The following is a 56104-nucleotide window of genomic DNA, read 5'->3' on the forward strand; positions in this document are numbered from 1 at the left end:
ATTGGCCTCACCCCCGCCCAAACCCCCACCCCCCACCCCCCCCCACCCCCCCCCCGGCGGCCCGCCCCGCCCCCGGGCCGCCGGCCCCCCCCGACCGGGGCCCGTCGGCAGCTGCCGTCACAGCGGCCGGAGGGTGAGCACGAACTGCGGAAGCGCCAGCAGGAGCAGCACCGTCCCGGCCTCGATCCAGCGGTACTTCGCCCGGATGATCGCACTGGTACCGGCCAGCGCCGACAACAGCGGCCCCGCCGGATCGTGCCCGGCCCGCTCGAACGCCCGGCGCAGCCCGTCCGGACCCGCCTCCGGGGCGATGTGCTCGAAGTACCCCGGCCCGGCTGCCCCGCTGCTCCGCCCCCTGCGGTGGCGCGGCACCAGCGCGGAGGAGAAGCAGCCGACGGCCAGCAGGGCGCTGGCCACGGCACTCCAGCGCAGGAGCGGAGCCGTCCAGGCCAGGGAACCCGAACCGGCGGCGCCGTCCAGGGGGATGAAGGTGGCGAGCACCGCACCGGTGAAGGCCAGGAACACGGCGGCCTTGGTGTCGGCCCGGACGAGCTCCGCGCCGTTGGCCGTCATCAGGCGCTCCATCGCCGACACGGACGACGGGCTGGACACCGTTGTCGGCGCGGCGGGCCGGCGGGGCCGTCGAGGGGCCGGCCTCCGAGGGGCCCTGCCCACGGACCGCCTGCGGGCGCCGCACGGCGCCGGCTCGCGGCGTACCCCTGTCCGGGTCATCGCGGCACCCCGTTCGACACACCGTTCGAGACGCCGCCGGCCCAGCCGTTGACGTGGGGGTGGAACTTGACGAACTCCGGCCCCGGGGGGTGCGGCGGCTGCGGGGGCGCCGGGGGCTGCTGGGCGGGTCCGGGGACGTGCCGCCCGAGGGAGACCAGGCGGTCGCGCAGGATCCTGGACAGTTCCTCCTGCTCCTGCACCGTCACCTTGCCCAGCATGAGCGCCATCTGGTCCTGCCAGGTGGTCTCACCCCGGAGCAGGTCGGCGTGGTTGACCACCCAGTCCAGGACGTCGCGCACCTCGTCGGGCTTCCTGGCGAGCCAGAGGGCCGCGAGGGCGACCGGACCGTCCTGCACCTGGCGTCGGCAGAACTCGTACTCCTCCTCGCTCTTGACGGTCCAGTCGAACGGCACGTCCATCGCGTCAGGCTCCCCGAGCCGCAGTTCGTTGCCGCGCTCGCGTGCGGAGACGTCCGTGACGCGGTAGCCGAGGCCGTAGTGGGGCAACAGGTACGGAGCCGCGAGGTACTGCACCAGCTCCTCGGGGCCCAACCTGGTCCCCGCGGCGGCGAACTGCTCCTTGAGCACGTGCAGGCGCCCGTCGAGGTCCTTGCGGACCGGCAGCCCGCCCTGGCTGGTCCGGGTCTGCACGACCCGGGCCGCGTCGTGGACCCACCACAGGAAGTGGACCTCCAGCGATTCCGTGCCGTACGAGGTACGGAGGCGGATCGCCCGCACGCCCGGCCGCTCCGCGAGGTCCACCAGGAACGCCTGGTCGAAGCCGCGCAGTCCCAGCCGGGCGCCGAATCCGCGGCTCTCCCCCACGGCCCCCAGTGTCGGGCGGCCCTTCCCCAGCTGTTGGTAGAGCCCGTGCCGGTCCCCCACGACCAGGGCGCGGTCGCGCCGACCGGACCAGCGGTGCCACAGGACCTCCCGCCAGGGGGCACGGGTGGCCTGGGTGTAGACGGGCGGGTCAGTCTCGACGGTCATCGGGGCCTCCGAAGGCGGGGCTGGGCTGGTAGGGCTGAGGCTCGCCACGTCGCCAGGCCTCCAGGGCGTGGCGGGCGATGTCGCGGCCGACCAGGTCGGGGTCGTCGCTACGGTCGATCGCGGCCAGCAGCCCCAGCTCGCCGGGGCGCATCTCCTGGGCGAGCGCGATGAGCAGCGTCTCCACGGGGGCACGGAGCGGTTCGTCCCAGACCGCTCGCCCGCACCAGTCGAGCAGCCTGCGGCTGGTTCCGGCGAACATCCTCTGGTCGTTCAGGGACCGCCGGACGAACGCGACCACACCATCGCCGAACTCGCCCTCGGGGCCAAACTGTTGCAGGAACCAGAACGGGTCATGGAGCAGGTTGGGAAAGGTGATGAGAGCGAGTTCGGTGTCCGGCCCCGGTCGGTCCGCCCAGTCCATGAGCTTCCGGAACACGGCCGCCTGGTGTCCGCCCGCGAAGAGGCGCTGGAGTGACCAGAGCACCGTAGCGGCCACCTCGGTCTCCTTCCCGTCCTCCCCGCGGAAGCAACGCCCGAGCAGGGAGAGCGCGAACTCCGGCCGGGCCGCTCCGAAGTCTCCACCGCAGGCCCCGGCCGCGGTCCACCGCAGTTGCCAGCCGCCGTGGAAGCTCCAGCTGTTGAGGCGGTGCTTCACCTCGCCGACGAGGATCGGGTCCTGCGCTGCGATCCCCAGCGCGTACACGGCGATGCTCCGGCTCTGCGCGTGCTCGGACCGGGCCAGCTCTCGGATGTGGCGCAATGCCTGACGACCACCGCTCCAGCCCGTGGCGAGCCCCACCACTCGACCCATCGGCTCGGCCAGGTCGGACTCCTTGCCGGGTACCTCGTCGATCCACTCGGTCAGAAGTCCCGACACCTCCCCGTACTGCCGCCACACGTGCCGCAGTACCGTCTCCGCCTGCCGGTGCCGTTTGAAACGGATCGGTTCCACCGTGTAGGCGTAGCTTGAGGTTCTCCGCGTCCCGCCTGGCGCACACTCAGCACGAATGGTCGCCAACAAGTCGTCCAACGAGCGCCGGAAGACGAACCGGGGGTTCGACTGCGGGGGCCCGCCACGCGAGACGGTGCTCTGCTCGCCCTGTCCCTCCCGCAGCACCGCGTCGAGGCGACCGTCGGCCAGCTTCAGCAGGCGGTCGGTCTCATCCCGGACGATCCGGTGGTCGAGCCCCTCCAGGACACTCGTTACGAGTAGGAACGCCAGCGCGTCGGCGTCCTCGCGAAGCTCCTTCAAGAGGTCCGGGACTTCCGATTCCGCGAGGAAGCTGAGCCGCTGGCCCAGGTCAGCCGGGTCAGGCCCGTCGTCACCGGCCTGGCTGAACTCGTCGACGAGTTCGGCGACCTGGGCCGGCACCAGCTCGGGGGCCAGCAGCTCGTCCAGATCCGCGTCCAGCCGGTCCAGCGACGCCTGGCGTCGCCCCGCATCGGGCACCACCGCTTCCAGTCGGGCGTCGAAGACCGCACGCGGCGACGGGGGCGTGTAGTGCACGGGGCTGACGTCCAGATCGCGGACCACGTCACGGAGACGGTCCGCGTCGTGCGGCAGCAGGACCACCATGACGGCCTTGGCGTCCTCCAGCCGCTGGCGCAGCTTGGCGACCGCCGCCGGTCCCAACCGCACCGCGGGCGAGAGGCCGTGCACCAGGTACCCGCGCGCCTCGCTGTGGGTCGGCCGCCAGGAGGACAGGTCCGAGTCGCTGTCCAGGGCGCGCAGGGCCATGCTCCTCCCACTGCCCTCGAACAGCAGGTTGAGGGCCGTGGTGCGACGCCCGGTGCCGGGTTCGCCGGCCAGGAAGAGCAGACGGGTGCCGAGCGTTCTCAGTGCCTCGGGGAAACAGTCCGGCTTCGCGAATCCGGTCTGGGCGGCCAGGACCTCCGTCGAGGAGATGGGGCCGTCCTGCGCTTCGACCCGCTCGCCACCGCCCGGGGCGGTCCCGATGCCACCGTTCTCGACGCGCTGGTCCCCGTGCACTGACCCGGTGTTGATGTTGCCGTGCGGCGCGTAGATGAACGGGCGACCCGGCCCCCACGCGGCGATCCGGTCCGCCAGGTCGCGGTCGACGCCATCGAGGTCGAAGTCGGGGTCGAAGTCGGGGTCGAAGTCGGGGTCGAAGTCCAAACCGTCCGTCGCGCCGGACGGCCCCTCGATGGCCGGGCGCTCTTCGGCGCTCACCGGCGGTGCTCGTTCTTGGCGCCGTTCACGATGTCGCCCAGGTTGCCGTGGATCGTCCCGAACTTGACGCCCTCCACACGGTCGCCACCGTAGGAGTCGCCGCGCACGTTGGTGACGCGCTGGTCGCCGTGCACCGTGCCGGTGTTCATGTTGCTGCCGTCGCCCCGCTGGTTCACCGCCGTCCGCGGTGCGCGGCGCCCCTGCCCGCGTCCGGCCGTCGGTTCACCCTCAGCCTTCCTCCCCTCCTGCTCCCCGACGACGGCGTCGCCGAGGATCCGGCGGTCGTAGAGGTTCCCCGACGGCGCGGGCACGTAGAGCCACGCCTGCTGGTCGAAGCGCTTGCCCTCGACGGTCGCCGGCACCTCGATGAAGTGGTCGGGGTGGCGCCCGGTGTAGCCGCTCGCGACCGTGTCCTGGTAGCAGCGGTCGGAGAGGATGGCCGCGACGTGGGTGATGCTCTCGTTGGACGCGGCCAGCATGGCCTTCACCGGGCGGGAGTCGAGGAGCCGGTGGGTGTCGTTGCGCGCGGTGCCGTTGCCGTCGAACTCGCCGCCCGCGTCCGGGAGCGGGCCGATGTTGAGGCTGACCCGCAGTCGGATGCGCACCGTCCCGACCGAGTGCACGTTGAACTCCGTCAGCACCTCCTGGAGGGTGTTCAGCCAGGGGTGGATCAGGAAGGGCATCCAGCCCGGGTCGAACCCGAACACGTACCCGTCGCCCGTCGAGTCGGGGAACCGCCGGTCCTGCCAGACCTCGCCCAGTCCGGCCCGCTCGAAGGACCACTGGAGCACCTGCGGCACGGACCTGCTGATCACACCGTGCTCGATCGCCGGGTACCCGGTGAAGTCCTTGGCGTCCACGGCGACGATGCCCCGGTACGGTGGGAGGTGTCGGCTGCGGCTGTACGGCAGGGCGCTGGCCTCGGGCATCGGCTGGTCGAACTCCGTCATCTCTGCTCCTCGTGGTTCCCGTGCTGACCTTGCGCCACCCAGCTTCGCGACACAGCGTCGCCCGGTGTGCTCACTCAGTGCGGAAAACATGTGACAGAGGCCACATCAAGGAGCGGACCCTTCAGTCCGGCTGCGCCGCCACGCGGCGGAGGGCGGGGAGGTCGGCGAGGGCGATGGACTTCCGGCCGGTCTCGACGCCGTGGGTGGCCAGGGCGGCGAGGGCCGTGGTGACGGTGTTGCGGGAGATGCCGAGGTGCTGGGCCAGTTCGTCGCGGGTCAGGGCGAGTTCGACACGGCGGCCGGCTGTCCGGGCAGGGCCGGCGGAGAGGTCGGCGAGGGCCACCAGGGCGGCTGCCAGCCGGGGCACGACGTCACCGCCGGTCCGGGCCAGGTCCGACTCGCGCAGCCGGCCCATGGCGTAGCGGACCATCACGGGGAACAGCTCGCGATCGGCGACGAAGTGCAGGAAGGCCGCCTTGGTGAGGACCGCGACCGTGCAGTCCGAGATCGCCTGGACGCTCGCCGAGCGCACGCCGTCGTCCAGGACGGCCACTTCCCCGAGGAGTTCGCCCGGGCCGCGGAAGGCCAACAGCCGGACGTCCCCGCCGCGTTCCCGCCGGCTCACCTTGGCCACGCCGGCCAGCAGGGCGAGGACATGGGTGCCCGGTTCGCCCTGACGCAGGAGGGTGGTGCCGATCGGGTGCCGGCGCTCGAACGCGTCCTCCAGCATGCCCGTCCAGACGGCGTCGCCCATGAGGTGGCGCAGGGTCCGGCCCAGCGGTCCGGGGGTGCTGCTGCCGCGATCGTTCATGCGGCGACCCTAGGAGTCGCGGCTCGCGGCCGCAGCAGAATCGGGGCCTCGGGGCACGGCTCGCCAGGCCCGACCGCGAATCCCCTTCCGGGTGATTGTCGCGCGCCTGATTGACCGGGCTCGCCGCCCTAGCACGAACTCGGCGCGAGTTCGGGGGACTTTGGGAGGAAACCCTTCACATGAGCGAATCCGGAGCGGGTCGGCGGCGCGCGGGCGCCGGGGCGAGAAGCCTGGTGGGAGGGCGGAGGCCGCTCCGGGTTGCGACTGGCGTGCGGGATGTCGGGGTTGTCCGGCAGATTGCGACAAGTCGGTTACGGGGCGGTATTTTTGACTTTCAGTCAGGATGTCCTGAACTTGGCTATGCTGCACCACCACGCCTCCGGAGCCGGTCCCCGCCTGTCCCCGTACTGTTCCGATCGTTTGAGGATGCTGAATGCTTCGATCTGGATCGTCACTCGCCAGACGGCGCCGAGCGCCCCTGCTCGGCTGGTTGTTGCCGACGGCCGTGATGGCGGCGGCCGTGGCGGTCGCCGCGACAGTGGTGGACGCCGGGGCCCGGGCCGGGGTGCTGTGGTGCGGGGCGACCGGCACCGTGCTGGTGGCCGTGGTGGCCACCGAGTCGGCCCGCCGGGGGCGGGCGCTGAGTGAGTCCCGCGACCGGCACGCCCGGCAGGTGGAGGAACTGCAGCGCCGCCTGGCCGGGCAGGAGGACGAGCTGGACCGGCTCGCCCGGGTCGAGATGCGCAGGGTGGTCGCCGGGGCCCGGTACGGGTACTCCTTCGACGTCCTGACCCGCCCGTTGGAGGAGGGCGACGCACCCGTCTCGCCGAGGTTCCGCCGGTCCCTGGTGGCCGTCGTCGAGGGCGTCGCCAAGGCCGTCGACGACGAGGTCAGCCGACGCGACTCGGCCGAGCGGGCCTTCACCAACATCGCCCGCCGGGTCCAGGCCATCATCCACCGGCAGGCCAAGGACCTGCGGGAGATGGAGGACCGGCACGGCAACGACCCGGCGGTCTTCGACGACCTGCTGCGCCTGGACCACGGCAACGCGCTGACCGGCCGCCTGGCCGACAGCATCGCCGTCCTGTCCGGCGCCCGCCCCGGCCGTCAGTGGACCCGTCCGATCGCGCTCTACAGCGTGCTGCGCGGCGGCATGTCCCGGATCCTGGAGTACCAGCGGGTGGACCTGCACCCGGTGGCCCAGATCTCGGTCACCGGACCGGCCGTCGAACCCCTGATCCACGCCGTCTCCGAACTGCTCGACAACGCCACCCGCTACTCCCCGCCGCACACCCACGTGCACCTGAGCGCCTCCGAGGTGCAGAGCGGGATGGCGATCGAGATCGAGGACGGCGGCCTGGGCCTCACCGACGAGGCCCGGATCCGCGCCGAGCGCTCGATCCGCGAGGCGATGGTCTCCAAGGACTTCGACGACCTCACCGAGTCCCCCCGGCTGGGCTTCGCCATCGTCGGCCGGCTCTGCCAGGCGTACGGCTTCCAGATCTCGCTGCGCCGATCCGCGTACGGCGGCGTGCGGGCGGTGCTGGTCGTGCCGCAGGAACTGCTCACCACCGCCCCGCCGACCGGGCGGGCGCACGGCATCGGCGCCTTCTCCGGCCCCCGGCCGCTGCCGCCGAACCCGCCCCGGCACGCGGCCCCGGGCCGCCCCTGGGGCACCCGGGAGACCTCGGCCGGCGTCGGGCCGTCCTACGGCTCGACCAGTCCGTGGGGGCCCTCCCCCTCCGGCCCGCGCTCCGGAGACGACGAGGTGATCGTGACCGAGTGGACGCCCAACGGCCTGCCGCAGCGCCGGCGGAGCCGCCCGATGGTGCCGCGAGGCGGTTTCGCCGGGTCCGCCCGCGCCGCCGCGAAGCCCTCCGGGCCCTTGGCGGGGCCGCCGGCCCAGGCGCCGCGCCCCGCCAAGGAGCCGAAGCAGCCGGGCCTGTGGCTCGAGGCCTTCATGGACGGCATCAAGGGCACCGGGCCGGGGGACGCCGCACGCCCCGACGCCGCACGCACCACGGACGCCGGACCCGCCACCGACACCGGACGCATCGCGGACGCCGGACAGACGGGTGCCGGGCACACCAGCGCCGCACACACCAGTGAAGAGACGGCAGGGAAGGGCGAGCAGTGATTCCGCACCGCAGCAACATGGACTGGATCCTCAACGACCTCGCGCACAGCGTCCCGTGCGTGCGCCACGTCATCGTGCTGTCCGCCGACGGCCTGCGGATCGCCCAGTACGGCACCGACCCGGACACCGCCGACCGCCTCGCCGCCGCCTGCGCCGGGCTGCAGAGCCTGGCCGGCGCGATCGGCCACGAGTTCCCGCACGGCGACGGCTCGATGCGGCTGGTGGTGATCGAGGTGGACGGCGGCTACTTCTACCTGATGGCGGCCGGTGACCGCGCCTACCTGGCGGTGCTCGCCGACGAGGGCGTGGACGCCGGGCTGGTGAGCCACCAGATGCGCGACCTGGTCGCCCGGATCGGCGAGCACCTGTCCACGCCGCCGCGCAACCCCGAGGTGGTCGCATGACCCGGCACCCGTCCCGCCCCGCCGCGAGCTCCGACGGCGGGACGGGCACATGAACGAGCACAGTGAGGCGGCGGCATGACGGCCGAGCAGGGCGGCTGGGACGGCCCCGAGCCCGACCGGCTGTACGTCATCACCCGGGGCCGCAGCGGCCCCTCCGGGCCGGGGGTCTTCGACCTGGTCACCCTGATCGTCTCCCGCGCGGAGCCGACCCCCGCCCACCAGCCGGAGCACGCCGCCATCCTGCGGCTGTGCCGTTCCCCGCTCTCGGTCGCGGAGGTCTCCGCCTACCTGGAGCTGCCCGTCAGCGTGGTCACCGTCCTGCTGGCGGACCTGCTCGACGACGGGCTGATCGAGGCCCGCACCTCCGCCGTGCCCGCGGCGGAACTCCCCGACCGCGCCCTGTTGGAGGCGGTGATCCATGGACTTCAACGGCTCTGAAACGGTGGCCGGGCCGGCCGGTGCCGACCTGCTGCCGGACACCGTCACCACGGCGGTCAAGGTGGTGATCGTCGGCGGCTTCGGCGTCGGCAAGACGACGCTGGTCGGCGCGGTCAGCGAGATCCGTCCGCTGACCACCGAGGAGACCATGACCCAGGCCGGGGTCGGGGTGGACGACCCGACCGGGGTCGAGCAGAAGACCTCCACCACCGTGGCCATGGACTTCGGCCGGATCAGCCTCAGCGACCGGCTCGTGCTGTACGTCTTCGGCACCCCCGGCCAGGAGCGGTTCTGGTTCCTCTGGAACGGCCTGTTCGAGGGCGCCCTGGGCGCCGTGGTGCTGGTGGACACCCGCCGGCTGGAGGTCAGCTTCGAGGTGATCGGGCGGCTGGAGGAGCGCGGCGTGCCCTTCGTGGTGGCCGTCAACGGCTTCCCGGGGGCGCCGTCCGTCCCGCTCGACGAGCTGCGCGGCGCGCTGGACCTGCCGCCCGAGGTGCCGATCGTCGCCTGCGACGCGCGCAGCCGGGAGTCCGGCCGGGACACCCTGATGGCACTGATGCACCACCTGTACGAACTGGCCGCCCCGGCCACCACCGGCTGACCCGACGGCCCGTCGACCCGGCAGCCCGGCAGCCCGGCAGCCCGATGCCCGTCACCGACCCCCCGCGACCGGAGACCCCGTGACCACCCCGATCCCCGAACCCGCCGCCCCCGTCGGCGGCCCCTCCCCCGCGCCGGCCACCATCCCGCCGCCCCGCTGCCCGGCCCACGCGGCCGGCCGCATCGCCCCGACCGGCCCCGGCGGCCTGCGCCGCCTGTACGGCCCTGAGGCCGAGACCGACCCGGCGGGCCTGTACGAGAAGCTGCGCGCCGAGCACGGGGAGGTGGCCCCGGTGCTGTTGCACGGCGACCACCGGGCGTGGCTGGTGCTCGGCCACGGCGCCAACATCACCGTGATGCGCACCCCCTCGCTGTTCTCCCGGGACTCGCGCCTGTGGAACGCCTTCCGCAGCAACGAGGTCCCGGCGGACTCCCCGCTGCTGCCGGTGGTCGCCTGGCAGCCGATCTGCGTGTTCGCGGACGGCGACGAACACCGCCGGCTGCGCGGCGCGCTGCTGGACGGCCTGAACGGCTTCGACCGGCGCGGCATCCGCCGCCACGTCCGGCGCTTCACCACCGACCTGGTCCAGGTGGTCGGGCCGACCGGCCGGGCCGAGCTGATCTCCCAGTTCGCCGAGCACCTGCCGATGCTGGTGATGACCAAGCTGCTCGGCATGCCGGACGAGTACGGGCCGCAGCTGGTGACCGCCGCCCGGGACCTGATGAAGGGCACCGAGACGGCGATCGCCAGCAACGAGTACGTGGTCGCCGGCCTGCGCCGGACCATCGCCATCAGGCGCGACAACCCCGGCGACGACCTGACCAGCCGTCTGCTGGCACACCCGGCCGGGCTGACCGAGGACGAGGTGATGGAGCACCTGCGGGTGGTGCTGCTGACCGCGAACGAGACCACCGTCAACCTGATCGCCGACTCGCTGAAGATGGTGCTCACCGACCCGCGCTTCCGCGCCCACCTCTCCGGCGGCCAGATGACCCTGGGCGAGGCGCTGGACCAGGTGCTCTGGGACTCCCCGCCGATGTCCCTGGTGGCCGGCCGCTGGGCGACGGCGGACACCGAGCTGGGCGGTCAGCAGGTCCGGGCCGGGGACCTGCTGCTGCTCGGGCTCGCGGCGGGCAACGTCGACCCGGTGGTCCGGCCGGACCCGGCGGCCCCGCTGTACGGCAATCGCTCCCACCTGTCCTTCGGCGCCGGGCCGCACGAGTGCCCCGGCCAGGACATCGGGCGGCACGTCGCCGAGGCCGGGATCGACATCCTGCTCACCCTGCTGCCGGACGTCCGGCTCGCGGTGCCCGAAGAGGAGCTGACCTGGAGCTCGGCCTGGATCTCCCGGCACCTGACGGCGCTGCCGGTGGAGTTCACCGCCCGCGACATCGAGCCGGACCCGGTCTCGGTGGCCGAGGCCGAGCAGGCGGAGGCGAGGACGGAGGCGGAACAGACGGACGCGGCCGTCCCGGCGTCCCAGGTCGCCGAGAGCGCCGGAGCGTCGGATCCGACGCCCCCGACGCCACCGGCGCAGCGGCGCAGCTGGTGGGACGTGCTGACCGGCGTGTTCCGGCGCTGAGCCGCCCGGCGGTCAGCCGTCGCGCCCGTCGCTCCGGCGCCGGTAGAGGGTGAAGGTGTCCACCGGGGTGAGGTCGCCGTGCGGTCCGTCGAAGGTGTAGTAGGTGACCTTCATGGTGGTGGTGCCGCCGCGCCGGCCCCCCGGGTCGACCTCGAAGGCCGCGAAGCCGTGGGCGTGTTCGCGGTCCTGGACGGCGGCCCAGGGCGCGTCCTCGGTGAGCCAGATCGACTCCCGGTACGGCGCCCCCGGTTTCGGGTCCTCCAGCCCGATGACCACCCGGCCCTTGGGCGTCTCGAAGAGGTCGTCCTGCGTGGTGGCGGCGTTGCCGCCGGCCCCGATGATCATGTGGACGGTGCCGCGCCCGGTGTCGATCAGGTCGGTGCGGGTGTCGGTCGGCACCGGGGTGCGGGTGTCGTTGGGCAGGGTGCCGCGGACGGGGTGGGAGCGCTCGTAGTAGTGCTCGTGGCCGCACACCACCAGGTCGACCCCGTAGGCGTCGAACAGCGGGCCCCAGGTCTCACGGAGGCCGAGGTCGCTGCCGGAGCCGTGCATCGAGCTGGAGATCATCGGATGGTGCATGCAGACCACGATCCAGTCGATCGCCCGGCTGCTCCGCGCCGCTCGCAACTCCCGTTCCAGCCAGCTCCGTTGGGCGCCACCGGAGTAGCCGCGCAGGTAGTTGTCGCCGGAGTTCTGGATGGCCTCGTCGTCGTTGGCGAGGCTGATGAAGCGCACCGAGCCGACGGTGAAGGCGTACCACATGCCCCGGGTCTCCTCGTCGGAGGAGGCCGAGGAGTCGGGGAGGGAGAAGTAGGCCTGGTAGCCGAGCGCGCCGAGCGGGCCGTTGCCGCCCTCGTTCTCGTGGTTGCCGACGCAGGGCATCCAGGGCCGCAGGCGGGTGGAGCGGCTGTTGCTGATGAACCAGTCGGCCCAGGTCGCGGTGCGGCTCTGGCCGTGGCGGCCGGCGTAGGAGGAGTAGCAGAGGTCGCCGTTGATGAGGTTGAACAGTGGCCCGACGCGTTCGACGGCGGCGACGATGTCGGCGGAGGCCGCGGTGCCGACCTGACTGCTCATGAACACCGGGTACTTGCCGAGCGGCGAGGGCATGCCGTCGGGGAAGGTGATCCGGCGCCGGAGGTTGGGGGCGGCCTGGTCGCCGAAGCTGGTGAAGGTGAAGGGGGCGCGGCCGCGCGGGGCGGTGGTGAAGGTGCCGGTCTCGGGGTTGGCTCCGTCGTGTCCGGCGCTGTAGAGGTAGGTGGTGCCCGGGCGCAGGCCGGTGAGCCGCGCGTGGTGGACGTACACCTCGACCTTGTCGATCGAGTCCCGGTAGGTGCGGGTCTCGGCCTGGACGACCCGGCCGAGGCCGCCGTCCGGTGAGCCGTACCGCACCTGCGGGCGGCGGACGGACTGCGGGGTGAGCCAGGAGACGGTCATCTCCGTGCCGGCGTCGGTGCCGAACTGGAGGTGCAGTCCGCTCACTCCGGCCGTTCCGGCGCGGTGCGGGGTGGTCTGCAACAGCGGGCTGGTGGGCGCGTCGTCGGCCGGTCGGGCGGCCGCGGGTTGCGCGGCCGCCGTCGAACCTGCTGCCACCAGGGCGGCTCCGGCCGCCGATGTGCCCTTGAGGATGGACCTGCGTGCGATGGTCATGAAAACTCCGCCTGCCGAGTGGGGGATTCGACGGGCAGTCACTTTAATGTCATGCGCACGCAAAGACGATCGTTTTCACAGGCTTCGATTCGACGGCCGTCGAGACGACGGGATACCGGCGGTGGCGCACCGCTCGGTGCCGGCTGCCCCGAGCGCCGAGCGCGGCCGGCTACACCTTGCGGCCGACTCCTCCGTACACCGAGACCTTGCCCTCGCCCGGAGCCGGGCCCCCGGCGGGTTCCGGGTGCCAGTCGTCGATCAGGACCACGCCCGGATCGTCCATCTCCAGCCCGGTGAAGAAGCGTTCGACGCGCTCGCGCGAACGGAAGTGGAGCGTGATCCCGGCCTCCGCGTAGCGGCGGGAGGCGGTCGCGGTGCGCTCCGGCGCGACGTCGGCGGTCCCGGCGGAGAGGGCGAGGAAGCTGCCGGCGGGCAGGGCGTCCAGGAGTTTGCGGACGGGCGGGTGCGCGGCCTCGTCGGAGAGGAAGTGGACGATGTTGACGAGCGTCAGGGCGACCGGCCGGCCGAGGTCCAGGGTGACGGCCACCCCCGGGTCGTCGAGGAACTGCTCCGGCTCGCGCAGGTCGCCCTGGACGTAGGCGGTGCGGCCCTCCGGGGTGCTGGTGAGCAGGGCGCGCGAGTGGGCGAGCACGATCGGGTCGTTGTCGACGTAGACCACGCGGCAGGCCGGGTCGACGGCCTGCACTATCTCGTGCAGGTTGGGCGCGGTGGGGATGCCGGTACCGACGTCCAGGAACTGGCGGACTCCGTGCACCTCGGCGAGCCGACGGACCATCCGGTGCATCACGGCGCGGGCGGCGGTGGCGTCCGCGCGCACGCCGGGCAGGTCGGCGATGACGCGGTCGCCCACCTCCCGGTCGGCCGGGAAGTTGGTCTTGCCGCCGAGCAGGTAGTCGTAGACCCGGGCGGAGTGCGCCCGGTCGGTGCGCAGGTCCGCCTGCGGCGCTTCCTCGAACCCGGGCTCGGTCAGCCAGCTCTCCGACAGGCCCGCCCCCAGCGCGCGGTCGTCCGCCAGATCGCCGTCCGGCCCGTTGCCGCCCGGCGTGCCGGTACCCGGTGCGTCGGTGTCCACGCTCGCCCTCCCCGTTCAGCAATGGTCCGGACCACTCAACCACAGCGGATGACCGTCCGTCAGGCGGTTTCCGGTGTCCGCTGAACCGTACCCTCCGCCTCCCGGACGGCCGCGGCGAAGGACGGCACCTTCATCGCCGTCAGGAGCGCGAGGGCCGGGCCGGCCGTGCAGACGGTGACGTACCCGGGGATGACGCCCAGCCAGTGCCGGTCGCCCAGCCACTCGGCGAGCAGCGGGAAGGTGCCGCCGAACGCGGCGATGGTGGCCGCGTTGACCACGCCGAGGCCGACCGCGCGCACCTCGGTCGGGAACAGCAGGCCGGTGAAGACGTTGAGCGTGCCGAGCACCGTCGCCACCAGCATCCCCAGCAGCACGGCGACGACCTGGAACGGCAGCCAGCCCTGGCGCAACCCGGCGAGCAGCACCCCGACCAGCGGGATCGGCAGGCCGAAGCCGAGCCGGGCGACCGGCAGCAGACCGAAGCGGTCGGCGGCGGCGCCGGTGAGCAGCATGGTGACCAGCACCACGCCGAGCACCACGGTCATGAAGGAGGCCGCCTCCTCCTTGCCGATCACGTGGTAGGCGGCGGCGTACTGCGGCAGGTACACCAGCGCGAAGTAGTAACCGACCGTCCCGCCCAGGGTGTTGAGGAAGACGGTGAGCACCGCCCAGCGGTGCTCCCGCAGGGTCCGCAGGAACGGCGGGCGGGCGGTGCGGCCCGAGCGCCTCCTGGCGCGGTGGAACTCCGCGCTCTCCGGCGCCCACCGCCGCACCCAGACGGCGGCCAGCCCGAGCAGCGCGGCAACCACGAAGCCCCAGCGCCAGCCGCCGTTCTCCAGGCCGGACTTGCCGAGGGTGTGGATCAGCAGGGTGAGCACCCCGAAGGAGAGCAGCGAGCCGAGGATGATCCCGCCGTAGGAGACCGAGCTGAACGCGAAGCGGTGTCGCGGCGGGGCGGTCTCGGTCACGTACGCGGCCACGCTCGGGGCCTCCCCGCCGAAGGCGAGGCCCTGCACCACCCGTGCGAGCACGGCCAGCACCGCCGCCCAGGCCCCGATGCTGCGCTGCCCCGGAACGGCGGCGAGGCCCAGTCCGGCGACGGCGATCACGGCCATGCCGAGGCTCAGCGCGAAGCGCCGTCCCCGGGTGTCGCTGAGCCGCCCGATCAGGTACGAGCCGACCGGCCGGGCAACGAAGCCCACCGCGAAGGTGACGTACGCGCCGAGCACGCCGCTGACGCCGCCGGTGCCGTGCCCGAAGAGGTCCGCCGCGAAGTAGGGCGCGAGGACGGCGTAGATGTTCCAGTCGAAGGACTCGACCACCGACCCGACCGTCGCCGCGGCCAACTCCCGCCGCCGCCCGCTGACTTGCACCGTGTCACGGCGCGGGTCCGACCCACTGCTCCCTGTCATGGCCTCAGCATGGCACCGTTCGGACCGCCGCGGAATCACACCCGACATCCGGTGGACGGCGCCGTCCGGCCCCTCGCGTGGAGAGCTCCGGGAATCCCATGTGACCGATGTGACAGGCAGGTGATATTTCTGTGCCGTGCATTCCATGATCGCCCGAAGCCCGCGGCGCGCCCTGCCCGCCGCCGTCGCAGCCGTCGCCACCGCCGCCCTGCTGGCCGGCTGCACCAGCGGGAGCGGCACCACGGCCGCGCCCGCGCCCACCACGGCCGCCGCCGGCTCGACGCCGAGCGCCACCCCGACGCCCACGCCGACGGTCAAGCCCACCGGCGCCAACGACCCGGCGCTCAAGGCCTTCTACGGCCAGCAGCTCGCCTGGGGCCCCTGCCAGAAGGACCCGCAGAACGAGGAGGACACCTCGGCGCTCCAGTGCGCCGCCCTCAAGGTCCCGCTCGACTACACCGCCCCGGCCGCCGGCACCCTGGACGTCGCCGTGGTCCGCAACCCGGCCACCAGGCCCGACCAGAAGCTCGGCTCGCTGCTGCTCAACCCCGGCGGCCCGGGCGGCTCCGGCGTCCGGATGGTCACCTTCGACCCCAAGCGCTTCGACGGCCCGGTGCACGACCGCTACGACATCGTCGGCTTCGACCCGCGCGGCACCGCCGGCACCAGCCCGCTGAACTGCCTGGACGACCCGGCCCGGGACGGCTGGCTGAACACCGACCAGGCCGGCGACGACCACGGCAAGCAGCTGGCCGACGCCTGCCAGGCCAAGTACGCCCAGGTGCTGCCGTTCGTCGGCACCCGCAACTCCGCCCGGGACATGGACGTGCTGCGCGCCGCCCTCGGCGACCAGAAGCTCAGCTACCTCGGCATGTCCTACGGCACCTACCTCGGCTCGCTCTACGCCGAGGAGTTCCCGGACCGCGTAGGCCGGCTCGTCCTGGACGGCGCCACCTCGGCCTCCACCTCGCTGGTCCAGCACAACATCGAGCAGCAGGCCGGCTTCGAGCGGGCCCTGAAGGCCTTCGCCGCCGACTGCGTCACCAAGGACCCGTGCCCGCTCGGCAAGGACGCCGACCAGGCGACGCAGAAGCTCGCCGCGTTCCTCGACGGGCTCAAGGACAAGCCGCTCAAGACGGAGAAGGGCCGCACCCTCACCTCCAGCGCGGCCTGGACCGGCGTGCTCAGCCGGCTCTACGGCGGCGAGAAGGCCTGGACCGGCCTGCGCAACTCCATCGGCTGGGCGATGATGCGCGGCAAGGGCGACTACCTGCTCGACCTCGCCGACGGCTACAACGGCCGCGACAAGGAGGGCCGTTACAGCCCCTCGGCGGACGCCTACACCGCCATCCACTGCGCCGACGGCGCCACCGACGCCCCGGCCGGCGAACAGCTGCAGGCCGCACTGACCGACCTCGCCGCCAAGGCCCCGCTGGTCAGCAAGCACGACCCGATGGCCGCGCTGTTCGACCCGGACTGCCGGATCTGGCCGTTCCGCGCCACCGAGAAGCCGCACCTGATCAAGTCCGCCGCCGCCACCCCGATCGTGGTCGTCGGCACCACCGGCGACCCGGCCACCCCGTACGCCTGGGCCGAGAAGCTCACCGCCGAGCTCGGCAACGCCGTCCTGCTCAGCCGTGACGGCGAGGGCCACACCGGGTACGGCGCGAGCAAGTGCATCCGCGCCTCGGTGGACGCCTTCCTGCTGGACGGCACCGTCCCGGCGGCGGGCATCCACTGCCCGACCGACTGACCCGGACCACACCGGTGACGGCGCCGGGCCTGCGGGCCCGGCGCCGTCACCGCTTTCCGGGGGCCCCGGTCAGTGGCCGGAGTGGTGGACGAACCGGTAGGTGTCCCGGTCGAGTTCGGTGACCTGGACGCCGATGACGGCGGGCCGGTCGATCCGGGCGCGCAGGGCGGCGAGCACCCGGGCGGTCAGTTCGGCGCGCTGCTCGGTGCTGCGGCCGGCCAGGATCTTCACCTCGACCAGCACCACCGCCTCGCCGCTCCTCCCGTCGCCGACGTGGTGCTCCCCGGCGGGGCGGAAGAGCGTCTTGCAGTCGGCCACCGTGGTGTCGATCACCTCGGTGATCGCCTGGTGGACCTCGGCGGCCAGACCCGCCCGGTCGAGGACGAGCTCGGCCGAGTGGTCGACCAGGATCTGCGGCACGGGAACCTCCCGGAGTCGGTGACGGACGCTGCCGACGCTATCGGACGCACCCCGGAACCCTGGCGCGGGGTACGACGCCGGGGCCCGGGGTGTGTCCGATGGAGCGGTGGTCGGGTCAGCAGCCGAAGTTGATCTTGCGGAAGGTCACGTAGTGGTCGGCGGTGTAGTAGTCCTCGTGGTACTGCTTGCCGGTGACGATGCGACGGGCGCCGCGGGTCGGCGAGCCCGGGGTGACCACGGTGTACTCGTGGTAGTAGCCGGACGACTGCGCGGGCAGCACGCGCTCCCGGTTCTGGAAGACGACGCCGTCCTGGCTGTACGGGAAGGGACCGCCGGAGGCGATCAGGTCGAGGGTGGTGTGGGCCTGGGAGGGCAGGGCGGACAGGCACACCGAGCCGCTCACGGCGGCGTGCGCCTCGGCGGCGACGGCGATCGGCGCGAGGGTGACCAGGGCGACGGTGGCGGTGGCGGCGACGCGGGTCTTCCACGCGCGTAGAGTTCGGGTCATGACAAACAGGATGGCGACCGCCCGGAGCCATCGGAAGCCCCGTTCCAACTCTTCACCTCCGGTCAACTCGCCGTACCGTCGGCCGACTCGGCCCGGTCAGCCGCCGAACCGGCCTCAGCCGCGCGACAGCACCAGCGACTGCACCGACGGCAGCCTGCGCCAGTCGCTGGAGACGATGCTCGCGTGCGCCTTCGCCAACTGCTCGGTGCGGGCCCGTGCCTGGTCGGCGGTCGGGTCGGTACCGCTGATCTCCGGGGCGACCAGGTGGGAGTCCGTCATCACCAGCAGGTAGTGGGCGTTGTCGTACCAGGCGGTGTCGATGGTCCTGACGTAGGTGGAGGCGTCGCCGTCGAAGACCACGAACCAGGGCCGGATCGAGGCGTCCCCGCCGGTGTACTGGCTGCGCGGGTCGCCGGTGGCGGCACCGAGCACGGACGGGAACACCTGGGCCTGGCCGATCCGCCCGGCCGCCGCCAGGTCGCGCAGGTGCCGGCCCTGCTCGACATCGGTGTGCAGGGTGTCGAAGGGGTTGCCCAGCTCGACCGTGCCCGGGATCGCGTACAGCAGCACCTTCCCGGCCAGCGCCGAGCGGCTCGGCCAGTTGCCCGCCCGCACCGCCTCGTCGACGCTCGCGTACGAGCCGCCGCCGGGCCTGGTCAGCAGGTCGGCGGGGCGCAGCACGGCGGAGCCGAGGTGCTGGGCGATCAACGTGTCCAACTGGTCCGGGCCCATACCGAGGTTGGCCGAGTAGCCCGGCTTGAGCTCCAGCTTGACGACCAGCGGACCGGCGCCCGGGTGCGCGGCGAGCCAGACCCGGACGTCGTCCAGGCAGCTCTCCAGGTTCTGGTCGGTGCTGCCGCTGTAGAGCTGCGCGGGGGTGCTCGCGGCGGTGCAGTTGTTGGAGTTCCCGAACGGGTTGGAGTGGCTGACCTGCCACTGCTTGGTCACGATGTTCGGCCAGAGGTCCAGCTCGATCATCCCGGTGCCGGTGTCCAGGCCCTGGGCGAGGTACCGGAAGGCGGCCGGGTCGTAGGTGTTGTGCAGGCCGACGGTGGTCGCGGAGCCGAACGGCAGGTCGCCCGGCCCGCTCGCGGTGGCGTCCGCCGGGACGGTCGGGACCAGCGCCGCCGCGGCGGCGATCAGGCCCGCGGCCAGGAATCCGGTCAGGGTGCGGCGTACGGTCATCGGAACGGTCCCCCCAAGTCGTGGGATGCCGGCCGCCCGGCTCCCGGGCAGCCTGACGAAGCATCGCCCGCCCGGGCGTGCTCAGGATGAAGAAGGCACGACAATAGCGTGACGACTGCACCGCTTCTCCCCGCCTCCCCTCCCCTTCCTCCACGCGGTCCCCGTCCCTCGCACCCGCCGCGCCCGGGGCCGTGACGGAACGTCATGGCGTCGGAGCCCCGGGGTGGCGTGGCCCGCGAGCGGGGTGCGGCGGTCCGCACCCGAGACACGCGCGAGGCGCCGAGCGGCAAAGGAAGCGATGCCCCTGGTCCGGGTCCACGACTTCTCGGTCTCCCGGGAGGGCTACGGTCCACCGAGCGGCGTCCGCCTCACCTTCACCCGGCCGTAGCCGGACCCGGCACGGGACGACGGCGGCCTCCCCGCGGGTGCGGGGAGGCCGCCGTCGTGTCGCGCCACCGGATGTCGGCGCTACCCGGTCTGAGACACCGGATCAGACCCGGTCGGCCGCGATCAGCACGTACTGGAAGGAGCCGTCCTTGTAGGACTCGATGAACGCCTCCTCGATGCCGGTCACCAGCGAGGTGGTGTTCCGCAGTTCCCAGTAGGGCAGGGTGTCCGGAGTCAGGTCGATGACGGCCTGCGGCACCAGTCGGTTGTCGGCCATCGCCCGCAGGTACTCGCGGCGCGAATGGATGTTGCACTCGAAGTGGGCGTTGATCTGCGAGACCCACTTCGACGGCTGGCCGTAGCGCGGGTTCCAGCAGCCGGTGACGGTCACGTACCGGCCGCCGACGCTCAGCACCCGGGAGTGCTCGGCGAACAGGTCGTGCAGGTCGACGTACATGCTGGACTCGTTGTTCCAGGAGCCCGCGACCGAGCCGGTCTCGACGGGCATGTCCAGCATGTTGGCGACCCGGGAGCGGACGAACCCGCCGATGCCCAGCTCGGCGGCGCGCTTGTTGCCGAACTCGGCCTGCTGGGTGGAGAGGGTCAGGCCCTCGACCCGGCAGCCGAAGCGCTGGTGCGCCATCACCATCGAGCCGCCGCGGCCGCAGCCGGCGTCGACCAGGGTGTGGTCGGCGCGGATGTCGCCGAGGTGGTCGAGCAGCACGTCGGCCTGGGCGGACTCCAGGCGGTGCAGCTCGGCGATCACCTTCTTCTCGCGCTCGCTGTCGGCCGGGTCGCCGATCGCGGCCTGGTCGATCGCACCGATGCCGTAGTGGTGGTGGTAGAGGCCGTCGACGTCACCCAGACGGAGATTGACCGGACGGGCCTCGTGGTCCCAGTAACGTGCGATGTCGCCCTGGTACGGCGTCGCCGGGCCGGGGATGGCGCTGCCGGGGGTGGTGATGTCGTCGGTCACGGACATGGATCAGCTCCTAGCGGATGGTTAACGGAAGCTCGCCGGCAGTCGTTCACCGGGGAGTGGTCATCGGAACGTGGTCACCGGAGGTCGGTCGCCGGAAGTCGGTCCCGTCACCAGAAATCGGGCAGCGTGTAGCGGTAGGTGTTGGTCTGGTGCCAGTAGTGGTTGCCGTCGACCCACGCGGCCACACCGCGCAGGAACCGTACGAGCGCCGGCACGGGGCAGGCCACGGCCAGGGCCGCCGCCTCGGCCTCGAAGGCGCGTTGCAGGTCATTGTGGACCTCGACCGCCTTCAGGTAGCCCTCCTTGCGGGAGACGCCCTCGCGCTCGGAGATCACCACCGGCAGGTTCAGGTGCAGTCCGGGGCTGGACAGTTCCTTGGTGTACGAGTACAGGTCGTTGACGATGGTGGTCGCGTTGCCGGCCAGGGCGATCACCCGCTGCATGGCGGGCAGTGCGTGCAGCTCGACGGGCAGCTCGTAGCCGCCGACGGTGTCCGTGATCGTCGGGCAGGGGCGGAAGTTGTTGAACTGGCGCATGGCCAGGTACTCCCACACCTCCGGGACGTGGTCCGCCTGGTCCCAGGCGGCCTCGGCCAGGTACCCGAGGTGCAGCCGCGCCATGTCGTGCCGGAACCGGTCCGACTGGGAGGGCGTGGCGGCCCGGGTGAAGTACTCCATCGCCGAGTGGTAGGCGCGCCGGGGCGCGTCCGACGACAGCGAGGCCTCCCAGTCCGGGTGGTACTCCGGCGTGGTGTGCAGCGGGTCCAGCGCGGTGTGCGCGAGCAGGAGACGGCTGCCCAGACCGATCGGCGAACCGCCGAGGTCCTCGCAGTAGCAGTCGTCCACCGCGTTCTCGGCCACCATCAGGCGGGCCGCGAGCATCAGGTGGTCGACGCTCGGCGCGTCCGGGTGGCAGGCCACCATGTAGCGCCCGGTGGAGAACCCGTCGAAGTCCTTCTCCCACTCCGGTGGGTAGAGCTCGATCTCCTCCATCGCCCAGACCTTGAGCTTCGCACTGAGCGCCTCCACCCGCACCGGGTCGGGCTCGGCGACCGGGTGGTGGTACAGGCCGGGAATCGGGTCGCCGCTCCTGGGCTTGCCGCCGGTCGGCGCCTCGGTGGCCGAGCCCCCGGCCGTCGGGGTCACGCCGACGGGGACGGACGACGTCACACTGGGCGGGACCAGGAGGGCTGACAGCCGGGGCTCGGGGGCCCGGGTCCCGGGCACCGCGGCCTCGGGCGCTGCGGCCTCGGGCACGGAGGTCCCGGGCGTCGCGGTCTCCGCAGCCGAGACCGCGGGCGCCGGAACCTCGGGGGCCGGAACCTCGCGCACCGAGGCCTCGGCCGCCGGGGCCTGCGGCCGGAGCTGCAGCCCGGAGGTGCCCAGTCCGCTGGGCCCGCGCAGGACCTGTTCGATCGCCGGGGAGCTCACGGGCCCACCGCCGGGGCGGTGACGGGCCCGGATGGTGTGTCCGCTCTGGCACGCAGGGGCATGGAGCCTCCTCTGAGAAGGATCGCACGACATGACGGGTCGTCATCTCGCCCGCCGCGAACGGGAACTCCGGCCGCGGCGGCCCCGTCTCGCTCGGTTCCCCACCGTATGCGCGAAGGCGCGTTCCGCATCGCAACGGGCGATCTTCCTCACCCGATAGGGTGAACGTTCACGCTGATGACGTTTGGGGACGCCGTGGTCGTGCTCGCCCCGCCCCGCGCCGTAACGCTCCGGCCTCGCACCGGCCGACGGGTCCGACGGCCGCGCGTGTCAACCCGGTGGAGCCGGTCGTGTCCCACTCCGGGTGGCGTTGAAATGCTTGAGGGCCTTCCGGCTCGGTGCGGATGGCGACATCCGCACCGGCTTCCAGAAGGCCCTCGTGCCGCACCGTGACGCACCGCCGACCGGGACCGGACGCCTGCGCCCTGCGCGCCCGGTGCGGTCGAGCCGCCGGCGCGAGCCCGGGCGCCGGCGGCACAGGGGCCAGTGGGAGTTCGCGCCGTCAGGCGACGGACGGCGGGAGTTGGCCGGGGAGGAGGTGGGTGAGCATCTCCCGTAGCCGCGCCGTCTCGCTCGGGGGCAGGGGCAGCAGCGGCGGCCGCGGTGGCCCGGCCGGGCGGTTCCGGATCTCCAGGCCCGCCTTGACGGCCCGGGGAAGGCCGTGGTGGACGATGAACCGCAGGAAGGGCAGCAGCTCCTGCAACAGCGCGTCCGCGCGGTCGTCGTGTCCGCCGACGACCGCGGCGTGGAGTTCCAGCACCCGCTGCGGCACGAGGCAGGGGGCGGCCGTGCACCAGCCGGCGGCTCCGGCACGGAAGGCGTCCAGGGCGACCGGGTTGCTGCCGTTGTAGACGGACAGCTCCCCGTCGGACAGCTCACGGATGGCGCGGAAGCGGGACACCTCGCCGGAGCTCTCCTTGACCATGGTGAGGTTGGGGATCTTCCGGGCGAGCGCGACCACCGTCTCCGGCCGGAGGTCCACGCCGCTGGTGCCGGGGTTGTTGTAGAGCATCATCGGCAGGTCGGTGGCACGGGCCACCTCGCTGTAGTGCCGCACGAGTTCGTCCTCGGTCAGCTTCCAGTACACCTGGGGCAGCACCATGATCGCGGTGGCGCCGTGGCGGGCGGCCACGCGGGCACGGCGGACCGTGCCTTCGGTGCTCCAGTGGGAGACGCCGACGAGGGTCGGCACCTGCCCGGCCACCGTCTCCAGGGTGGTCTCGCAGACCGCGTCCCACTCCTTCTCGGTCAGGTAGGCGCTCTCACCGGTGCTGCCCAGCGGGGCGACGGCGTGGCTGCCGGCGGCGACGAGCTCGCCGGTGAGGTTCCGCAGCGCGGACAGATCGACCTCGCCGGTGACGGCGTCGAAGGGGGTGACCGGGTAGGAGATGATGCCCTTCAGGGGCGGGTTGGCCATCAGAGGTCCACCTGTCCGGTCACGCAGTCGGGGTGGTTGCGCAGCGCCTTGCGCGCGCAGTAGGCGAAGTTCGCCTTGCTGCGCCGGTCGGTGGAGGTCCAGTCGTGGGCCTCACGGGCCAGAGCCGGGTCCAGGGGCCGGATGGTCCCCGCCGACATCGCCAGCAGTTGCAAGCGGGCGGCCCGCTCGATGAGCAGCGCCAGGGTGCAGGCCTCCTCGATCGTGGCGCCCGTCACCAGCTGGCCGTGGTGGGCCAGCAGGATGGCCCGCTTGTCGCCGAGGGCGGCGGAGATGATCTCGCCCTCCTCGTTGCCCACCGGCACGCCCGGCCAGTCCTTGAGGAAGGCGCAGTCGTCGTACAGCGGCGTCGTGTCCATCTGGGAGACCACCAACGGCACTTCCAGCATGGCGAGCGCCGCCGTGTGCAGCGGGTGCGTGTGGATGATGCAGTTGACGTCCGCGCGCTCCCGGTAGATCCAGGAGTGGAAGCGGTTGGCGGGGTTGGGCATGCCCGTCCCCTCCAGGACCTCCAGGTCCTCGTTCACCAGCAGCAGGTTGTCCTCGGTGATCTCGTCGAAGCCCAGCCCCAGCCGCTGGGTGTAGTAGGTGCCCGGCTCCCGCCCGCGGGAGCTGATCTGCCCGGCGAGCCCCGAGTCGTGGCCGCCGTCGTATGCGATCCGGCAGGTGAGCGCCAGCTTCTGGCGCGTGGTCAGTTCCGAGTCCCCGAAGTGCCGGTCCATCTGCCGCTCGGCGCGGTCGACGAGGACGTCCTTCGGGTCCTGCAGCGTTTTCGCCATGTGTCTGCTCCCGTTTTCCGGCCCCGCCCCGGTGGCGGGGTCTGCGTCCGGAGCCGCAGCCCCGGAGGAAACTTTGTTCACCATAGGACACAAGGTTTCCTGCGACAAGGGCACCCTCACCTCTCCGGGACGGCGGCCCACAGTCCGGACGCGCCAAGGACGGGCCGTGGCGGACGGGGCCGACGGGGGACACCTCCCGGGTGCGCCGGCAGCGCCGCGGCGTAGCATTGTTCGCTATAGGACACGAGGTGTCATCGGGGCGGGCGGCAAGCGCGGCCCGTCGGCCGAGGGCACGGGAGAGGGAGACGCCAGTGATCAACCGGGTACGCCGGCTGCGCAAGGAACGGCTGATGACCCTGGAAGCGCTGGCGGAGCGGTCCGGCGTCACCAAGAGCTACCTGTCGAAGGTCGAACGCGGCCAGAGCATTCCCTCGATCGCCGTGTGCGCGTCCCTCGCCAAGGCCCTCGAAGTCCCCCTGGACAGCCTCTTCGCCGAGGCCGAGGAGCTGAGCGAGGTCACCGTCACCCGGGCCGCGGAACGTCAGGCCCTGACCGCCCCCGACGAGTCCGGCACCCGCTACGAGGGCATGGCGCTCGACGCCGGCTCCAAGGGCATGACCCCGTTCATGCTCTACCCGCCGCTCGGCGACGGTCCCGCCCCCTTCCGGGACCACCCCGGTGAGGAGTTCCTCTTCGTCCACGAGGGGCAGGTCGAGCTGGTCCTCCCGTCGCGCGCGATCACGCTCGGCGCCGGCGATTGCGCCTACTTCAAGGCCACCACGCCCCACCGGCTCCGCTCCCTGGGAACCAGGCGCGCCACGGTGCTCTTGCTGGTCTCCAACGACTACGACGCTTCACACGACGCCCGGCCCCCGTACTCGCGGTTGCCCTGAGGCGCACCGGGCGACGGGGTGCGGCAGAGAGCCGGGGCCGGTCAAGCCCCGGAGCACTGCAGGAGCACCGGGCCCGGGGCCGGTTCCCCGAGGAGAGCGCGGACCGGCCGGCCCCTCCCGGCCGAGCCCGGTGCACGACCGCACGCGTAAGGGAGACCAGAATGGGCGGGGCGCCGTGAGGGAACGGGGCCAGGAAGGAAGACCAGCGCATGGAGAGCCAGGCCCGCAGCCGCACCGCACTCGTCGAGGAGCTCATGGAGCGCTATCCCGACGTGCCCCGGGAGGCGGTGATCAAGGAGGACCTGCTGCGCGGCGGCATGGCCTTCGACGAGTCCGCGCTCAGCGGAAACACCGGCGCCGACGGGGGCGGCGAGGTCAAACCGAAGTCGTACTTCATCTTCTCCTTCGACCACCGCACCCTGCCCGAGCTGGGCGCCGCCGCGCTCAACCGGCCGCCGGAGGAGATCGTGCTGACCGGCGGGCCGTACGGGCTGCGCCGCACGGTGGTGTCGGTGCGGGTGAACCCGGACTCGTCGTACCGGGTCGGCGCGGGCGAGGACGGCACCCTCGGGCTCTACCTGGACGGTGCGCGGATCGCCGATGTCGGCCTGCCGCCGATGCCGGACTACTACCGGCACACGCTCGCCAACGGGAAGTCGGTGATGGAGGTCGCCCCGACCATCCAGTGGGGTTACCTGATCTACCTCACGGTGTTCCGGGTCTGCCAGTACTTCGGCGCCAAGGAGGAGTGCCAGTACTGCGACATCAACCACAACTGGCGCCAGCACAAGGCCGCCGGCCGCCCGTACACCGGGGTCAAGCCGGTCGAGGAGGTGCTGGAGGCGCTGGCGCTGATCGACGAGCACGACACCGCCCGCGCCTCCCAGGCGTACACCCTCACCGGCGGCGCGATCACCTCGCACGTCGGTGGCCGGGACGAGGCCGACTTCTACGGGCAGTACGCCAAGGCCATCGAGGAACGCTTCCCCGGCCGCTGGATCGGCAAGGTGGTGGCCCAGGCGCTGCCGCGCGAGGACGTCCAGCGCTTCCACGACTACGGCGTGCGGATCTACCACCCCAACTTCGAGGTGTGGGACAAGCGGCTGTTCGAGCTCTACTGCCCGGGCAAGGAGCGCTACGTCGGCCGGGACGAGTGGCACCGCCGGATCCTCGACTCCACCGAGGTGTTCGGCCCGGAGAACGTGATCCCCAACTTCGTCGCCGGCGTGGAGATGGCCGAGCCCTTCGGCTTCGCCACGGTGGACGAGGCGATCGCCTCCACGGAGGAGGGCCTGCGCTTCTTCATGCCCCACGGCGTGGTGCCGCGCTTCACCACCTGGTGCCCCGAGCCCACCACCCCGCTCGGCAAGGCCAACCCGCAGGGCGCGCCGCTGGAGTACCACATCCGGCTGTTGCAGACCTACCGGGCGACCCTGGAGGAGTTCGGCCTCTCCTCCCCGCCCGGCTACGGCCCGGCAGGCCCGGGCCGGGCGGTCTTCTCGGTGAGCTCCTTCATGGACTCGCTGCCCGGCTGAGCACAGGGCGGCGGCGCCGCCCCCCCCGGCGGGGTGGCGCCGCCGGGGGTTCGGCCGATCGCCGGGTTTCTCAACTCCCGTTCAGCGGACGGACGGTGAGGATCTGCTCGGCCCGTCCCAGCGGTCCGTGGACGTCGTGCAGCACGGTGCTGGTGACGCCGTGCCCGGCCGGGCCGAAGCTCACGCTGGTGTCCAGGCCGGTCCAGCGGCCCTCGGGGCGGCGGTGGAAGTGGATCGTCAGGTCGGTGTTGGGGAACATCCACTCGGTGGGGTTCTGCCGCACCGCGATGCCGTTCGCGGTGTCGACCAGCATGACGAAGGAGGCGTGCGCGCCGCTGGGCTCCCCCGCGACCAGCTCGACGGGGGTGGAGATCCAGGCGGCGGCGCGGCCCGGGGCGGTCTCCCGGCGGCGGACGTCGATCGAGGCGATGTAACCGCCGCCCCACAGCCCGCCCATCGTCCAGGGCTCGAACTCCTCGGGCGCGGGCAGCGGCTCGTCGTGGGTGCCGGCGACGGCGGTGGTGTCCAGCTCGGCGAGGAACCAGGCGCGGGCCCGGACCACGGCGCGCCCGCCGATCACCACCGTGGCCTCGATCAGCTCGATGGTGCGCCCGGGGCGGACGGTCTCCACCGTGATCTCGAACTCGTCGAGGGCGATCAGGCCGAGTATGTCGTAACTGATCCGGGCCAGTGCCAGGCCGCCGGCGGGGCGGTCGGCCCGCTGGTGGCCGGCTCGGTGGCGGTCGATGGCGTGCACGATCAGGCCGCCGAGCGGGCTGAAGTGCTGCTCGTCGGGGTGCCAGGCGCCCTGCGCCTGCACGGTCGGCTTGTAGTGGTGCTCGCCGGTGCGCTGGTAGTAGCTGTCGGGCGCGGCGGTGGGGGTGGTCACGTGCGCTTCTCCTCGGGCGGGATCGCTGGCTGCCGGGCGGGCGCCGCCGTGGTACGACGGCGCCCGACCTCGGCGTTCAGGATCGTAAGGGGCCGAACCGCCTGCGCGGTGTCACGGGTGACGCATCCCACACCCCAGGAGGTTCCGGGCCGTCAGTGCGCGACCAGCGGGTAGTGGTCGGAGAGGTCGGTGTAGGTGTAGCTCTTGCCCCAACTGCTCACCGTCCAGGGCGCGCTGTGCACCCGGACCACCTGGTTGGTGTACTGCTGCGGGCGGGCGTGGTCGGCCCGGTAGAGGACGTAGTCGAGGTCCTCCTTGGGCTCGCCCGGGTAGCGGTAGGCGGCGATGGAGTTGTCCACGGTGTCGAAGGAGTACGGCCAGCCGGTGCGGGCGGAGGCCGGGGCGAGGTTGCCGTTGGTCAGCAGCGCCTGGTACTCGGAGCCGTGCGAGTCGATGTTGAGGTCTCCGGCGATGACGATCGGCTCGTCGGCCGGGATCCGCTTGGTGTCCAGGAAGGAGCGCATCGCGGTGAGCTGCTTCGCCCGGATGTCCGCCGCCTGGCCGCTCGCACAGCCCGAGTCGGTGGACTGGAGGTGGGTGCCGACCACGTGGGTGCGGCGGCCGTCGACGTCCAGCACCGCGTAGACGAAGCCCTTGTTGGAGAACCAGTCCGAGCCGCAGGCGTCCTTGTAGACGTACTGCTCCTTGCGCAGGATCGGCCACTTGCTGAGCAGGGTGACACCGCCGTCCTCGGGGGTGGCGCCGCTGTAACTGCCGGAGGTGGCGTCCCAGCCGCTGGTGGAACGGCCGACCACCGGCGTGTGGTACGGGTAGGCGGCCGAGGCCTTGGCGGTCAGCGCGTCGGAGGCCGCGTTGTCGAAGGCCTCCTCCAGCACGACCACGTCGTGGCCCCGGAAGAAGTCCGCCGAGGCGATGGCCTGGGCCCGGTACTGCTGGCCCCAGTTGGGGTAGAGCGAGGTGCTCATCAGGAACGTGTTGTACGTCAGCACGTCGAGCGGGGGTGCGGTCGCCGGGGCGCCCTCGGCCGAGGCCGGGGCGGCGCCGAGCACGGCGAGGACGGTGGCGGCGGCGCCGGCGGCGAGGGCGCGGCGGACGGACGACAGGGGCATCGGGGCTCCGTGGGGCGATGTCGTGGACCCGTCGGGTCGAGGGATGTTGTGTATCCAACTCGGCCCTCGACACGCCGCGCAAGACAACGGACGAGCAATGGGTGAACTCGCCGGTAACACCGTCGGCGCGCGCCTGACTGCCGGTCAGGAGGCGGGCAGGCGGCGCACCAGGACGTCGGCGCGGGTGCCGTCCAGGACCCCGTACAGCAGGGTGGTGCCGAGCGCGTCCACGGCGGGCACGAAGGACGGGCCCGCACCGTCGGTGACCCGCTCGATCCGGCCGGTCCCCAGGTCGCGCCGGAGCACGGCCGGGACCCCGCCGGTGCCGCCGGGCAGCAGGCTGCCGTCGTCCGAGGCGAAGTACACCCAGCGGTCGTCCGCCGTCATCACGCCCGGGTGGGTGCCGTTGCCGGCCACCTCGGTGACCGCGCCCGTGCGCAGGTCGCGGGCGTAGAGCGCGACCCGGGAGCCGTCCGGGACGGGCTCGAACACCCGGAACAGCGCGTACCGCCCGTCGGGGCTCAGCCGCGCCTGGCGCGCCGCGTCGCGCAGGGCACCGCTCGGGTCGACGCTCGCGCCCTCGATCCGGCCGGTGCCGGCGTCGTAGACGTAGAGCGGGAACAGCTGCCGGGCGGGCGGCGGCTTCAGGGCCCTCGCTGCCGGGGCCAGGAGGTTGGCCGCCTTCGAGCGGAAGGCGACGGTCCGGCCGTCGGCGCTGAGCGAGGGCTCCACCGAACCGCCGTCGGCGGGGGCGCCGCCCTGCCCGGTGGTGACCAGTCGGGTGGTGCCGGTCCGGCGGTCGGTCAGGTAGATGTTGGCGGTGCCGGCCTGCGCCCCGGGGGCGAGGTCGGCGCGGTCCGAGGAGTACGCGACGTACCGGCCGTCGGCGCTGATCGCGGGGCTGACGGAGTTTCCGGCGCCGGTGCCGGCGGTGACCAGCTCGGTGCGGCCGGTGCCGCGGTCGCGGACGTAGACGTCGGTGCGCCCGCTGCCGTGCCCGGGGACGGCGTTGGCGGCGTCGCTGGTGAAGGCGACGTACCGGCCGTCCGCGCTGATCGCCGCCTGGCTGCTGGAGCCGTCCAGCTGGGTGCTGTCGTCGGCGAGGCTGACCCGCTCGGTCCACCGCGTCCACAGGTCGCGGACGAAGACGTCGTAGAGGCGGTTGGTGTCGCCGGGCACCAGGTTCGAGGCCAGCGAGGTGAACAGGGCGTACCGGCCGTCGGCGCTCAGCCCGAGCGGCTCGGACCAGTCGTCGGCGGGCGCGCCGTCGGGGCTCACGTTCACCCGCACCGGGTCGCCGCCCGGCACCACGGGCGCGGGCGCGAACGCGGGTGTGAACACGGGTGCGGATGCGGGTGTGGTCCGGGCGTGCGCCGCCGGTGCCCCGGCGCCCACCAGCAGCGTGGCCGCCAGGGCGCAGACCACCCGTACCGTCGTCGTCCTCATGGGCTCCCCTCCCCTTTCGCTCCCCTTCGCTCCGGCCGAGCCAACCGTCCCGTCGTGGCCACGGTCAACCCCGCCACCCCGCGATGGACACGATTCCGCCAACTCTCGCACACGGCAGGGGCGCACCTCCCGCACGACCCGACTCGCCGGCTCCCGGAACGCGTCGCCCGCTCCGGCAAGCGGGCGGGAGGCCAGGGGAGCGGAACAGGCACCACGAACCGGCTACATCCACGCTGAACGGCTGGATCGCCAGCACGGTCTGAGCCCCGGGCTCCTCGCGGTCCCGGATCGGCCCGGGGCCGCGAGGCGCCCTGCCCCGAGCCGGTGGGGCACGACACCGGCGCCGCTTCGCACCGGGCGTCCCCGACCCGCCTTGCCGGGTCGGCAAAACCCGTTGGACACGGGCGGTCACCGGTGCGAAGGTCCGGGAATGACCGTTGACGAAGCCTTTGCCCGGCCCGACGGCCCACCCCTGGCCGTGTCCCCGCCCCTGCCACTGCCCGTGTCCCTGCCCGGCGGCCTGCTCCTGCGCGAGTCCGGTCCGGCCGACCTGGAGCAGATCGGCGCGCTGCTCGCCGAGCGCGGCGCCCCGGAGGACGCGCTGGACCACCGCCTGGTGGTCGAGGACCCGGAGGCCAGCTGGTCGGCCTGCGCGGTGGTGGTCGACGGCGACCGGGTGGTCTCCACGGCCACCCTGCTGGACGAGGAGCTGCGCCTCGGCGGTGTCCGACTGCCCGCCGGACAGGTCGAACTGGTCGCCACCGACGCGGAGTTCGAGGGCCGCGGCCTGGTCCGGGCGCTGATGCAGTGGGCGCACGCGCGCTCCGCCGCCCGCGGACACGTGGTCCAGGTGATGATCGGAATCCCGTACTTCTACCGGCTGTTCGGCTACGAGTACGCGATCGACATCCCGGTCTCACGGCCGGTGCGCGGCACCCCGCCCACCGAGGGCATGCCCGCGCTGCGCACCGCCCGGGCCTCGGACCTGCCCGCCCTGGCCGTGCTCCAGGACCAGGCGCAACGCGGCTTCGACCTCGCGATGGGCCACTCCCCCGCCCGCTGGCGCTGGCTGCTGGCGCACGACGCGACCACGCTGCGGGTGGTCGAGCGCGCCGGCGAGGTGGTGGCCGTGGCACGCACCACCCCGGTGGACGACGGCGAGTTCCACCTCGCCGAGGCGGCCGCCACCGACGAGCGCGCGGCACACGAACTGCTCGCCGGCGTCGCCGCGTTGGCGCCCGAGGCGCAGCTCCACGTGGTGCACCGCCCCGGCACCCTGCCGGCCACCGTCTGGCACGAGCTGCTGGACCACACGCCGCGCCCCGGGGCGGAGCAGTACTACGTCCGCATCCCCGATCCGGCCGCGCTGCTCGACCGGCTGCGCCCGCTGTTCCGACAGCGCCTCACCGCCGCCGGACTGGACCTCGCCGGCCGCGAACTGCTGCTCTCCACCTACCGCGCGCACTACCGCATCCCGGTCGGTGCGCAGGGGCTGGGCGAGGTGGTCACGGGCGGCACGATGCAGCGCCCCGGCTCGGACGGCGGCGTGAGCGTGGCACCGGACCAGCTGGCGGCGCTGCTGTTCGGCCCGTACGGGATCGAGGGGTTGAGCCGCCTGCGGCCGGACGCGTACGTCCGCGGGGAGGACGGGCCGTACCGGGCGCTGTTCCCGCCCCTGACGGCCGACCTGCTGACGTACTACCTGCCGTGAGTCGCCCCGCCCCGAGGCCCCACGGGGATCCCGGAAACCCCCGGTGGGGCCCGGCAGGGCGTAGGGTGCACCGTGTGAACGAACTGATCTTCCGGGGGAAAGACCTGTTCCGCCCTTCCTGGTCCACATTCGCCGTGCCGCTGCTCGCCCTCACGGCCGAATCCGTCTTCTGCTACGTCAAGTTCGGCGCACTCGTGACGGTCCTGGTGCTCGCCGGGATCCTCCTGGTCGCCGTGCCGGCCTGGGCTCTGGTCCTCCGGTCCTGGAGCCGGGTCGGCGCCGACGGGATCACCCTCTGCTGGGGTGTCGGCAGCGGCCGCACCTACGCCTGGGAGGAGGTGCGCTGGGTGGACGTCCGGGAGGTCAAGGGCAACGGCACGAGCACGCGTTCGGCCCGGATCCACCTCGCCGACGGCCGCCGCCGCTCGCTGCCGGGCCTGGGCAGCAGCACGATGTACCCCAGCGAGAGCTTCGACACGGACTACCGCCGGGTCGTCAACTGGTGGGAGCACAGCACGCCCCCCACTCAGCGCGTCCGGCCGCAGAAGCACTTCCGGGACCGGCTGACGCCCACGGCGGTCGGGATGGTGCTCGGCCTCGTCGCGCTTCCCGCGATCTTCGTCGTCGTCTACGTGATGCGGTAGCGCCGGCCGCCGCTGCGCGAGGTCGGCCCCGGCTCCCGGTGGGAGCCGGGGCCGACGTGCGTCCGGCCCGGCTGACGCACGGTCACCGGTCGGCCGCCGGTCAGTCGACCACGGTGACGGTGAATCCCTCCGGCGCCCGCAGCTGAACCCTGCCGGTGTGATCGGTCGTCACCCCGATCGGCAGCCCGGCCACGGTCAGCCCGTCGATCCGCAGCGACTCGTACCCGGCCGGCACCCGTGCCCGGACCTTCAGCCGGCGGCCCGGCGCATCCGCCTCCAGGCCGAGCACGGACAGGAGGACCGCGACGGCGGAGGCGGCGGCCCAGGCCTGCGGCCGACAGGACGCCGGGTACGGGACGGGCCGGGCGTAGTGCTCGCGCGGGTGGCCGCCGAACAGCTCGGGCAGCCGGTGGTCGAAGGCCGCGGCAGCGCGCACCAGTCCTGCGGCCAGCGGCGAGGCCGCCTCGTGCAGCCCGGCCCGGGCGAGGCCGTGGACGGCGATGGCGCCGTCGTGCGGCCAGACCGAACCGGTGTGGTAGCCGAGCGGGTTGAAGCCGGCCGAGGCCGCGTCCAGGGTGCGCAGGCCGAAGCCGCCGGCCATGCCGGGGGCGGTGAGCCGACGGGCCACCAGTTCGCTCTCCTCGGCGTCCAGCAGCCCGGTGCCGAGCAGATGGCCCATGTTGGAGGCGATCGAGTCCACCCGGTGCTTGGCCCCGTCGAGGGCGACCACCGGGTAGCGGCCGTGCGGGACGCGTCGACGGTCACGGGCAGGCCTGACGGGTACCGCCGGTGGCCGGGCTCCTTCCGTCCGGGCTGAAGGCCACCGAGTTCACCGGGCGAGATCCCGCTGCTCACGTTCCGATGCGTCCGCCCGTGCCCACCAGCGCTCCTTCGACCCCGCCGAGCTCCTGGCAGGAGCCGGCGGTGAGGATGTGCCGGTTCACCAGGGGCGCTCCGGTGTCGAGGACGGTCGTCAGCGAGGCCCTGGCCCCTCCGCAACGGGCAGGCACTCGGCGAGCAGGGAGAGGATGTCGCGCCAGGCCCGCTCGGCGTGCAGCGGGTGGTGGCCGACGCCGGGGAGGACGGTGTGGCCGACCGGCGGGTGGTGGAAGGCGTGCTGGGCTCCGCCGTAGACCACGAGGCGCCAGTCGACGCCTGCGGCCTGCATCTCGGCGGCGAAGGCGTCCCGTTGCGCGGCGGGCATGATCGGGTCCTCCGACCCGACCCCGGCCCACACGGGGCAGCGGATGCACGCTGCCTCACCCGGTCGGCCCGTGGTGAGCGCGTTGACCGTCCCGATCGCCCGCAGGTCGACGCCGGCGCGTCCGAGTTCCAGCGCGATCGCGCCCCCTGTGCCGTAGCCGATGGCGGCGATCCGGTCGGGGTCGGTCCGGGGTTCGGCGCGCAGCACGTCGAGTGCCGCACGGCCGATGCCCCGCATCCGGTCGGGGTCGGCGAGCAGCGGCATGCAACGGGCCAGCATCTCCTGCGGGTCGGTGAACCAGCGTCCACCGTGGAGGTCGAAGGCCAGGGCCACGTAGCCCAGTTCGGCGAGGGCGTCGGCTCGGCGGCGCTGGAAGTCGTTCAGGCCCGGCCCCTCGGGGCCGATCAGCACCGCGGGCCGACGGGCGGCACCGGCGGGCAGCGCGAGGTGCCCGATCATTGTCAGTCCGTCGGCCGGGTACTCGACCGTGCGTGTCGTGATCGTCGTCATGGGACGGCACAGTAGTACCGGCCGGGCCCCGGTCGGGCCGGCCTTCGCCGTCGGCAGAGGAGGTGGCGCGGGCCCTCACACTGTGCCGGTCGGGCGGCGGCCCGTTCCAGCCCGTCGAGGATCAGGTCGAGCCCGAACTCGAACTCGTCGCCGTACGCGTGGCCGGGTTGCAGCACATGCCCGGCGGGGCTTGCCCGGCCCCGGACGGCCGTCAGGCGTGGCCTGCCCGAAAAGATTTGCGGCTTTTGGTCATGGTTTTGGTCGATGTGATTAAAGACTCGGCCAAATACTCAGGTGAACCCTTGCCGATAGTGTGATCACATGTGCAGGCACTGTGGCGTTGTGCGTCGCAGGGGAGGGAACGGTCCGCTCCACCGAGCGGGCCCGATCAAACAGGAGTCGTACCATCAACACCGCCATCCGCAAGGCCGCCCGTGGGGCGATGCCCGTCGCCGTCACCGCCTCCGTGCTCGCCACCGGCCTCACCGCCTGCGGCACCGTCCAGCAACTGTCCGCCGCGCAGAAGGTGTCGAAGGCCTTCGACAAGGTCGGTGACGGCAAGTCCGCCGGCTTCACCCTCTCCATCGCCGCCACCCCCGAGCAGGTCGCCGCGTTCGCCAACAGCAGCGAGCACAAGGGCGGCAAGGGCCTGGTCGGCTCCGCCCGGAGCGGCGACCGCGACATGGACGAGAAGACCGCCAAGGCGATCTCCGGCCTCTCCGTCTCGGTCGCGATCTCCGCCGACAAGCCGCTCAAGGAGGTCGAGGCCTTCAAGAACGCCGGCAAGAACGGCAAGGACGGCAAGAACACCGACCTGACGCTCGACAAGTCGGTGCGCATCTCCTACCTGCTCTCCGACCGCAGCGGCACCGCGCTGCTGGAGTACCGTCAGGTCGACGGCACGGGGTACCTGCACGCCGATGCCAAGGGCCTGGTGAAGCTCGTCGGCGAGGACCCGTCCTCGGTGGACGAGCTCCGCAAGGAGCTGCCCGAGGAGCTGAAGCCGGTCGGGGACGTGCTGGCCGGCAAGTGGGTCTCCATCGACCTCCAGTCGCTCGCGGACCAGGCCAAGGAGTCCGACGGCAAGAAGGCCGCCCCGAGCGCCGCGCCCACCGTCGACCCCGAGCTCGGCAGCCAGCTGCTCAACTCGATCAAGGACGTGCTCGGCCGCACCGTCACGTACGAGGACAAGGGCAAGAAGGACGGCACCGAGCACCTCTGGATCAGCGCCCCGGCCCGGCAGCTGGTGGACGAGATGTACAAGGCCGTCAAGCCGCTGTCCGCCAAGTTCCCGAAGCAGTTCGGGGAGTTCCCGGACCAGGCCCCGAGCGACGTGCCGGACCGCCGGATCGGTGTCGACCTCTACCTGAAGAACGGCGACTTCTCCTCCGCCACCTTCGACCTCGCCCAGCTGGCCGACAAGGTGGAGCCGGGCGTCAACTTCCCGGTGAAGCTCGCCTTCAACCAGACGGCCCCGAACGTCCAGGCGCCCTCCGACGCGGTCAAGTTGACCGACGAGCAGCTGATGGACGCGGTGCTCGGCCTGGCCGCCTCGGGCGCCGCGGGCGGCGGCTTCGACCCCGAGGACATGGGCGACCTCCCGCCCGCCCCGCCGCTGACCGACGCCCAGCTCAAGGAACTGGCCGGGCTCGGCATCACGGACACCGAGGCGCGCGCCTTCAACCGGGCCGGTCTGACCTTCGAGGACATCAAGGAGATCGCCCAGGAGGGCACCCCGCCCCGGGCCTGACGCTCATCCGGGCCTGATCCTCACCCGGGCCCAGCCGGCGCCCGGGCCGGCCGGCACCGCTGACCGGCCGACCGCACGCGAGCGGTCGGCCGGTCGCGCGTTCCCGGTCGGGTGCGCGACGCGCCCGGGTACCGTGCGCGCCCGGGTGCTCAACCGCGCGGCGGCGTCGGCGCCGTGGCGGTCGGCAGGTCGGCCGGCCTGCCCTCCGAGTCCACCGGCGTGTCGTCGGGGTAGCGGGCGCACTCGGTGGTCGCGGCGACCGCGAGGGTGTGGCCCACGGGGTCGAAGCGCAGGAAGGCGGTCTCGGCGAGGGAGCCCGGGCCGGTGGCCGGCGGCTTCAGCGTCAGGCCGGGGACCGGGGCGGACTCGTCGGAGGAGATGACGGTCCAACCCTGGGCGGCCAGGGTCTGCCGGGCCCGTCCCAGCGCCTCCTCCCACTGGGGCCGTGCGACCCCGGCGAGGGTGAACTGGGCGCGGATGACCGCCGTGCGGGGCTGGTCGGCGCCGGTGTCGTTCATGCTCTCCAGCAGGTGGGAGAGGCCCCGGGCGGAGCAGACGCCGTAGATCCGGGCCGTGATCCCGTCGTCCGGGTCGCGCACGCCGGCCGGCGTCGCCTCCGGCTGCAGCGCGAGGGCGTCGTAGACGGTCTGCGTCCGGGCGTCCAGGTGCTTCGCGACGGCGGCCGGATCCGCCACCGGGTACGGCTTGCCCGTCCACGCCTGTGCCGCGGCTTCGTACGCCGTGTACCCGACCGCACCGAGCGCCAGCGCCCCTGCGGTCCCGGCCACCGCCGTCACCCGCAGGGCCGTGCGGCGGCCCGGCCCGTCCTTCGTTGCGCGATTCCTCATGATCGCCATCGTCCGCCGCCGGGCCGGGCCGCCGCGTGAGTACGGATACTCAACCGGCGGCGTCGGCGTACCTGAACGTAACCCGGACGTACCCGTCGTCAGGCGTGGGCGGCGGCGCACTCCGGGTGGCCCCAGGAGCTGCCGACCTTGGTGATCTTGTCCCCCTTGGCGTACGGGCGGCTGCACGGACAGGTACCGGGGAAGCGGGCGTTCAGGGTGCGCGAGCCACCGCTCCGCTTGGCGGCGCCGCCGGTTCCGGTGCCGGCGGGCCGGGTGGTGCGCGCCTTGGGGGCCTTCGTGGCGGCGGCCGGCTCGGGGACCGGCAGGTCGGCGGCGGTGCCGGAGGCGTCCTGCTGGGTTCGGGCGGCGTCGCTGGCCGCCTTGTCGGCGATGGCGTTCAGCGGGTCGCCGTCCACCTGGTGGGCCGGCACGTACACGAAGGTGACGTCCCGGCCCTCCAGCAGGGCGTCGATCGCCTGGATCAGCTCCTGGTTGGCGACCGGCTTGCCGGCCGCCGTCTTCCAGCCGTTGCGCTTCCAGCCCTTCAGCCACTTGGTCACCGAGTCGCGGGTGTAGGTGCTGTCCAGCCGCACCTCCAGCGGCACCGCCGGGTCCGTCGCGGCCAGCAGCTGCCGCAGCGCCGTCAGCTCGCCCACGTTGTTGGTGCTGTGCCCGAGCGCGCCGGCCTGCCAGCGCTGGGGCACCCCGTCGGCGTCCGCGACCACGTAGGCCCAGCCCGCCGGACCGGGGTTGCCCTTGGCTGCTCCGTCACACGCTGCAATGACTCGTTCGACCATGCCCCGATCATGCCTGGTCGGGCGGCCCGGAGCCAAAGTCGCTCAGCTGCGCAGCAACGGCAGCAGCAGCGCCGCCGACCAGCTGAAGTTGGTCGCGTTGCGTCCCTCCCCCGTCAACGGGTCGTAGTTCTCCCGCACCGGGCCGTCCCCGGCCAGCCCGGCGGCGGTGGCCAGCAGCCGCTCGACCGTCCGCCGGGCGTCCTGCTCCCAGCCGTAGCGGCGCAGGCCCTCGACAGCGAAGTAGGTCTGGTCGAGCCAGGCCAGACCCCGCCAGTAGCCGGCCGGGTCGAAGGACGGCGAGCTGCGGGCCACGGTCGGGAACGGCATGGCGGTGCCGAACTCGGCCGGGTCGAGCAGCAGCCGGCGAACGGCACGGGCCTGGGCCGCGGTGGCGGTACCGGACCAGAGCGGGATCGCGCCCTCGATGCCACGGCCGCGGGCGGTGAGCCGGGCGCCGGTGGCCAGGTCGGTGTCGTGGAACCAGCCGGTGGCCGGGTCGTACATGGTGTCGCGCACGGCGGCGTCGATCCGGTCGGCGCGGGCGCGAAGCCGTTCGGCGGCGGGCCGGTCGCCCAGTTCGGCGGCGATCAGCGCCAGGTGGCGGTGGTCGGCGGCCAGGTAGGCGTTGAGGTCGACCGAGCGCTGGTCGAGCGACCAGCCGAGCAGCGTCCCGTTCACGTCCCGGTTGGGGACCACGGTCGCGGCGTCGAAGCGCGGGGCGTTGTCCATCCCGGACTCCCAGGCCGCCGCCTCCCGGCAGTCCTCGACGGTGGCGTTGGCCGGGTCCACGGTGGCGCCGTACTCGCACAGGCCCTCGCCGAGGTGGTCCCGGGTGCGGTACCACCAGTCCTGGTAGGCGGTCAGCCTGGGCAGCATCTCCCGCAGGAAGGCCCGGTCGCCGCTGCGCCGGTAGACCTCCCAGACCGCCCAGGAGGCCAGCGGGGGCTTGGAGTTGCGCTCATTCCAGTTCCCGCCGCCGGTGCCCGGGTCGTTGTAGAAGACGCAGTCGGGGACCATGCCGGCGTCCTGCGGGCGGTCGGTGGAGCCGGCCCCTGTCCGGTGGTCGAACGGAGTCTGGTGGTCGAACACCGCCCGGATCTGGTCGGCGGCCAGGCCGGGCGCGAAGGCGGCGGTGCCGACGGCCTGCTTCCAGGTGTCCCAGGCCCAGACCCCGCTGAACCACTTGTAGGACAGCGTGGGGGTGACGGCGTCGTGCAGGATCCGCCCGGCCGGGCTGCGCCAGTTGGTGACCAGGGTCTGCACGCACTTGGCGGCCGTGCGGCGCCGGGCGGCCGGGACGCCCTCGGTGGCCCGGGTGAGGTACCCGTGCCACCGGGCGGTGCCCTCCGCCGCGACCCGCTCCGGGGTGCGCAGCGCGGCGTCGGACTCGGCGGCGGCCCGGGTGTACTCGGCCTCGGTGAAGGTGTAGCTCTCGGTCCAGTCCAGGCTGCGGGTCTCCCCCGGTGCCAGCCGTACCGGCTCGGCGAGTTCGGTGCGGTGGCCGTCGCCGTCGGCGCTCAGGACGACCCGGACGGGCCGCGCGTGGCGGACGGCGAAGCGCTCGGTGCCGTCGGTGAGGTAGTCCCAGGTCTGCCGGACCTTGGCGAAGCGCACCTCCGGGCCGCGTTCGGCGGCGACCAGCTTCGGCGCGTCGCGCTGCGGGCCGGTGGCGGGGCGCAGCAGCCGGCCGGCCCAGGCGACGGCCAGGGTCCGGACGGCCGGGCCGGTGTTGGCCAGCCGGGCCCTGAGCAGGGCGGTGCGGTTCCCGGCGAAGCGCAGTTCCAGGGTGAGGGCGAGGCCGCCGCCGAGGTCGTGGGCCAGCCGCAGCAGGCCGGGCAGCGAGCTGCTGCGCGCGGGTGCCCCGGCGGTGAGGTCCAGGGGGCGGCCCTGTTCGGTGAGCTGGAGGCGGTTCAGGCCGTCGCTGAGCCACCAGGGGTATTCCTGGGCGAGGTACAGCGGGCCGGTGAAGCCGCCGGGCCGGTCGGTCGGGCGGGGCAGGGCGTAGGCGTGCCAGGCGCCGAGGTCGGCGAAGACGTTGATCGGGTTGTTGCCGCGTGCGTCGCCCGGGTAGGCCTGGGCGGGGGCGCCGTGCAGGTCGAGGACGTCGCCGTAGCGGTCCTCCGGCCGGGTGTCCGCGACGGGGGTGTCCGCGTGGGCGGCGCAGGCGCCTGCGAGGGTGCCGGCCGCGGCGAGGGCGGCGGAGCCGGCCAGGAGGTGGCGGCGGGTCAGCGGGTTCACGGGCGCTCCTGGGCGGCGGGGAGACGGATGACGGCGGCGCCGAGCGGCGCGAGGGTGACGGCTCCGGCGGCCTCGGTGCCGGTGAGCAGGTCGGTGCCGGATGCGGGGAGCGGGACTCGCAGTTCGTCCGGGCCGTGGTTGAGCAGGAAGAGGTAGCCGGTGCCGTCGGCGGCGTGCCGGCGGGTGGCCTCGACGCCCGCCGGGAGGTCCGGCAGTTCGGCGCCCGCCCCGGCCTCGGCGAGTGCCAGGTCGAGCACCGGGCCGGGACCGGCGCCGAGGTGGCAGCTGAGGTACCAGGCGCTGCCGGCGCCCAGGCGGTTGCGGGTGACGGCCGGGAGGCCGGCCAGCGCGCCGGAGTCGTAGTGGGCGACGGTCTCGGCGGCCTCGGTCTCGATCCATTCGCTCCAGCGCTCGGCGTGCAGCTCGGTGTGCAGCTCCGCGCCGTCCAGCCGCACGACGGTGGCCGCGCCGTCCGGGATCGGCCAGTGCTCGTCCACCACGATCCCGAGCAGCTCGCGCAGCGGGCCGGGGTGGCCGCCGGAGTGGACGTGGTCGTGGCGGTCGGTGATGCCGCTGAACGGGCCGCAGACCAGCCGGCCGCCGTCCCGAACGTAGGCCGTGAGCCGGTCGGCGGTGGCCGTGTCGAGCAGGTAGAGGTTGGGGGCGAGCAGCAGCGGGTAGCCGTCGAGTTCGGCGGTGGGCGGGACGAAGTCGACGGTGACGCCGCGCTCGTACAGCGCCGCGTACCAGGGGCGGAGCAGGTCGAGCCAGCGCATCCGGGCGGAGGGGTGGTCGTCCAGTTCCAGCGCCCACCAGCTGTCCCAGTCGAGCAGGACGGCGGCCCGCCCGCGCAGCCGGCTGCCCGCGATCTCGCCGAGCCGGCGCAGTTCGGCGCCGAAGCGGACGGTCTCCTGCCAGCCCCGCGAGGCGGTGCCCCGGTGCGGGAGCATCGCGCTGTGGAACTTCTCGGCTCCGGCCACCGAGGCGCGCCACTGGAAGTGCAGCACGCCGTCGGCGCCGCGGGCCAGCGCCTGGAGCGACCAGAGGCGGTAGAGGCCGGGGCGTTTGGGCACGTTGACCGGCCGCCAGCTGACCGCGGAGGGGGCCTGTTCCATCAGCAGCCAGGGGCGGCCGCCCTTGAGCGAGCGCATCAGGTCGTAGTTCATCGCGGCGTTGACGTGGGCGCGCGGGTCGGCCGGGTCGGGGTAGGCGTCGTCGGAGACGAAGTCCTCGTGCCGGCTCCACTCCCAGTAGTCCAGCGCCTTGAGCATCGACATGAAGTTGGTGGTGACCGGGACGCCGGGCGAGACCTCGTCCAGGACGGCCTTCTCGGCGCGGTGCAGGGCGAGCAGGGCGTCCGAGCAGAACCGGCGCCAGTCCAGCAGCTGCGTCGGGTTGACCGGGCCGGGCGCGGTGCGCGGCGGCTCGATCTGCTCGAACGAGTTGTAGTGCTGGGACCAGAAGGAGGTGCCCCAGGAGCGGTTCAACTCCTCGATGGTGCCGTGCCGTTCGCGCAGCCAGCAGCGGAAGTCGGCGGCCGACGCGGGGCAGAAGCACTCCTGGACGTGGTCGCCGTACTCGTTGTGGATGTGCCACAGGGCGAGCGCGGGGTGGTGGCGGTAGCGCAGGGCGAGCACCCGGGTGAGCCGGACGGCGGCCTGCCGGTAGGCGGGCGAGGAGGGGCAGTAGTGCTGGCGTGAGCCGAACTCCAGCCGTACCCCGTCGGCGGTGACCGGCAGCAGCTCGGGGTGGGCGCGGACCAGCCAGGCGGGCGGGGAGGCGGTAGCGGTGGCCAGGTCGACGGCGATGCCGTGTCGGTGCACGAGGTCGAGCAGGCGGTCCAGCCAGCCGAAGTCCCAGCTGTCGGCGTCCGGTTGGAGCCGCGCCCAGGAGAAGACGCCGACGGTGACCAGGTTGACCCCGGCCTCGGCCATCAGCTTCACGTCCTCGGCCCACACCTGCTCGGGCCACTGCTCGGGGTTCCAGTCCCCGCCGTACAGCAGGCCGGGCACCCGGGTGAGGTGGTTCCTACGGGGGGTCATTCGGGGGTCATCCTTTCAGGGCCCCGCCCAGCAGGCCGGCCACGAACTGCCGCTGGAAGACCAGGAAGAGCACCATCAGCGGGAGCGTGGCCAGGAAGGAGCCGAGCATCAGGCCGGAGTAGTCGACGTGGGTCAGCCCGGTCAGTGTGTTCAGCGCGACCGGCACGGTGTACCTGTCCTCGCTGTTGAGCATCAGCAGCGGCCAGATGAAGCTGTTCCACTGGCCCATGAAGGTGAAGATCACCAGCGCGCCCAGCTGCGGCCGCACGCACGGCAGCACGACCTGGTAGAAGGTGCGCAGCTCGCCGGCGCCGTCGATCCGGGACGACTCCAGCAGCTCGTCGGGGAAGTCCAGGAAGCCCTGGCGCATCAGCAGGATGCCGAAGGAGTTGGCCAGGAACGGCACGATCACGGCCTGGTAGCTGTCGATCCAGCCGAGGCTGGCCATCATCTGGAACAGCGGGACCAGCAGCACCTGAAGGGGGATCATCATGGTCGCCAGCACCAGGCCGAGCAGCAGCCCGCGGCCGCGGAAGCGGTACTTGGCCAGCCCGTAGCCGCACATCGCGGACAGCAGCGCGCTCAGCACGGTGTAGACGACGGCGATCCCGAGGCTGTTGAGCAGCACCCGGCCGAAGCCGATGGTCTCCTGGAGGTGCACCAGGTTGCGCAGCAGGTTGCCGCCGGGCAGGAACGGCGGTGGGGAGTGGAACAGTTCGGAGCTGCTGTGGGTGCTGGCGATCAGCATCCAGGCGAAGGGCACCAGGCTGAGCACGGCGCCGAGGGTGAGGACGGCGAGGACGGCGAGGCGGCCGAGCCGGGCGGGCAGCGGGGTGCGGCCGAGCCGGGCGGGCCGGCTTCTCGGCGTGGTGCTGCTCATCGGCGGCGTTCCCTTCCGTAGAGCCGGAACTGGAGCAGTGAGACCGCCGCGATGATCAGCACGACCACCCAGGCGATGGCGGCCGCGTAGCCGAAGTCGAGCTGCTGGAAGCCGACCTTGTAGAGGTAGACCACCGGGGTGAGCGTGGCGTCGCCGGGACCGCCGCGGGTCAGCACGTAGTTCTCGTCGAAGAGTTGCAGGGTTCCGATGGTGGAGGTGATGACGCAGAACAGCACCACCGGGCGCAGCTGCGGCAGGATCACGCTGGTGTAGGTGCGCACGGTGCCGGCGCCGTCGAGGGCGGCGGCCTCGTACTGGTCGCGGCCGATCGCGTGGAGTCCGGCCAGCAGGATCACCGCGTTGTAGCCGGTCCATCGCCAGGTGACCGAGCCGATCAGCGAGATCCTGGCCCAGGTGGGCGAGTTGAGCCAGTCGACCGGGCCGAAGCCGAGGGCGTGGAGGAACTGGTTGGCGAGGCCGCCGTCGGTGCGCAGCAGGACCTGGAAGACCACGGCGTAGGCGACCAGGGTGGTGATCGCGGGCAGGAAGAACACCGCCCGCCAGCCGGATCGGAACCGCAGCCAGGACTGGTTGAGCAGGACGGCCAGCACCAGGGCGAGGCCGATCATCACGGGTACCTGGACGGCGAGGATCATGCCGGTGTTGACGAGGGAGTGCAGGAAGGCGGGGTCGTCGAACATCCGCCGGTACTGGTCCAGGCCGACCCAGACGTCGGCGCCGTCGCGGCGGGCGGTGAAGCTCTGGTAGAGGCTGGCGCCGAGCGGGTAGGCGAAGAAGGCGACGAAGAGGACGGTGGTGGGCCCGGCGAACAGCCAGGCGGCTGTGCGTGGGGAGCGCCGGCGGCGGGCGGGGGCGGCCTGGCTCGGGGCCGCCGCTTTGCGCAGGGCGGCCGGGAGGCTGCTGGTCATCGGGCCCGCCCCTACGCGACCGTCTGGCGGCCGGTCGCGGTGGCGATCTGGCGGGCGGCGGAGCGCAGCACGGTGCCCGGGTCGGCGCCGTTGTGCAGGACCTGGTTGACGGCGGTGGTGACGATGTCGCCGGCCTTGGAGTCGTCCGCGGTGAGCTCGACGGTGGGGATGTCACGGGTGAGCCCGGCGAACATCTGCATGGTCGGCTGGCCGCCGTAGTAGGGGGCGGGCTGCTGGAAGTACGGGTCGTCCAGGGCGGGGAGGTAGGCGGGGAAGAGGCCCTCGTGCTGCATCATCGAGGCCTGGTTGGCCTTGTCGGCGAGCAGGAAGGAGAGGAAGGCCCAGGCCGTCTCCGGGTTCCCGCTCTGCGCGGTGACGCACAGGGTGGAGCCGCCGGTGTTGGAGGTGCGGACGCCGCCGGGGGTGAAGGCGGGCAGCGGGACGACGCCGAACTTGCCGCTGAGGTCGGCCATTTCGGCGGTGAGGGTGCCGTCCCACCAGGCGGCGGTGGGGGTGGTGGCGGCCTTGCCGTCGTGGGTGCCGGAGACGAGTCCGTCCCAGCCGTTCTCGAAGTCCACCAGGTCGCGGTCGACGAGCTGCTTCAGCAGGGTGAGCGCGCGTTCGGCGGCGGGGGTGGCGACGGCCACCATGCCGTCGGTGAACCAGCGCTGGCCCTGCTGCTGGAGCAGCATGGCGAAGAGGCTGTCCTGTTTGGCGTCCAGGATGAGCAGCTTCTTGCCGGTGGCGGCCTTGAGGGTGGTGCCGGCGGTGACGTAGTCGTCCCAGGTGTGGAGGCCGGCCGGGTCGATGCCGGCCTGCTGGAACAGGTCGCGCCGGTAGAACAGGGCGCACGGACCACTGTCCCAGGGCAGGGCGTGGACCCGCCCTTTGGCGTCCGTCACGGTGCGCCAGGAGGATTGCGCGTACTGGGACTTGAGGTTCGCGGCGCGGCTGGTGAGGTCGACCAGGGCGTTCGGGAAGTTGCCGATGTAGGTGGGCAGTTTGTGGCCCTCGACGGTGAGGATGTCGGGCAGTCCGCTGCCGGCGCCGAGCCCGACGGCGATCTTGTCGTAGGCGTTGTCGTAGCCGATGTCCACCACCTCGACGGTGGTGCCGGGGTGGGCCTGTTCGAAGACCTTGCCGAGCCGCTGCATGGCCTTGGCGGCGACGTCCCAGGACCAGATGGTGACCTTCCCGGCGAGGGCGGCGCCCGGGCTGCCGGTGAGCTGCTTGGCGCTGGGGCCACCGGCACCGCCGGTCGCACAGCCGGTGGCGCCGGCCAACAGCATTGCGCCGCCTGCGAGTCCGGCCGACAGGACGCGGCGGCGGGACGGCCCCGGCGAGAATCCGCCCTGGTCGCGGGCGAGTTGGGGATGTTTTCTGTGCCGGGTTTCTGCGGACATCTTGCCTCCCGACTGGTGAATGCCGAATGCTGTATACAGAACTCAGCATTCACAACCCCGTCAAGGCTTGTGACTGAAATCGCGGAAGGTGCCCCGATGAGCACACGCGTCCCCCGAACCCACCCGTACATCCCCAACTCCGCGCCGGAGGTGAGGAGAGCGATGCTGGCGGCGGTCGGCGCCCAGGACGTCGAGGAGTTCTACGCCGACATCCCCGCCGCCCTCCGGCTGGACCGCCCGCTGCGGCTGCCCGAACCGCTCGGCTCCGAGGCCCGGCTGGTCGCACACATGGAGGAGCTGCTCTCCCGCAACACCGTCGTACCGCCGGGCCGCAGCTTCCTCGGCGCCGGCTGCTACCGCCACCACGTGCCCGCCGTGGTCGACGAGATCGTCAACCGCAGCGAGTTCCTCACCGCCTACGCGGGCGAGCCGTACGAGGACCACGGCCGCTTCCAGGCGCTGTGGGAGTACCAGTCGCTGATGGCCGAGCTGCTGGCCGTCGAGGTCGTCAACGTCCCGACGTACGACGGGTTCCAGGCCGCCGCGACCGCACTGCGGATGGCCGGACGGGCCACCGGGCGGCGTCGGCTGGTCCTCGTCGGCGCGATCGACCCGGACCGGCTCTCCCGGATCCGCGACTACGTCCGGGGCGTCCACGAGCTCGTGCCCGTCCCGGCCGATCCCGCCGCCGTCCGGGCCGCGCTGGCCGAGGGCGACGCGGCCGCCGTCTACGCCCAACTCACCGACCACTGCGGCCGGGTGGACCAGGAGCTGCCGCAGTACATCGAACTCGCCCACCGGTCGGGAGCGTTGGCGGTCGTCCACGTCAACCCGATCAGCCTCGGCGTGCTCACCCCGCCCGCCGAACTCGGCGCCGACCTCACCTGCGGAGACCTCCAGCCGCTCGGCATCCACCCCAGCTTCGGCGGCGGCAACGCGGGCTTCATCGGCAGCCCGGACGACGAACGCCTGGTCTCCGAGTACCCGAGCCGGCTGTTCGGCCTCGCCCCCACCGACGTCCCCGGCGAGTACGGCTTCGGCGACGTCGCGTACGAGCGCACCTCCTTCGCCCTGCGTGAGGAGGGCAAGGAGTGGGTCGGTACCGCCGCCGCCCTGCACGGCATCGCCGCCGGGGTCTACCTCGCACTGATGGGCCCGCACGGCATGCGCGAGATCGGCGGGACGATCCTCGCCAACACCGCCTACGCCCGGCAGCGCCTCGACCGCGTCCCCGGCGTGGAACTGCCGGACCCGGAGGCCGTGCACTTCGCCGACTTCACCGTCCGCTACACCGGCGAACGCACCGCCGCCGAGATCGCCGAGGCGCTGCTCGCCCTCGGCCTGCACGGCGGCACCCCGGCCGGAACCCACGAGGGCCGCTACTGCGTGACCGAGCTGCACACCCGGGCCGACATCGACCGCCTCGCCGACGCACTTGAGGAGATCGTGAAGTGACGAACCATCAGGCCAGTGGCTCCGTGGACCCCAGGATCGCCCCCAAACCCGCCCTGCGCCGTTTCCACCAGGCCCGCTGGGACGAGAAGCTCGTCTTCGAACTGGGCTCCCCCGGCGAGCGCGGCGTCCTGCCCCCGCTGCCCGAGCCCGCCGTCACCGCCGCCGTCGGCGACCCGGCCGAGCGGCTGCCCGCCGCGCTGCGCCGCAGCGCGCCGCCCGCCCTGCCCGAACTCGGCCAGCAGCAGGTGCTCCGGCACTACCTGCGGCTCTCCCAGGAGAACCTCGGCGCCGACCTCAACGTGGACGTCGGCCAGGGCACCTGCACCATGAAGTACAGCCCCAAGGTCAACGACACCTTCGTCCGCGACCCCCGGATCGCCTCCCTGCACCCGGCGCAGGACGCCTCGACCGTCCAGGGCGTGCTCGAACTCGTCCACCGACTGGAGCAGTTGCTCAAGGAGATCTCCGGCATGGACCGGGTCAGCCTCCAGCCCGGCGCGGGCTCGGCGGCGATCTGGACCAACGTCTCGGTGATCCGTGCCCACCACGCCGCGCGCGGCGAGCTGGAGCAGCGCGACGAGATCATCACCACCGCCTTCTCCCACCCCTCCAACGCCGCCTGCGCCAAGACCGCCGGCTTCAGGGTGATCACCCTGCACCCGGACGCCGACGGCTACCCCGACATCGAGGCGCTGCGCGCCGCCGTCGGCCCGCGCACCGCCGCGCTGCTCATCACCAACCCCGAGGACACCGGCATCTACAACCCCCGGATCGCCGAGTTCGTCCGGATCGTCCACGAGGCCGGCGGCCTGTGCGCCTACGACCAGGCCAACGCCAACGGCATCCTCGGCATCACCCGGGCCCGCGAGGCCGGCTTCGACCTGTGCCACTTCAACCTGCACAAGACCTTCTCCACCCCGCACGCCTGCGGTGGCCCGGCGGCCGGCGCCTGCGGCGTCACCGCCGAGCTCGCGCCCTACCTGCCGCGCCCCACCGTCGAGTTCGACGGCGAGCGGTACGTCCTGGACGACGACCGGCCCGACTCGGTCGGCAAGATCCGCCCGTACCTGGGCGTCGTGCCGAACCTGGTGCGCGCCTACGCCTGGATCACGGCGCTGGGCGCCGAGGGGCTGCGCGAGGCCGCCGAGACCGCCGTACTCAACAACAACTACCTGCTGCACCTGGTGAAGCAGATCCGCGGCGTCTGCGTCCCGTACGCCGAGGGGCGCCCGCGGGTCGAACAGGTCCGCTACAGCTGGCAGCAGCTCAACGAGGACACCGGCCTGCACAGCGAGGACCTCGGCTACCGGGCCGCCGACTTCGGCACCCACTACTGGACCAGCCACCACCCGTACGTCGTCCCCGAGCCGATGACGCTGGAGCCCACCGAGTCCTACTCCCGGGCCGACCTGGACGAGTACGCGGAGATCCTCGCCGAGGTCGCCCGCGAGGCGTACGAGGACCCGGAGACCGTCCGCAGCGCGCCGCACAACTCCACCGTGCACCGGATCCGGCACGAACCGCTGGACGACCCGGCGGTCTGGGCGGTCAGCTGGCGCGCCTACCGCCGCAAGGTCCTGGGCGAGCAGCCGTGACGTCCGCGCCGGGAGCCCGGATCGGGCTCGTGGTCAACCCGGTCGCCGGCCTCGGCGGCCGGGTCGGCCTCAAGGGCAGCGACGGCGCCGAGGTCCAGCGGCGGGCCCTGGCGCTCGGGGCCCGCCCGCAGGCCGTCGCCCGGGCCGCACTGACGCTCGGCCAACTCCCCTCGGACATTGAGCTGATCGTCGCCGACGGCCCGATGGGCGCCGAGTCCGCCCGCGTGGCCGGCCGGCCGGCTCGGGTCGTCCACCGGCCCGCCGGGGCGGACACCACCGCCGCCGACACCCGGGCGGCGGTGCGCGCCCTGGTCGCGGCCGGCGCCGGGCTGCTGCTGTTCTGCGGCGGCGACGGCACCGCCCGCGACGTGCTCGACGCGCTCGGGCCCGAGCCCCGCCTGCCGGTGCTCGGCATCCCGGCCGGCGTCAAGATGCACTCCGCGGTGTTCGCCCTCCACCCCCGGGCCGCCGCCGAGGTCGCGGCCGCCTGGGCGGCCGGCCGGGGCGTACGGCTGACGGCCGCCGAGGTGGTGGACCGGGACGAGGCCGCGCTGCGGGCCGGCCGGGTCTCCGCCCGGCTGTACGGCCGGCTGACCGTCCCGGTGCTACCCGCCCGGGTGCAGCAGCGCAAGACCGGCAGCTCCGGACCCGCCCCGGGGACGCCGGCCGGCATCGCCGCCGAGGTCGCCGAACGGGTCGGCCCCGGCGGCCTGCTGCTCCTCGGGCCCGGCAGCACCACCTACGCGGTGGCCACCGCACTCGGGGCGCCGGGCGCCAGCCTGACCGGCGTCGACCTGCTGCGGCTCGGCCCCACCGGCGCGCTCGGCCCCGGCCACGCCGACGGCCTCGCCACCCCCGCCCGGGTACTGATCCACGACGCCCGGGCCGACCAGCTGCGCACCCTGCCCGCCGCCCCCTACATCGCCCTCTCCCCGATCGGCGGCCAGGGCTTCCTGCTCGGCCGCGGCAACCAGCAGCTCACCCCCGAACTGCTGCGCACCGCCGGCCGGGAGCGGCTGCTGGTGCTCGCCACCGAGGCGAAACTCGCCGCCCTGGCCGGCCGCCCGCTGCTGCTGGACACCGGCGACCCCGAACTGGACGACGCCCTCTCCGGACACGTCCGGGTGATCACCGGCCGCCGCTGCGGCGCCGTCTACCGGCTGTCGGCCTGACCCTCCCACCCCTTGCAGAGGAGCTCCCCCATGATCGACCTGCACGGCAAGCGCGCGATCGTCACCGGCGCCGCCTCCGGCATCGGCCGGGCCACCGCCGCCCTGCTCGCCGAACTCGGCGCCTCCGTCGTCCTCGTCGACCTCGACGCCGAACGCGGCGAACAGGCCGCCAAGGAGATCGGCGGCACCTTCGTCCGCTGCGACGTCTCCCGGCGCACCGACTGCGAGCGCGCCGTGCGCACCGCCGTCGAGCGACACGGCGGCGTGGACGTGCTGTTCAACAACGCGGGCATCATCCGCCGCTCCACCGTCACCGAGATCAGCGACGAGGACTGGGACCTGGTGATGGCCGTCAACGTCCGCTCGATCATGCTGCTCAGCGGGCTGGTGGTGCCGCTGATGGCTGCGAACGGCGGCGGCAGCATCGTCAACACCGGCTCCGGCTGGGGCATCAAGGGCGGCGGCCGGGCCATCTCCTACTGCGCCTCCAAGGGCGCCGTGGTCAACATGACCCGGGCGATGGCCATCGACCACGGCCCCGACAACATCCGGGTCAACTGCGTCTGCCCCGGCGACACCGACACCGGCATGCTCGCCGAGGAGGCCCGCCAGCTCGGCGAGAGCCCGGACGCCTTCTACACCGACGCCGCCGACCGCCCGCTCGGCCGGATCGGCCAACCCCGGGACATCGCCCAGACCGTCGCTTTCCTGGCCAGCGACGCCGCCGCCTTCGTCAGCGGCGCCGTCATCGCCGTGGACGGCGCCGGCACCGCGTGACCCGAAGCACAGCGCTGTCGACGGCTGCGGGCGACCGGCCGTCGGCGCCGGTCGCCCGGCCGGTACGCTACGGACCGAGGAAGAAGGGAAGCCCGATGGCGATCGAGCGGCGTCCGCTGCGCGAGCAGGTGAAGGACGAACTCCTGGAGCAGCTCGGCCGCGGCCGGTTCACCCCCGGCGAGTCGATCAACGAGGTCCAGCTCGCCGAGGAACTGGGCGTCAGCCGAACCCCCCTGCGCGAGGCCCTGATCAGTCTGGAACGCGAGGGCATCATCACCAGCGAGCGCGGCAAGGGCTTCCGCTTCGCCCCCACCGGCAAACAGGAGTTCCTCGACCTCACCGCGATCGTGATCGCCCTGGAGTCGCTGGCCCTGCGCACCTCCGACCCGGCACACCTGGCCGAGATCGCCCCCCGGCTGCTCGCCGAGGCACGCGCCTTCTCCGCCCCGCAGGCCCCGCACGGCACGATAGAGCGCTACGACGACGCCTGGCACGCCCTGCTGCTCTCCGGCTGCACCAACGCCCGGCTGCGCGAGATGATCGACTCGCTGAAGCTCACCCTGCACCGCTACGAGCGGGTGGTGGTCGGCGACCACGAGATCCTGGAACGCGCCGCCGAGGAGCACGAGCGGATCGCCCAGTTCCTGCTCGACGGCGACCTCGAACAGGCCGTCACCGCGCTGGAGGCCAACTGGACCGGCGGCATGGAGCGCATCCTGGACCGGCTGCCCCCGGTCGCCGCGCTCTGAACCCGCTCCGGTCGTCAGTCGAGCACCTCGGCGACGCCCGGGGTGAGCCAGTGCAGCCGGTCGGCCAGGCCCGCCTCCGCGAACCGTGCGGTGGTCTCCGTCCGCCCCTCGGTGAAGTGCTCCCACGAGGTGTAGTGGACGGGCACGACCCGGCGGGCTCCGAGCGAGGTGGTGAGCGCGGCGGCCTGCGCCGCGTCCATGGTGATCAGCTCGCCGCCGCCGAAGGCCTCGATCCGGGCGGCGCCGAGGTGCAGCAGGGCCGTGCCGATCCGGAACCTCCGCCCCACCTCGGCCAGTTCGGGGAGGTGGACGGTGTCGCCCGAGACGTACAGCGCCTCCTGCTCGCCCGGCACCTCGACCACGAACCCGGTGACCTCCCCGACCGGCCCGTGCACACCGGGCGTGCCGGTCACCCGCAGGGTGCGGCCGTTCACGGTGAGGTCGCGGGTCTGCCACGGCGCCAGCCCGAGCGCGCCGCCGCCGAGCCGGGCCGCCCCGCCGACCGTGGTCAGCACCGGACGCCCGTCGAGCAGGGTACGGCCGGTGGCGTCCAGATTGTCGGGGTGCTCGTCGTGGCTGAGCAGCACGGCGTCCACCGGCGGCAGCTCGTGCACGCCCGTCGCCGGGCCCCGGGTGCTGCGCAGGACCACCGGGTCGTGCCGGTATTCGGCGGGGGCCGGGTCGAAGACCGGATCGGTGAGCAGCCGCAGGCCGCCGGCCTCCAGCAGGACCGTCGCCGTTCCGATGTGCGTGGCCGTGATCCTCACAGTGTTCCTTCTTTCGCGGTGCATCGATGTTCAGTCGGTGTTCTCGGCCGGGATCCGGAACCGGCGCCGGTAGTCCCCCGGGGTGGTGGACAGCCGGTCCCTGAACACCCGGTGCAAGGTCTCCACGGAACCGAAGCCGCAGGCCCGGGCGACGCCCGGCAGCGGATGGTCGCTGCGCTCCAGCAGCCGGCGGGCGGCCTCCAGGCGCAGCTCCTCCACGTAGGCCCCGGGGGTGGTGCCGGTCTCCGCGCGGAAGACCCGGGCGAAGTGCCGTTCGCTCATGGCGAGTCGCCCGGCGAGCACGGGCACCGACAGCTCGGTGTCCAGGTGTTCGGCGATCCAGCGGCGCAGAGCGCCCAGGTCCGCCCGGCCGCCCGTACGGTGTGCCAGGGGGACGCTGAACTGGCTCTGGCCGCCCGGTCGTTGGAGGTACATGACCATGATCCGCGCGATCTGCAGCGCCAGGTCGTCCCCGTGGTCCTCGGCGACCAGGGCGAGGGTGAGGTCCATGGCGGTGGTCAGGCCGGCGCTGGTCCAGATCCGCCCGGAGCGGATGAACACCGGGTCGGCGTCCACCTCGACGGCCGGATGGTCGGCGGCCAGCCGCTCGGCGGTCGCCCAGTGGGTGGTCGCGCGATGCCCGTCCAGCAGTCCGGCCGCCGCCGTCACGTGCGCGCCCGCACAGACCGAGGCGATCCGCCCGGCCCGCGGCCCGGCCTCCCGCAGCCAGGCGACCACCACCGGATCCACCTGCGGCACCGGTCCGTCCGGCCCCAGGTCCACCCGCCCCGGCACCAGCACCGTGTCCGGCCGCACCCGCTGCTCGGCCAGGGTGTCGGTCACGTACAGCGGCACCCCCGAGAAGGTCGCCACCGGCCCGCGCCGCTCCGCGCACACCCGCACCTCGTAGCCCGGCCGCCCGGGCGGCAGCAGCCGACCGGCCAGCGCGAGGACCTCGGCGGGCCCGGCCACGTCCAGCGCGTTCACTCCGGGGAACACCGGGATCACGACCAGATGCGACAGGCGGGGTGCGTCGTTCATGCCCCCACCCTCGCCCGACGACACCGATGGCGGCAATGACGGGAGTCTGCAACATCCGGCCACCGCCCCATCCGGCACCCGCCCCGGCAGGCCCTACGCCCCTGGACCGACCGCCCCGGGACCGACGCCCGATGGACCCTCCACCGCCTCCCCGCAGCATGATGGCCCGCATGTGGGGCAAGTGGATCGACTGCCGGGTGCGGCCCGGAGCACGCGAGGCGTTCGCCGCCGGCCAGCGGCGCTGGTCGGCGATCTCCGACCAGCCGGGCCTGGTCGGCCAGGCCGGTGGCTGGGCACCCGACGCCGACCGGGCCCTCCTGCTCGGCCTGTGGAGCGACGAGCCCGCGTACGCCCGCTTCATGCGCGAGCGCCACGATGGGGCCGCCGCCCAGGCCGGCCAGCGCTCCGGCTACCGCACGATCGAGGTCGCCACCGGCCCGGTCGTCCTCACCATGCCGGGCGCGGCCCCCTCCCTGCCCGACGCCCTCACCCGCGCCACCGTTCTGCGGGCCGCCGACTGCCGGCTCCACCCCGGCCGCACCGAGCACTTCCTCGACGTCCAACGCCGACTCTGGGCCCCGGGCATGGCCGCGGCGGACGGCATGCTCGGCGGCACCGTCACCCGCCTCGCGCCCGACCGCTGCCTCGTCACCACCCTCTGGACCACCCCCGCCGCCCACCACGCCTACACCACTCACCACCTCCCCGCGCTGCTCCCCCGCGCCGCGGTCCCCACCGACGTCCGGACGCTCACCGGCCACCTGCTCCGCCTCGAACCCTCGTGGCTGGTCCGAGGGGAACCAGGTCGACGCTGACCGGCCTCAGCGGACGCAGCCCGACGGCCGTCACGACCATGCCGCACCGGGCACGGCAGCCGGCCGAAGGGAGGTCAGGCGGGCCAGCGCAGCACCGCGCCGAGGCCGCCGGGCGGGCCGGGGAGGGTGTCCGGGACGAGCAGGGCCTCGGCCGCGCAGGCCGTCGCGGCGCGCAGCAGGGCGTCGGCGGCGGGGGCCTGCGCCGGGCGGCGGACGCCCATGTCGCGCAGGTCGGCCCGGTGGACGCCGAGGTGCTCGGGTTCGGGGCCGGTCCACACCGGGCGCTCCGGGTCGTGGCCGCCCGTCTGGAGGAGCAGCGCGGCGAGCTGGTGCTGCCGGGCGGCGCTCAGCACGGCGGGGATGCCCTGGGCGGCCTGGCCGGGCGCGGTCTCGGTCCCGGCGGCGTCGGTGCGGTGTTCGCCGGGGCGGCCGACACCGGTGTGGAAGGCGTCGAGCAGCTCGGCGAGGTGCCGGCTGCGGTGCTCCTTCCAGGCTGCGGCGAGGCGCCGGTCGAAGGCTTCCCGGGAGGTGCCGCCGGCCCCGGTGCCGCCCTCCAACTCGACGGTCGCCGAGTGGAGTTGCTGCGGCAGCCGGTCGTGGACGGCCCGGCGCTCCCGGGCGCCGCCGGTGAGGACGAGCAGCTGGGCGCCGCTGTGCGGCCAGGTGTGGGCGAGGTGCTCGGCGACGATCCCGGCGGTGCGCTCCCAGCTGTCCTCGACCCGGTGCCGGTAGTGCCACTCGTGGCGGTCGGCGGGCGGGGCGCGGTGCCCGCGGCCCTGCCACTGCGGGCCCTCGACCGTGCCCATCGGCTCGCCGCGCCCGAGTTCGTAGCGCTCCAGGTCCGCCCCGGTGCGGTCGACGGCCGCAACCAGGCAGGCGGGCACCGCGTCGTCCAGCAGGCCGAGCAGCGGGCCGGTGTGCGGAAGCGGGGCCCAGGTGGCAGCGACGTCGGGCGGGGAGAAGGCGAGCGGGACGTCCAGCGCCACCTCGCCGTCCGCCGCGAACAGCGCCCGCCCGGGCGGGGACCCGGCCGCGGGCGCCTCGGCCAGGTGGTCGCGGACGGCCGCGCAGCTGGGTGCGTCGGCTCCGGCGCCGGCCAGCCGCTGGACGGCGGCGCGGTCGAGCAGCGCCCGGCGCCGGGCAGCGTCCTCGGTGGCGCGGGAGGTGTCGAGGTAGACGGAGGCCCAGGGTCCGGGCCGGTCGAGCAGCGGGGTGAGGAAGGCGAGGTCCATGGCGGCCTCCCGGGATCGGGTCTTGGAGTCGGTGGGCGGGTCGGTTCGGGCTCCCGGCGCAGGGGGCTCAGTGCCCGAACAGGTGCCGGATCCGGCCGCCGGGGCGTGCCGCCGTCGGCCGGCCGCCCTGCCCGGCGGCCCGCTCCTGCGGCGGCACCCGCATCTCGTCGGAGCCGCCCACGGCGCGTTCCGCAGGGGCGGGGTGCCGCACCGGCTCCGTCGGCGGGTCCTCCGGGCTGCCCGACCCGCCCTGCGCCGACCGCTCCACGGGAGTGCCGGACCGCCGTACCCTTCGCGGGGCCCGCCAGGACAGCCCGATCATCGCGAGGCCGAGACAGAAGAGCAGGGCCAGCGCCACAGCGGAGAGGCAGATGTTCAGGCTGTTCAGCGCCACCAGGTTGTTGCCCAGGATCGTCACCTGGTCACCGGGCCCGCCGGAGAGGTTGTCCGCGATCGGCAGTCCGGCGAATGCGCCGGACGCCGCCGTCAGCGGAAGTCCCAGCAGCACCATGGGAATCCCTTCCGTCCTGGTCTCGACCGGCCCCCGCGTGGATCCGCGCCTACCCGCCCCGGGCGGCCCGTAACGGCCGCCGGAAAACCCGCAGGAACGTCAGCGGCCGGTCGTCGCGACGAGGCGGCGCGGCGTGGCCCGGGCGGGAGGGCCGAGCGTCACGGGGCGGTCGGCCGGATCGGGGGGCTGGTCGCGCAGCAGGTCCCGGACCGCTCCGCGACGACCTCGATCCCGGTGTGGGTCGTACGGAGCAACGGTACATGCGGAGCAACGGTGGTCGGGCGGCGGCCGGTGGCGCGGGAAACGGGCCTACTCGGTCTGGACGGCGATCAGACAGGTGTCGTCGTCGGTGTCGGCAGGGCTGAGTTCGAGCAGCCGGTCCAGGTACTGCTCCAGGTCCGGGCCGGGGGCGCCGGCCGCCTCGATCAGCTCCTCCACCGACTCCTCCACCGGGCGGTCCCGGCGCTCGACCAGCCCGTCGGTGTAGAGCAGCAGGACGTCTCCCGGGTCGAGCCGCGCGGTGCGCTCCTCGTACTCGGCATCGTCCAGCGCGCCGAGCAGCACGCCGTGCGGCAGCGACAGCACCTGGGCGCCGTCCGAGCCGAACCGGATCGGCGGCAGGTGGCCGGCCCGGGCCCAGTGCAGTTCGCCGCCGAGCGGGTCCAGCAGCACGCAGACGGCGGTCGCGGTGACCTGGCCCGGTTCGCGCAGAGCGACGGTGTTGGCCCACGCCAGCAGCCGGCCCGGGCCGGCTCCGGTGACGGCGAGGCCGCGCAGGGCGTGCCGCAGTGCAACCATCCCGGTGGCCGCGCCGACGCCGTGCCCGGCCACGTCCCCGACCGCGAGCAGCACCCTCCGGTCGGGCAGCACCAGCACGTCGTACCAGTCGCCACCGACCCGGTCGCGCTGGGCGGCGGGCCGGTAGCGGACGGCGGCGTGCAGGCCGGTGACGTCGAGCGGGGGAGGCGCGGCCGGCAGGATCGCCTGCTGCAGCCGGAGTGCCAGCTGCGCCCGCTCCGCCGACTCCTGCTCGCTGTCGGCCAGCCGCTCCCGGGTGGCGCCGAGGGCGACCTCCGTCCAGTGCTGGGCGGAGACGTCGTGGTACGCGCCGCGGACGGCGACCAGTCGGCCGGCCTCGTCCACCACCGGCTCGGCGATCACCCGGGTGAAACGGTGGGTGCCGTCCGGGTGGTCCAGCCGGACCACCGCGGAGGC

Annotated in this window: 50 protein-coding genes (1 of these 50 cut by a window edge); 18 read left to right on the plus strand and 32 right to left on the minus strand. The window is 73.4% G+C overall.

Features of this window, described 5'->3' with window-relative positions; all coding sequences use genetic code 11:
• Nucleotides 1–117 precede the first annotated feature (117 nt).
• The 5 genes from AB0O11_RS28100 to AB0O11_RS28120 form a co-directional block, all read right to left on the minus strand.
• Entirely contained in the window at nt 118–573 is a 456-nt protein-coding gene (locus AB0O11_RS28100; RefSeq protein WP_363392335.1) for a Pycsar system effector family protein, read from the minus strand.
• Between the two features lie 155 nt (nt 574–728).
• Complete coding sequence (locus tag AB0O11_RS28105; RefSeq protein WP_363392337.1) at nt 729–1721, minus strand: hypothetical protein; 993 nt, start codon at nt 1719–1721, stop codon at nt 729–731.
• A complete protein-coding gene (locus AB0O11_RS28110; protein ID WP_363392339.1) occupies nt 1705–3912 on the minus strand; it encodes a hypothetical protein in 2208 nt (735 codons plus the stop codon). Before AB0O11_RS28110 ends, AB0O11_RS28105 begins: the two co-directional genes overlap by 17 nt.
• Nucleotides 3909–4862, minus strand: a complete 954-nt coding sequence (locus tag AB0O11_RS28115; RefSeq protein WP_363392341.1) for a hypothetical protein — start codon at nt 4860–4862, stop codon at nt 3909–3911. The genes AB0O11_RS28110 and AB0O11_RS28115 overlap by 4 nt, the downstream gene beginning before the upstream one ends.
• Before the next feature lie 121 nt (nt 4863–4983).
• Complete coding sequence (locus AB0O11_RS28120; RefSeq protein ID WP_363392343.1) at nt 4984–5673, minus strand: Crp/Fnr family transcriptional regulator; 690 nt, start codon at nt 5671–5673, stop codon at nt 4984–4986.
• 433 nt (nt 5674–6106) lie between these two features.
• On the opposite strand from AB0O11_RS28120, the gene AB0O11_RS28125 reads away from it, so the two are divergent.
• From AB0O11_RS28125 to AB0O11_RS28145, 5 genes are all read left to right on the plus strand, one after another.
• Complete coding sequence (locus AB0O11_RS28125; protein ID WP_363392344.1) at nt 6107–7810, plus strand: ATP-binding protein; 1704 nt, start codon at nt 6107–6109, stop codon at nt 7808–7810.
• Nucleotides 7811–7827: 17 nt separating this feature from the next.
• Entirely contained in the window at nt 7828–8214 is a 387-nt protein-coding gene (locus tag AB0O11_RS28130) for a roadblock/LC7 domain-containing protein (protein ID WP_363392345.1), read from the plus strand.
• 75 nt (nt 8215–8289) lie between these two features.
• The gene (locus AB0O11_RS28135; protein ID WP_224281074.1) at nt 8290–8652 is read left to right on the plus strand and encodes a DUF742 domain-containing protein; all 363 of its coding nucleotides are present in this window, start codon (nt 8290–8292) and stop codon (nt 8650–8652) included.
• Nucleotides 8633–9253 carry an ATP/GTP-binding protein gene (locus tag AB0O11_RS28140; RefSeq protein WP_363392347.1) on the plus strand — a complete coding sequence of 207 codons (621 nt, stop codon included), beginning with the start codon at nt 8633–8635 and terminating at the stop codon, nt 9251–9253. Before AB0O11_RS28135 ends, AB0O11_RS28140 begins: the two co-directional genes overlap by 20 nt.
• Before the next feature lie 181 nt (nt 9254–9434).
• Nucleotides 9435–10835: a cytochrome P450 gene (locus tag AB0O11_RS28145; protein ID WP_363392459.1), complete on the plus strand. Its 1401-nt coding sequence runs from the start codon at nt 9435–9437 to the stop codon at nt 10833–10835.
• Between the two features lie 12 nt (nt 10836–10847).
• On the opposite strand, the gene AB0O11_RS28150 is transcribed toward AB0O11_RS28145, so the two are convergent.
• The 3 genes from AB0O11_RS28150 to AB0O11_RS28160 all read right to left on the minus strand — a co-directional run bounded on the left by AB0O11_RS28150 (nt 10848) and on the right by AB0O11_RS28160 (nt 14987).
• Complete coding sequence (locus AB0O11_RS28150) at nt 10848–12482, minus strand: metallophosphoesterase family protein (protein WP_363392349.1); 1635 nt, start codon at nt 12480–12482, stop codon at nt 10848–10850.
• Between the two features lie 169 nt (nt 12483–12651).
• Nucleotides 12652–13575, minus strand: coding sequence for an SAM-dependent methyltransferase (locus AB0O11_RS28155; RefSeq protein ID WP_363392351.1), 924 nt, complete (start codon nt 13573–13575; stop codon nt 12652–12654).
• A 59-nt stretch (nt 13576–13634) separates the two neighbouring features.
• Nucleotides 13635–14987: an MFS transporter gene (locus AB0O11_RS28160; RefSeq protein WP_363392353.1), complete on the minus strand. Its 1353-nt coding sequence runs from the start codon at nt 14985–14987 to the stop codon at nt 13635–13637.
• Between the two features lie 145 nt (nt 14988–15132).
• Here AB0O11_RS28160 and AB0O11_RS28165 point away from each other — a divergent pair, with 145 nt between their 5' ends.
• A complete protein-coding gene (locus tag AB0O11_RS28165) occupies nt 15133–16740 on the plus strand; it encodes an alpha/beta hydrolase (protein ID WP_363392355.1) in 1608 nt (535 codons plus the stop codon).
• 69 nt (nt 16741–16809) lie between these two features.
• On the opposite strand, the gene AB0O11_RS28170 is transcribed toward AB0O11_RS28165, so the two are convergent.
• The 7 genes from AB0O11_RS28170 to AB0O11_RS28200 form a co-directional block, all read right to left on the minus strand.
• Complete coding sequence (locus AB0O11_RS28170; RefSeq protein WP_363392357.1) at nt 16810–17160, minus strand: isomerase; 351 nt, start codon at nt 17158–17160, stop codon at nt 16810–16812.
• A 115-nt stretch (nt 17161–17275) separates the two neighbouring features.
• Nucleotides 17276–17668, minus strand: a complete 393-nt coding sequence (locus AB0O11_RS28175) for a ribonuclease (protein ID WP_363392359.1) — start codon at nt 17666–17668, stop codon at nt 17276–17278.
• A gap of 114 nt (nt 17669–17782) precedes the next feature.
• Nucleotides 17783–18853, minus strand: coding sequence for a phosphatidylinositol-specific phospholipase C domain-containing protein (locus AB0O11_RS28180; RefSeq protein WP_363392361.1), 1071 nt, complete (start codon nt 18851–18853; stop codon nt 17783–17785).
• A gap of 490 nt (nt 18854–19343) precedes the next feature.
• Nucleotides 19344–20222, minus strand: a complete 879-nt coding sequence (locus AB0O11_RS28185; RefSeq protein ID WP_363392362.1) for a geranyl diphosphate 2-C-methyltransferase — start codon at nt 20220–20222, stop codon at nt 19344–19346.
• A gap of 107 nt (nt 20223–20329) precedes the next feature.
• Nucleotides 20330–21592 (minus strand): family 2 encapsulin nanocompartment cargo protein terpene cyclase, encoded by a 1263-nt coding sequence (locus tag AB0O11_RS28190; protein ID WP_363392461.1) that lies wholly within the window; start codon nt 21590–21592, stop codon nt 20330–20332.
• A 622-nt stretch (nt 21593–22214) separates the two neighbouring features.
• Nucleotides 22215–23129, minus strand: coding sequence for a dihydrodipicolinate synthase family protein (locus tag AB0O11_RS28195; protein ID WP_363392364.1), 915 nt, complete (start codon nt 23127–23129; stop codon nt 22215–22217).
• On the minus strand, nt 23129–23926 hold the full coding sequence (locus AB0O11_RS28200) for an aldolase (RefSeq protein ID WP_363392366.1): 798 nt from the start codon (nt 23924–23926) through the stop codon (nt 23129–23131). Before AB0O11_RS28200 ends, AB0O11_RS28195 begins: the two co-directional genes overlap by 1 nt.
• Nucleotides 23927–24237: 311 nt before the next feature.
• Between AB0O11_RS28200 and AB0O11_RS28205 the strand changes: the two genes are divergently transcribed.
• Entirely contained in the window at nt 24238–24819 is a 582-nt protein-coding gene (locus tag AB0O11_RS28205) for an XRE family transcriptional regulator (protein WP_363392368.1), read from the plus strand.
• A gap of 209 nt (nt 24820–25028) precedes the next feature.
• A complete protein-coding gene (locus AB0O11_RS28210) occupies nt 25029–26354 on the plus strand; it encodes a radical SAM protein (protein WP_363392369.1) in 1326 nt (441 codons plus the stop codon).
• 70 nt (nt 26355–26424) lie between these two features.
• Here AB0O11_RS28210 and AB0O11_RS28215 read toward each other — a convergent pair whose 3' ends face one another.
• From AB0O11_RS28215 to AB0O11_RS28225, 3 genes are all read right to left on the minus strand, one after another.
• Nucleotides 26425–27243: a thioesterase family protein gene (locus tag AB0O11_RS28215; protein WP_363392371.1), complete on the minus strand. Its 819-nt coding sequence runs from the start codon at nt 27241–27243 to the stop codon at nt 26425–26427.
• Nucleotides 27244–27395: 152 nt separating this feature from the next.
• Complete coding sequence (gene sph / locus AB0O11_RS28220) at nt 27396–28373, minus strand: sphingomyelin phosphodiesterase (protein ID WP_363392373.1); 978 nt, start codon at nt 28371–28373, stop codon at nt 27396–27398.
• A gap of 144 nt (nt 28374–28517) precedes the next feature.
• Nucleotides 28518–29819: a hypothetical protein gene (locus AB0O11_RS28225; protein ID WP_363392375.1), complete on the minus strand. Its 1302-nt coding sequence runs from the start codon at nt 29817–29819 to the stop codon at nt 28518–28520.
• 430 nt (nt 29820–30249) lie between these two features.
• On the opposite strand from AB0O11_RS28225, the gene AB0O11_RS28230 reads away from it, so the two are divergent.
• Together AB0O11_RS28230 and AB0O11_RS28235 are read left to right on the plus strand one after the other, a co-directional pair.
• Nucleotides 30250–31530, plus strand: a complete 1281-nt coding sequence (locus AB0O11_RS28230) for a GNAT family N-acetyltransferase (RefSeq protein WP_363392377.1) — start codon at nt 30250–30252, stop codon at nt 31528–31530.
• A 74-nt stretch (nt 31531–31604) separates the two neighbouring features.
• Nucleotides 31605–32174 (plus strand): hypothetical protein, encoded by a 570-nt coding sequence (locus tag AB0O11_RS28235; protein WP_363392378.1) that lies wholly within the window; start codon nt 31605–31607, stop codon nt 32172–32174.
• A gap of 100 nt (nt 32175–32274) precedes the next feature.
• On the opposite strand, the gene AB0O11_RS28240 is transcribed toward AB0O11_RS28235, so the two are convergent.
• Both AB0O11_RS28240 and AB0O11_RS28245 read right to left on the minus strand, forming a co-directional pair.
• Entirely contained in the window at nt 32275–32904 is a 630-nt protein-coding gene (locus AB0O11_RS28240) for a hypothetical protein (protein ID WP_363392380.1), read from the minus strand.
• A gap of 243 nt (nt 32905–33147) precedes the next feature.
• On the minus strand, nt 33148–33888 hold the full coding sequence (locus AB0O11_RS28245) for a dienelactone hydrolase family protein (RefSeq protein ID WP_363392382.1): 741 nt from the start codon (nt 33886–33888) through the stop codon (nt 33148–33150).
• 62 nt (nt 33889–33950) lie between these two features.
• On the opposite strand from AB0O11_RS28245, the gene AB0O11_RS28250 reads away from it, so the two are divergent.
• Nucleotides 33951–34205, plus strand: a complete 255-nt coding sequence (locus tag AB0O11_RS28250; protein WP_363392383.1) for a hypothetical protein — start codon at nt 33951–33953, stop codon at nt 34203–34205.
• A gap of 125 nt (nt 34206–34330) precedes the next feature.
• Nucleotides 34331–35638: a hypothetical protein gene (locus tag AB0O11_RS28255; RefSeq protein ID WP_363392385.1), complete on the plus strand. Its 1308-nt coding sequence runs from the start codon at nt 34331–34333 to the stop codon at nt 35636–35638.
• Nucleotides 35639–35787: 149 nt separating this feature from the next.
• Here the strand turns inward: AB0O11_RS28255 and AB0O11_RS28260 are convergent, their stop codons facing one another.
• The 7 genes from AB0O11_RS28260 to AB0O11_RS28290 form a co-directional block, all read right to left on the minus strand.
• On the minus strand, nt 35788–36486 hold the full coding sequence (locus AB0O11_RS28260) for a hypothetical protein (RefSeq protein WP_363392387.1): 699 nt from the start codon (nt 36484–36486) through the stop codon (nt 35788–35790).
• Between the two features lie 98 nt (nt 36487–36584).
• Nucleotides 36585–37283 carry a ribonuclease H gene (locus tag AB0O11_RS28265; protein ID WP_363392388.1) on the minus strand — a complete coding sequence of 233 codons (699 nt, stop codon included), beginning with the start codon at nt 37281–37283 and terminating at the stop codon, nt 36585–36587.
• A gap of 42 nt (nt 37284–37325) precedes the next feature.
• A complete protein-coding gene (locus AB0O11_RS28270; protein WP_363392390.1) occupies nt 37326–39521 on the minus strand; it encodes a trehalase family glycosidase in 2196 nt (731 codons plus the stop codon).
• The gene (locus AB0O11_RS28275) at nt 39518–41563 is read right to left on the minus strand and encodes a beta-galactosidase (protein ID WP_363392392.1); all 2046 of its coding nucleotides are present in this window, start codon (nt 41561–41563) and stop codon (nt 39518–39520) included. The genes AB0O11_RS28270 and AB0O11_RS28275 overlap by 4 nt, the downstream gene beginning before the upstream one ends.
• Before the next feature lie 7 nt (nt 41564–41570).
• Entirely contained in the window at nt 41571–42443 is an 873-nt protein-coding gene (locus tag AB0O11_RS28280) for a carbohydrate ABC transporter permease (protein WP_363392393.1), read from the minus strand.
• Entirely contained in the window at nt 42440–43372 is a 933-nt protein-coding gene (locus AB0O11_RS28285; RefSeq protein ID WP_363392394.1) for a sugar ABC transporter permease, read from the minus strand. Before AB0O11_RS28285 ends, AB0O11_RS28280 begins: the two co-directional genes overlap by 4 nt.
• An 11-nt stretch (nt 43373–43383) precedes the next feature.
• Entirely contained in the window at nt 43384–44775 is a 1392-nt protein-coding gene (locus AB0O11_RS28290) for a sugar ABC transporter substrate-binding protein (RefSeq protein ID WP_363392396.1), read from the minus strand.
• 96 nt (nt 44776–44871) lie between these two features.
• Between AB0O11_RS28290 and gcvPA the strand changes: the two genes are divergently transcribed.
• The 5 genes from gcvPA to AB0O11_RS28315 all read left to right on the plus strand — a co-directional run bounded on the left by gcvPA (nt 44872) and on the right by AB0O11_RS28315 (nt 50523).
• On the plus strand, nt 44872–46230 hold the full coding sequence (gene gcvPA, locus AB0O11_RS28295) for an aminomethyl-transferring glycine dehydrogenase subunit GcvPA (RefSeq protein WP_363392397.1): 1359 nt from the start codon (nt 44872–44874) through the stop codon (nt 46228–46230).
• A complete protein-coding gene (gene gcvPB / locus AB0O11_RS28300) occupies nt 46227–47825 on the plus strand; it encodes an aminomethyl-transferring glycine dehydrogenase subunit GcvPB (RefSeq protein ID WP_363392398.1) in 1599 nt (532 codons plus the stop codon). The genes gcvPA and gcvPB overlap by 4 nt, the downstream gene beginning before the upstream one ends.
• On the plus strand, nt 47822–48997 hold the full coding sequence (locus tag AB0O11_RS28305; RefSeq protein WP_363392400.1) for an NAD(+)/NADH kinase: 1176 nt from the start codon (nt 47822–47824) through the stop codon (nt 48995–48997). The genes gcvPB and AB0O11_RS28305 overlap by 4 nt, the downstream gene beginning before the upstream one ends.
• A gap of 30 nt (nt 48998–49027) precedes the next feature.
• On the plus strand, nt 49028–49774 hold the full coding sequence (locus AB0O11_RS28310; RefSeq protein ID WP_363392401.1) for an SDR family oxidoreductase: 747 nt from the start codon (nt 49028–49030) through the stop codon (nt 49772–49774).
• A 95-nt stretch (nt 49775–49869) separates the two neighbouring features.
• Nucleotides 49870–50523, plus strand: a complete 654-nt coding sequence (locus AB0O11_RS28315) for a GntR family transcriptional regulator (RefSeq protein ID WP_363392403.1) — start codon at nt 49870–49872, stop codon at nt 50521–50523.
• A gap of 14 nt (nt 50524–50537) precedes the next feature.
• On the opposite strand, the gene AB0O11_RS28320 is transcribed toward AB0O11_RS28315, so the two are convergent.
• Nucleotides 50538–51290 carry an MBL fold metallo-hydrolase gene (locus AB0O11_RS28320; RefSeq protein ID WP_363392405.1) on the minus strand — a complete coding sequence of 251 codons (753 nt, stop codon included), beginning with the start codon at nt 51288–51290 and terminating at the stop codon, nt 50538–50540.
• 30 nt (nt 51291–51320) lie between these two features.
• Nucleotides 51321–52331 carry a GlxA family transcriptional regulator gene (locus AB0O11_RS28325; RefSeq protein ID WP_363392407.1) on the minus strand — a complete coding sequence of 337 codons (1011 nt, stop codon included), beginning with the start codon at nt 52329–52331 and terminating at the stop codon, nt 51321–51323.
• Between the two features lie 170 nt (nt 52332–52501).
• Between AB0O11_RS28325 and AB0O11_RS28330 the strand changes: the two genes are divergently transcribed.
• Nucleotides 52502–53146, plus strand: coding sequence for a DUF4937 domain-containing protein (locus AB0O11_RS28330; protein WP_363392408.1), 645 nt, complete (start codon nt 52502–52504; stop codon nt 53144–53146).
• Nucleotides 53147–53220: 74 nt separating this feature from the next.
• Here the strand turns inward: AB0O11_RS28330 and AB0O11_RS28335 are convergent, their stop codons facing one another.
• The 3 genes from AB0O11_RS28335 to AB0O11_RS28345 all read right to left on the minus strand — a co-directional run.
• Entirely contained in the window at nt 53221–54378 is a 1158-nt protein-coding gene (locus tag AB0O11_RS28335; RefSeq protein WP_363392410.1) for a hypothetical protein, read from the minus strand.
• Nucleotides 54379–54445: 67 nt separating this feature from the next.
• Nucleotides 54446–54889, minus strand: coding sequence for a hypothetical protein (locus tag AB0O11_RS28340; RefSeq protein WP_363392412.1), 444 nt, complete (start codon nt 54887–54889; stop codon nt 54446–54448).
• A 309-nt stretch (nt 54890–55198) separates the two neighbouring features.
• Nucleotides 55199–56104: the end of a SpoIIE family protein phosphatase gene (locus AB0O11_RS28345; RefSeq protein WP_363392414.1), read on the minus strand. Its footprint extends 1443 nt past the window's final position; the window shows 906 of its 2349 coding nt (coding positions 1444–2349); its start codon lies off the right edge, out of view; its stop codon occupies nt 55199–55201.

Origin of the sequence: Kitasatospora sp. NPDC093102 (assembly GCF_040683915.1) — a bacterium.
GTDB lineage: Bacteria > Actinomycetota > Actinomycetes > Streptomycetales > Streptomycetaceae > Kitasatospora.

What these genes read in the sequence shown, in the direction of transcription:
- AB0O11_RS28340 (WP_363392412.1), bottom strand. Translation starts at nt 54,889, where the DNA reads ATGGTGCTGCTGGGACTTCCGCTGACGGCGGCGTCCGGCGCATTCGCC.
- AB0O11_RS28200 (WP_363392366.1), bottom strand. Translation starts at nt 23,926, where the DNA reads ATGGCGAAAACGCTGCAGGACCCGAAGGACGTCCTCGTCGACCGCGCC.
- AB0O11_RS28130 (WP_363392345.1), top strand. Translation starts at nt 7,828, where the DNA reads ATGGACTGGATCCTCAACGACCTCGCGCACAGCGTCCCGTGCGTGCGC.
- AB0O11_RS28325 (WP_363392407.1), bottom strand. Translation starts at nt 52,331, where the DNA reads ATGAACGACGCACCCCGCCTGTCGCATCTGGTCGTGATCCCGGTGTTC.
- AB0O11_RS28330 (WP_363392408.1), top strand. Translation starts at nt 52,502, where the DNA reads ATGTGGGGCAAGTGGATCGACTGCCGGGTGCGGCCCGGAGCACGCGAG.
- AB0O11_RS28265 (WP_363392388.1), bottom strand. Translation starts at nt 37,283, where the DNA reads ATGGTCGAACGAGTCATTGCAGCGTGTGACGGAGCAGCCAAGGGCAAC.
- AB0O11_RS28140 (WP_363392347.1), top strand. Translation starts at nt 8,633, where the DNA reads ATGGACTTCAACGGCTCTGAAACGGTGGCCGGGCCGGCCGGTGCCGAC.
- AB0O11_RS28275 (WP_363392392.1), bottom strand. Translation starts at nt 41,563, where the DNA reads ATGACCCCCCGTAGGAACCACCTCACCCGGGTGCCCGGCCTGCTGTAC.
- gcvPA (WP_363392397.1), top strand. Translation starts at nt 44,872, where the DNA reads ATGAGCACACGCGTCCCCCGAACCCACCCGTACATCCCCAACTCCGCG.
- AB0O11_RS28115 (WP_363392341.1), bottom strand. Translation starts at nt 4,862, where the DNA reads ATGACGGAGTTCGACCAGCCGATGCCCGAGGCCAGCGCCCTGCCGTAC.
- AB0O11_RS28255 (WP_363392385.1), top strand. Translation starts at nt 34,331, where the DNA reads ATGCCCGTCGCCGTCACCGCCTCCGTGCTCGCCACCGGCCTCACCGCC.
- AB0O11_RS28165 (WP_363392355.1), top strand. Translation starts at nt 15,133, where the DNA reads ATGATCGCCCGAAGCCCGCGGCGCGCCCTGCCCGCCGCCGTCGCAGCC.
- AB0O11_RS28260 (WP_363392387.1), bottom strand. Translation starts at nt 36,486, where the DNA reads ATGAGGAATCGCGCAACGAAGGACGGGCCGGGCCGCCGCACGGCCCTG.
- AB0O11_RS28285 (WP_363392394.1), bottom strand. Translation starts at nt 43,372, where the DNA reads ATGACCAGCAGCCTCCCGGCCGCCCTGCGCAAAGCGGCGGCCCCGAGC.
- AB0O11_RS28175 (WP_363392359.1), bottom strand. Translation starts at nt 17,668, where the DNA reads ATGACCCGAACTCTACGCGCGTGGAAGACCCGCGTCGCCGCCACCGCC.
- sph (WP_363392373.1), bottom strand. Translation starts at nt 28,373, where the DNA reads ATGCCCCTGTCGTCCGTCCGCCGCGCCCTCGCCGCCGGCGCCGCCGCC.
- AB0O11_RS28230 (WP_363392377.1), top strand. Translation starts at nt 30,250, where the DNA reads ATGACCGTTGACGAAGCCTTTGCCCGGCCCGACGGCCCACCCCTGGCC.
- AB0O11_RS28100 (WP_363392335.1), bottom strand. Translation starts at nt 573, where the DNA reads ATGACGGCCAACGGCGCGGAGCTCGTCCGGGCCGACACCAAGGCCGCC.
- AB0O11_RS28160 (WP_363392353.1), bottom strand. Translation starts at nt 14,987, where the DNA reads ATGACAGGGAGCAGTGGGTCGGACCCGCGCCGTGACACGGTGCAAGTC.
- AB0O11_RS28185 (WP_363392362.1), bottom strand. Translation starts at nt 20,222, where the DNA reads ATGTCCGTGACCGACGACATCACCACCCCCGGCAGCGCCATCCCCGGC.
- AB0O11_RS28125 (WP_363392344.1), top strand. Translation starts at nt 6,107, where the DNA reads ATGCTTCGATCTGGATCGTCACTCGCCAGACGGCGCCGAGCGCCCCTG.
- AB0O11_RS28195 (WP_363392364.1), bottom strand. Translation starts at nt 23,129, where the DNA reads ATGGCCAACCCGCCCCTGAAGGGCATCATCTCCTACCCGGTCACCCCC.
- AB0O11_RS28150 (WP_363392349.1), bottom strand. Translation starts at nt 12,482, where the DNA reads ATGACCATCGCACGCAGGTCCATCCTCAAGGGCACATCGGCGGCCGGA.
- AB0O11_RS28225 (WP_363392375.1), bottom strand. Translation starts at nt 29,819, where the DNA reads ATGAGGACGACGACGGTACGGGTGGTCTGCGCCCTGGCGGCCACGCTG.
- AB0O11_RS28180 (WP_363392361.1), bottom strand. Translation starts at nt 18,853, where the DNA reads ATGACCGTACGCCGCACCCTGACCGGATTCCTGGCCGCGGGCCTGATC.
- AB0O11_RS28210 (WP_363392369.1), top strand. Translation starts at nt 25,029, where the DNA reads ATGGAGAGCCAGGCCCGCAGCCGCACCGCACTCGTCGAGGAGCTCATG.
- AB0O11_RS28105 (WP_363392337.1), bottom strand. Translation starts at nt 1,721, where the DNA reads ATGACCGTCGAGACTGACCCGCCCGTCTACACCCAGGCCACCCGTGCC.
- AB0O11_RS28310 (WP_363392401.1), top strand. Translation starts at nt 49,028, where the DNA reads ATGATCGACCTGCACGGCAAGCGCGCGATCGTCACCGGCGCCGCCTCC.
- AB0O11_RS28280 (WP_363392393.1), bottom strand. Translation starts at nt 42,443, where the DNA reads ATGAGCAGCACCACGCCGAGAAGCCGGCCCGCCCGGCTCGGCCGCACC.
- AB0O11_RS28335 (WP_363392410.1), bottom strand. Translation starts at nt 54,378, where the DNA reads ATGGACCTCGCCTTCCTCACCCCGCTGCTCGACCGGCCCGGACCCTGG.
- AB0O11_RS28290 (WP_363392396.1), bottom strand. Translation starts at nt 44,775, where the DNA reads ATGTCCGCAGAAACCCGGCACAGAAAACATCCCCAACTCGCCCGCGAC.
- AB0O11_RS28315 (WP_363392403.1), top strand. Translation starts at nt 49,870, where the DNA reads ATGGCGATCGAGCGGCGTCCGCTGCGCGAGCAGGTGAAGGACGAACTC.
- AB0O11_RS28245 (WP_363392382.1), bottom strand. Translation starts at nt 33,888, where the DNA reads ATGACGACGATCACGACACGCACGGTCGAGTACCCGGCCGACGGACTG.
- AB0O11_RS28135 (WP_224281074.1), top strand. Translation starts at nt 8,290, where the DNA reads ATGACGGCCGAGCAGGGCGGCTGGGACGGCCCCGAGCCCGACCGGCTG.
- AB0O11_RS28120 (WP_363392343.1), bottom strand. Translation starts at nt 5,673, where the DNA reads ATGAACGATCGCGGCAGCAGCACCCCCGGACCGCTGGGCCGGACCCTG.